Here is a 57197-nt window from a genome sequence, read left to right as displayed (position 1 = left end):
GACGACAGCGATCTCAATCTGCAGCTGAAGAGCGAGTTCGAGACGGAACTGCAGGCCAGCGAGCGGAGCGTGACCGAGGCCAAGACGGGGCTGCTCCTGCTGTTCGAGACCAAGATTATTTCGGCCGAAGAAGCCCCCAGACGGCCGAGCCTGGGCAGCGTCTCCGCCCGTTCAGGGAGGGGGGATGACCCGGCACGGCAGGACAACGGCGACAACGTGCAGGTGGACGTCAACGTGAATGTCTGGTCGAACACGCAAGACAGCGTGCTGGGCGGACGCCAGGAAGCCCAGGATGTCGGCGCCAGCGTCTTCCACATCAACGCCGTGCTGCGCGATCAGGACAACGGTGAGGTTCTCTGGCAGGGCGATGCCTACTACGAGCTGCAATCCCCGGATGCCGAACGCGTTGCACGCTCCATGGTGCCGCCCCTGGTCGACACTCTCGGTAAATCGACAGCCAATGAGCCCTTCGAAGCACGCTAGCCCGCTTCGCGTCCGCTTCCGGGCGCCGCGCATGCTGCGCAGCCTCTGGGCCGTGGCGCTCCTCACGGTCCCGCTGCTCCTGTTCGGCGCCGCGGCGCAGGCTGAGCTGCGCGGCCACGGCGGTTTCGTGAAGGGCGTCGCCGTCGTGCCGGACGGATCGCGCGCCGTCACCGCCAGTTTCGACTACAGCCTCATCGTCTGGGACCTTGAAAGCCAGCGGGCCATCCAGGTTCTCGATGATCACGAAGGTGCGGTGAACGCCGTGGCTCTTACAGACCAGGGGCGGCAGGCTTTGTCGGCCAGCGATGATGGCACGCTGCGTCTGTGGGATCTTCAAAGCGGCACGCTGGAGCATGTCTTCGAAGGCCACCAGGGCAAGGTGGCCGCCGTCGCGGTGGCGCCGGATGGCCGCCTGGCCGCCTCGGCCGGCTGGGACAAGACCGTGCGCCTCTGGGACCTGACCACCCGGCAGGCCACCCACGTGCTCGACGAGCACCGCAGCAACGTCAATTCCGTCGCCTTTTCCCGCGATGGCCGCAATCTGCTGACCGGCAGCTATGACTCCTCGATCCGCCTCTGGGCCTTTTCGCCGGACGATCAGCGCCCGCAGTTGCTGCGGGTGATGGAGGGGCATGACTTCGGGGTCAACGCGCTGTCCTTCCTGCCGGACGGTGAGCACGCCCTGTCTGCATCGGTGGACGAAACGGTGCGCCTTTGGGATCTGAAGACCGGCGACCAGGTTGCTGTTCTGCGCGGCCATGACGGGCCGGTCTTTGCCGTTTCGGTTTCGCCCGACGGGCGTTTCGCCGCCTCCGCCGGTGTCGACGGCACCGTGAACCTCTGGAACATCGAGGGACGCCGCATCGTGACGTCTCTCACGGGGCACCGACAGCCGGTCTGGGCCTTGGCCTTTACGCCGGACGGGCGGCAGCTTCTTTCCGCGGGAGCCGATTCCGTGACCCGTCTTTGGGACCTGGAAGCGCGCAGCGAAGTCGGCGCGGTCCATGCCGCCGAGGGGACGGACGTCGCGGTCGTGTCGGAGATTTCCGACGACGGCGGCCGTGGTGCGAAGTTGTTCCGCACCTGCGTGGCCTGCCACACCACGACGGTCGACGGCGGCAATCGCGCAGGCCCGACACTGCATGGCGTCTTCGGACGGCGTGCGGGTACGGTGGAGGGATACAATTACTCCGACGCGCTGCGCGGCAGCGCGATCATCTGGAGTGCCGAAACCATCGACCGCCTTTTCGACGAGGGGCCCGACCGCTACACGCCGGGCAGCAAGATGCCGCTGCAGCGCATGCCTTCGGCCGAAGACCGTGCGGAGCTGATCGCCTACCTGAAACAAGTGACCGGCGCCGCGCAACCGAATGCCGGAACCGAGCCGTCAAACGAAGGGCTCGGACAATGACTCAACCGACTTTCGCTCCCTGCCTGCGGTGCGCCTACAGGCGTGTCCGCGTTTTCCGGGGCTTCAGCTTGCGAGGATTTTTGGACCCATGAAATCAGTTGTGATCGGAAGCGTCGTCGCCATCCTGATAGCCGTTCTGAGTGCCGTCGTTCTCAGCTTCTATGGCATCAGTTCGGCGGATCTCTTCTCGACTTCCAACGTGCGCCTGTAATACCGGACCTCGCGATGCGAAGCCGGCCCGCCGTTCCCGGAAAGGGGGCGTGCAGGGGGCCTCAGTTGTCCTGGTCGCACAGCGCGGCGGGGAGGCTTCTTTGGCGGCGTCACTCCCGGGCCCCCGCCTCACGCAGCAGGGCGGCGACTTCGTCGTCGCCAATCATCGTCGCGGCCTGGAGAGCGGTCCAGCCGTCCTCGGCTTTCAGGTCGACGTCGGCGCCGGCGCCCAGCAACAGGCGGACTTCTTCCAGGCGCGCCCGGTTGGCGGCCAGCATAAGCGCGGTGTTGCCGGTCTCCGCTTCGCGCGCGTCGGCATCGGCACCGGCGTTCAGCAGCACATAGAGCGCACTTGCCTGACCGTTCATGGCGGCGAGCACCACCGGCGGCCGCCCGCTGCGCCCGGGCTGCTCGATGTCCGCCCCCGCCTCCAGCAGGGCGATGACGCTGTCCACATGGCCGGCCTGGATCGCCTGACCCAAGGCCGTTTCTCCCTCGGCCGCGCGCTGATCAATGGCGGCTCCCGCCGCGATCAGATCATCGAAGACCGGCGTATGCCCACGTGCCGCAGCCAGATGCAACGCGGTCCAGCCGTCGCGCCGCTTTGCAGCGGCCACCGCGCCGGAGGTCAGCAGCATCTGAAGACTGCCTTCCGCCCCCGCCCGGGCCGCGGCCATCAGCGCTGTCATGCCGTCCGATGCCGCAGTATTGGGTTCGGCGCCGGCAGCCAGCAGTTCGGCAACGACTGTCGTCGCCAGGGGATCGAAGGCAGCATTGATCAGCGCGGTGTTGCCGTCGCGCCGGTCGCGCGCCTCATAGTCCGCTCCGGCGGCCAGCAGGACCGACACCACCGCGCGCTTGTTGCGCCGCGCCGCCAGCAGCAGGGGCGTGTTGCCATAGTCGCGCTCGCGGGCTTCCAGGGGGGCGTCGGCCTCGGCCAGCACCTGGGCGACCCGGTCGTGGCCTTCGTAAGCCGCATAGTGGAGCGGGGTCCAGGCGTCGTCGGGGGTCGCAGACGCGGGGTCCGCGCCGCCTTCCAGCAGCACAGCGGCGACTGCGGCACTGCCGTAGATTGCGGCGACCTGCAGGGCCGTATTGCCCAGTTGGTCCCGCACCTCCGGGTCGCCGCCGCGCTCCAAGGCGAAGGCGGCAAGGTCGGCGTCGTCGCTGCGGGCGGCCTGGTGCAGGGCCTGGTCGGGCACCGACTGGGCGGGGGCGGGGGAAGAGACGGGCGCGGCCGCCGCGCCGACCATCAGCGCAAGGCCGAGATTCCGGGCAAAGCGGGACAGCGGACCCCAAATCGCCGCGCCATTAGACACGGTCTTCACCGACAATCTCCAGGTCGACTTCCGTGGCAATGATCAGCAGCTTGCCGGCATTCTCAAAGTTCACCGTGACCCGCTCCGCCACCACGGACTGGATCTGCCCCACACCCCACTCGGGCCGGCCGGGGTGGCGCACGCGCATGCCGGGGCTGAGGTGTAAGGTCATGGTTTGCCTCGCTGTTTTCGCCTGGAGCACATCCCGTTTGGCCGGAACGTCCGGGGAATCTAGTGTATAAGGATGTTGACTTTGGGGCTAGCGAGTGGGACCTGGAAAGCATGCAAACAATGATTGATCTGCGCGTCGCGGAACTCTTGGCGTCGCGCCTCTGCCACGATCTTGTGGGGCCGATCGGAGCCGTCGGCAACGGGCTCGAACTGCTTGCCGATGACGAGTTCGGTATGGCCGATGATGCGATGCAACTGACCAGCAACTCCGCCCGCCAGGCTTCCGCGATTCTGCAGTTTTTCCGCCTGGCCTATGGCATGGCGGGGGCACGTGTGGGCACCGACCTCACGCCGCTGCGCGATCTGGCCGCCGGCCTGCTGCAGGCCTCCAAGTCGGAACTGGACTGGGCGACCATCGCCGCGCCGGAGGGCCTGCCCGATGGCGCCGGCAAGATGGTCATGAACATGGTGGCCCTGGCGCATGAGGCCCTGCCGCGGGGCGGCAAGCTGACCGTCGAGATCGGCGGCGAGGGCGGCGATCAGGCCCTGGTCGTCACCGCCAGCGGTCAGGACGCCCATCTGCGCCCCGAGAGCCTGGCCGGGCTGGACGAATCCATCGATGTCGGTGAATTGAGCCCGCGTGGGGCCCACAGCTATTTCACGCGGGTTCTGGCAAAGCGGCTCGGCAGTGACCTGGAGGTCGATACCCCCGGCGAGGACATGCTGCGCCTGAAGGTGGCGCTGCCCGCCTAGAGCGGGCGCATGCCCGGCGGAACCAAGCGGTGGTTCCGCCAAGACATGTGACGCCGCCCCGGACGCCGCCAGGCGCAGCCCCGCGCGTCAGCTTGCGCGGATGCTGGTGAGGAAACTTTCGACCTGCTTGTGCAGAGTCGACGACTGGCCGGCCAGATCGTTGGCCGCGCTGAGCATTGTCTTTGCGGACTCGCCGGAGGCCTCCGCGGCGTTGGTCACTTCCCCGATGTTGGAAGAGACCTCGTTGGTGCTGGTGGAGGCCAACTGGACGTTGCGGGAGATCTCCTGCGTCGCTGCGGTCTGTTCATCCACGGCGGCGGCGATGCCGGCGGCGATGCCGTTGACCTCCTCGATGGTTGCGGTGATCTGGGCGATCGACTCGACGGCGCCGCCGGTGGCCCCCTGGATGTCGTTGATCTGCTGGCGGATCTCCTCCGTCGCTTTCGCGGTCTGGGTGGCCAGCTGCTTCACTTCCGAGGCGACGACGGCAAATCCCTTACCGGCTTCACCGGCACGCGCAGCCTCGATGGTCGCGTTCAGAGCCAGCAGGTTGGTTTGCTCGGCGATATCCTGGATCATGGTCACCACGTCGCCGATCTTCTGGGCCGCCTGGGCCAGCATCTCCACTTCGCTGTTGGTGTTGCGCGCCTGATCGGCAGCGGCGTTGGAGATCTTCGTCGACTGGGCGACCTGCCGGCTGATCTCCTGAATGGAGGCGCTGAGTTCCTCGGCGGCGCTGGCAACGGTTTGGACATTGTTTGCCGCCTGGTCGGTGGCGGAGGCGACGGCGGCGGTCTGCCGATTGGCGCGCTCCGCGGTTTCCGACATGTATTGGGCCGTGGACTGGACCTGATCGGAGGCTGCGCCGACGCCCTCCACGACCGCCTTGACGCTGGACTCGAAGTCGTCGGCCAGGCGGTGCATGGTCCTGCGCTTCTCTTCCTCGGCCTTGGCCTTCTCGGCTTCGCGCGCCGCTGTCGAGCGATCGAGCTCGATGGCATTGGTCTTGAAGGTCTGTACCATGCGCGCGATGTCGCCGATGTCGTCCCGGCGCTCCATCGCGGGCACCTCGACGCCGGTATCGCCATCGGCAAGCCGGCCCATGGTATCCGTCATCATCTTCAGCGGTTTGCCCACCAGGCGCGACGTCACCACACTCAGCAACGTCACCAGCAGAGCCAGCGCGATCAGCGCGACCGTCGTCTGCTGTAACATGGCAGCGGTGATCTCCGCATTCAGCTGCTCGATCGACCAGGCGATGATGACCGACCCGATAAAGGAGCCGTCCTTGGGCGACAGCGCGGGGCTGGAGACCAGAATGTGGGTGGGGGTCTCCTGCACCAGGCGCTCTTCCGAACCCCTTGCACCTTCTATGAACGCGTCAAGGTCGCCATGCGGCAGGGTTTTGGAGTCGAAGCGAATGAGTTCGGCGCCTTCCTTGTCGAGTGCAACCACGTTGGCGATTGCCGTGTCTTCGGCATTGGCAAAGTCGATGTAGGCGGCTTCGATGGATTCCGCTTTTTTCCAGCGGATGCCGCCGGCCGCATTGTTGGTGATGAGGCGGGTCATGGTGGTGAAGCCGGCTTCGCCGGTCTCCACGAGCACCCGGCTCGTCTGATTGATTCCGATTGCAACGAGAGTAACGAGCACCAGGGAAGCCATCGCCGCAGCGGTCAGAATCACCTTGCGGACGACGGAGAGCCTGGAAAACCCGGCCGGGCGGGAGCGCGGGGCCTTTTTGGCACCGGAGGAGGAGGGGGCTGACGTGTTTGCGTCGGTCATTGGGAGGACTCCTTCGGCCAGCCAACCGCCCGGCCAGGTTACTGCTCAGAACCGTTTCAACTCTTTAGAGCCTAGAGAGCGTCGACGTTGACACCGATGGTGATCGCGCCGACAACTTCGCCGCTCGCCGGATCGACGATGGACATGCTGAGCTGCGACTGGAAGGTCTGAGTCGACTCGTCCATCTCGACTTCATCGATGAAGATGGCGTTCGGTCCGGCACTGTAGGTCTTCTGCCACTTGGCTTCATCGCCCTGCCAGTAGTCGGAGGTGACGTCGCTCTGGCCGACGTTGAGCCCGCGATTGTCCATCACGAAGATCTCGGTCACCAGGCCCTGCATGCTTTCCTTCTGCTTGTTGAGATAGGCAGACAGGGCATTGCTCAGGACGGCGTCGATCATCGGGCGGCTGCTGGCGTCCGTCTGGGCGCGCCAGTCCTTGTCCATCTTGTCGATGTCAGCCTGGCTCAGACCGGCATGGCGCTCGTTCTGGGCCTTGATGGCTTCGATCACCGTGCTGTCGGCAATCCAGGTCTTGACCGTCGCGTTTGCGAATTCGGTCATCGGCGCGACGTGCTCGTCGCTGGCATAAGCGGCAGAGGCGAAGACAGAAACGGCCGCGCCCGCCAGAATCCCCTTCAAGAGGCTGGTCTTAGACATCATTATTGCTCCAATAGTGTTCCCCAAAGCAGCGGCACGCAGTTGTGCGCCGATTTACTTCAGCGCCACATTCATTCGAATCTCTTTAATTTTGCGTTAGCGCCGTTCGCGGTTTTTCTCGCCTATAAATCAGCCCAGTGTTGGGTTTTACTTGATTTTGATTATAGTCTAAGTGACTAGATTTCTTGGCGCGGGCGGATTCCGACGCTCCTTATGCACGCAATCCGCAGTTCTGATGAGAATGATTTTCATTTACTTCGCAATTGCGACTTACTATCATCTCTGCGCAAGCCCGCTCAAGGGCACAGCGAAACACTCGGAGGATTACAATGATCGTTGGCCGCCGGACGGCTCTAGCAGCCGCCGTTTGTGCTGCGGTAGTGGCGCTCGGCACTTCCGCCCAGGCACAGGAGGTGTTGAACCTTTACTCATCGCGTCACTACCAGACCGATGAGGCGCTCTACGAAAACTTCACCAAGCAAACCGGTATCGAGATCAACCGCATCGAGGGCAAGGGCGATGCCTTGATCGAACGCATCAAGAGCGAAGGCGTCAACAGCCCCGCCGATGTGTTTCTCACGGTCGATGCCGGACGGCTCTGGCGGGCCGACCAGGAGGGACTGTTCCAGCCCGTGAAAAGCGATGCGCTGACCAACGCGGTTCCCGAGAACCTGCGTCATCCCGATGGGCATTGGTACGGCTTCTCGACGCGCGCCCGTGTCATCTACTTCGACAAAGCCAAGGTGCAGCCGGACGAGATCAAGAGCTACGAGGACCTGGCCGATCCCAAGTGGAAAGGCCGAATCTGCATTCGCAGCAGCTCCAACATCTATAACCTCTCCCTCATGAGTTCGATCATCGCGGCCCACGGCGAGGACGCCGCCGAGGAATGGGCCAAGGGTATGGTCGCGAACTTCGCGCGCGATCCCGTCGGCGGAGATACCGATCAGATCCGTGCCATCGGTGCCGGCGAGTGCGAAGTGGCCGTCGGCAACACCTATTACTTCGTCCGCCTGATGACCAACCCCAGCGACAAGGACAAGGGGCTGGCCGAAAAGATCGGCTGGGTGTTCCCGAACCAGGGTGACCGTGGAACCCACGTGAACGTCTCCGGTGCCGGCGTACTCAAGAACGCCCCGCACCAGGAAGCGGCCGTGAAGTTCCTGGAGTACCTGGCGAGCGCAGAAGCGCAACGCTACTTCGCCGACGGCAACAATGAGTATCCCGTCGTGCCGGGGATCGAGCCGAACGAGGCCCTGAAGTCTCTCGGCAACTTCGAGACCGATGCCTTGAACGTGGCGGTCTACGGCGAAAACCAGCCGGACGCCCAGAAGATCTTCGACCGGGCCGGCTGGAACTGACCGCATAGTCAACGGTTACGGAAAGCTCCATTGCACGAAGGGGCCCCGCCGGGTGGCGGGGCCCCTTCTCTTTATGCAAGCCGGCTATGCAGGCTGGCAACGACCGTCACCACCGTGTCACCGCTTTGGACTAGACTGGGCGACGAGAACGGAGTCGCGCTGGGGAGTGCAGGGGCATGGCGGAAACGGAAATCATCAAAGGCATCGGCGTCAGCACCATGGGGGGATCGCCCAACATGGAGGCGCTGCCGGCTTTTCTGGACCGGGCGGTCGAACTGGGTGTCGACTATGTCGAGCTGTCGCTCTGCGACGAAGACATCGTCGCCGGCGGGCGCATCCTGCCGGACAAACTGGCGCGCCTGAAGTCGCTCATCGAAACAAGGCCGCTGCGCTACAGCGTGCATGGGCCGATCGCTATCAACTTCATGGACTGGATGCACCTGGATCTGCACAAGCAGGTCTGCCGCGCCTTCCTGCAGCTCTGTGGCGGGATCGGCGCCGAGGTGATGGTGATACACAGCGGCATCGTCAAAGCGACAACCCAGGGCGAGCATGCCCGTCTCTATGACATTCAGCGCGATGCGCTCGCGGAGATGGGTGACGCGGCGGCTGCGGCCGGTGTGCGCCTCTGCGTTGAAAACGTCTTCGTCTACGGTCAGGACGAGCACACCGCGGCGCCTGATCATCTGGCCGCAGAACTAGCTGCCGTCGGCCATGACTGGGTGCGTGGCACCCTCGACTTCGGCCATGCGCGGATTCAGACCCAGCTGCTGGGGCAGGACTATGGCGATGCCTGCCGCGCCTTCGCGCCGCAGGTCGGCCATCTGCACGTGCACGACTGCTTCGGGACGCCGCGCACCATCTGGACCCCGGCGGAGTCCGAGAACCTGGCCTATGGATTGGGCGACCTCCATGCCCCGCTCGGCTGGGGCGATATGCAGTGGGAGGAGGTCTTCCCGACGCTGCCGCTGCAGCCGGGCACGATCCTCATGCTGGAGATCCAGCGCCGCTACTGGGCCGAGCTGGCGGCCTGCGTCGATCGTGCCCGTGTATTGCGGGACATGCTGGAGGCCCGCACCCTGGCTGCCTGAGGCGGATGGGCCTCCCAAGCCTCGGTATCCGGCCTGTCGACGACGTTACGGTGCAGGGTGCGCGTCGCCGGGACGGCCGCGTGCGATGGCGCGGCTGAGCAGAATGACCGGCGGGATGCCGACGGCGACAATGGTGAGGGCCGGCGTCGCTGCCTGGCTCAGCCGTTCGTCGGCGGCGAAATTGTGCGCCTGGACGGCAAGGGTGTCGAAGTTGAAGGGCCGCATCACCAGCGTCGCCGGCAGTTCCTTCATCACATCGACAAAGACCACCAGGCCCGCCGTCAGCATGCTGGGCCACATGATCGGCGCGTGCACCCGCAGCAGTGTCGCCAGTGGGCGCGACCCGAGGCTGCGCGCGGCGTCGTCCATCGACGGGCGGATCTTGCCCAGGCCGCTGTCCACCGTGTTGAGCGAAACCGCAAGGAAGCGCACCAGGTAGGCAAAGACCAACGCGGCGATGCCGCCGGTCAGGAGCAGTCCGCTCGAGATCCCCCAGGTTGCCCGCAGCCAGCCGTCCAGCGCGTTGTCGAAGGCGGCGAAGGGAATAAGGATTCCCACGGCAATAATGGTTCCCGGCAGGGCGTAGCCCATGGAGGCCAGCCGGTGCGAGGTCGTCACGAGCCAGCCGCCCTGGAGCCGACGGCCATAAGCCATCAGGGTGGCCAGGAGGACCGCCAGCACCGCCGTGATCAGAGCCAGGGTGAAGCTGTTACCGACAAGCTCGAAGTAGCGGCGGCCGAACTGCCCGTCGCCTGCCTCGAGGGCCATGAAGAACAGCACCGCAGCCGGCAGCAGAAAGCCGAGCAGCAGCGGCAGGAGACAGGCGCTGAAGGCTCCGAGCGCGGCCCAGCCGCCCAGGCGATAGCCGGGAAGCTGCTGGTACTTGTTGGTGGCTTGGTGAAACCGCGCCTTGCCGCGGCTTTGGGCTTCGAACAGCAGGACAGCGAAAACGAAGATCAACAGGATCGATGCCAGCTGTGCCGCCGTCGTGCGGTCCCCGAAAGCAATCCAGGCCCGCACGATCCCGGTCGTGAAGTTCGGAATGCCAAAGAAAGAGACCGTGCCGTAGTCCGCCAGCGTTTCCATCAGCGCGAGGGCCGTTCCTGCCACGATCGCCGGACGCGCCAGGGGCAGGGCCACCCGCCAGAAGCTGCGCCAGGGACCGCAGCCCAGGGTGCGGCTGACATCCAGGGCACAGACCGACTGATCGAGAAAGGCCGCGCGCGACAGCAGGTAGGCATAGGGATAAAGCACCAGCACGAGCATCGCGACGGCGCCGCCCAGAGAGCGGATCTCCGGGAACCAGTACTCGCGGAAGCTGAGGTCGGTGAGATCACGCAGCAGCGTTTGGACCGGCCCTGCCGGCTGCAGGAAGTCCGTATAGGCGTAGGCCATGACATAAGCCGGCATGGCCAGAGGCAGGATCAGCGCCCATTCGAAGACCCGCCGGCCGGGGAAGCGGCACATGGTCACCAGCCACGCTGTGCCGCTGCCGATGATGGGAACGCCCAGGCCGACCCCGATCACCAGCACAGCCGTATTAAAGATGTAGCGCGGCAAGACCGTCTCCGCCAAGTGGGACCAGGTCGCGCTGCTGGGTTGTGTGAGGCTGAGCAGTACACCCAGGATCGGAATCAGGAAGAGGGCGGCGACCGCGACGGAAGTCCAGGTCAAAGGCCCGCCGCGCAGCGGTCGGCGCCAGGCTCTCGCTGCTGCGAAGACGGCCGAACGGGCTCCGCCAAGCTCGGGGGATTTGGCGGCTGGTAGAGGTGAGGGCGAGAGGTTTGCCAAGAGTTCCGCCGTTTTGATCCGTATCCCCCTGGTCCTGAGGGGGCGGCTGGGTTGATAGGGGCGGGGCCGCAGAGGCGGCGCCAGACGGTCACGCACCAGTCATGCACCGGGCGTCCACCGGTTTCCGGTCCTGTGTTCTCGCCGGTGAGGCCTGACCGACCCCGCAGAGGCCCGTTGCGGAGCGCGCAGGAGAGTAACCGAGATTTCTGACAATGAGAAGCAGTCTCATGCTTCGAACCGCATAATCATTATGTCCGGTTGAATAGCATCAAAAGCGGCGATCTCAAGGGCCGAGGGGCAACCGGCAAATTGGCGCAAAAGCGCGCTAGCGTTAGAAAGCCAAGCCGTTTCCGGTGCTTAGGGATTCGCTTAGGTAAGGGGATCTTAATTTCTCTTTGCCACTGTCACGCAACAGTCTGGGGGCAAAGGTTAACAGGCCTGACCGCCCCTGTTGGTGGCCCGAATTCGGGCGAGCGTGGGACAGTGGCGATGGATGATCTTCTCAGTGAGTTTCTGACAGAAACCAACGAAAGCCTTGCGGAGTTGGACGTCGAGCTGGTGCAGCTCGAGCAGAACCCCAATGATCAGGAACTGCTGGGAAACATCTTCCGGCTGATGCACACGATCAAGGGTACCTGCGGGTTTCTCGGTCTGCCGCGCCTGGAAAGCGTTGCGCATGCCGGGGAGAACGTCCTGGGCAAGGTCCGCGACGGTGAAATCGAGGTTTCGCCCGAAGCCGTCACCCTGATCCTCGAATCCATAGATCAGATCCGCATCCTTCTCGAGCAGCTCGAAGCCACCGAAGCCGAGCCGGAAGGGGATGACTCCGATCTGATTGCGCGCCTGAACGCCTTTGCCGAAGGTGGTGGCGCCGCCGCACCGGCTGCTGCCGCGCCGGCCGAAGAAGAGCCGGCCCCTGAAGCGAGCGCCGAAACACCGGCTGAGGCGCCCGAGGCCGCAGCGGAGTCCGGCAGTGGCGAGGTTTCCCTGGACGAACTGGAAGCCGCCTTCAATGCGGCCAAGGGGCCGGAGGAACTGGCTGCCGAGGCCGCCGCCAAGGCCGCCGAAGAGGCCGGTGCGGAGCAGGCCGCTGAAGCGCCTGCCGAGGCCGCGGCTCCTGCGGAGGAACCAAAGGCTGCTGCCGAGGCGCCGAAGCCTGCGCCGGCCGCAGCCGACAAGGCCAAGCCGGCGGCGAAGAAGCCTGCCGAGGCCAAGGCTGCCGACGCCAAGAAAGAAGGCTCGGTCGCCAACCAGTCGCTGCGCGTGAATGTCGATGTGCTCGAGAACCTCATGACCATGGTTTCCGAGCTTGTCCTGACACGCAATCAGCTGCTTCAGATCCTGCGCAGCCAGAGCGAGAGCGAATTTGCCGCACCGCTTCAGCGCCTGAACCATGTCGTCTCCGAGCTGCAGGAAGGCGTGATGGCGACGCGTATGCAGCCGATCGGCAATGCCTGGGCCAAGCTGCCGCGTATCGTCCGCGATCTGGCGCACGAACTCGGCAAGAAGATCGACCTTGTCATGAAGGGCGCTGAGACCGAGTTGGACCGCCAGGTTCTGGAACTCATCAAGGACCCGCTGACGCATATGGTGCGGAACTCGGCCGACCACGGTCTTGAGATGCCGGCCGACCGCGTTGCCGCCGGCAAGCCGGAAACCGGCAGCGTCATCCTCAACGCCTTCCACGAGGGCGGCCACATCATCATCGAGATCTCCGACGACGGTAAAGGCCTGTCGAGCGAGAAGATCAAGGAGAAGTGCATCGACAACGGCCTGGCGAACGAAGCCGAGCTGGAGACGATGACCGAGCAGCAGATCCAGCAGTTCATCTTCAAGGCCGGTTTCTCGACGGCTGCGGCGGTCACCTCGGTGTCCGGACGCGGCGTCGGCATGGACGTGGTCCGCACCAATATCGAAAAGATCGGCGGTACGATCGAACTGACGTCGGTCGAGGGCCGCGGGACCAAGTTCGTGATCAAGATCCCGCTCACCCTGGCCATCGTTTCCGCCTTGATTGTCGAATGCGCGGGCGAGCGCTTTGCCATCCCGCAGCTGTCCGTGGTTGAACTGGTCCGCGCCTCCGCCCATACCGAGCACACGATCGAGCGGATCAACGACACTCCGGTCCTGCGCCTGCGCAACCGTCTGCTGCCGCTTGTCAACCTGCGCGACCTCCTGAAGCTCGAGGACCCGGCGGCGCCGGCCGAGCCTGAGGAAGCGCTGGAGGCCGACGACGAGGCCGTGGCGGTTGCCGCGCCGGAGACGGCCGACGACAAGCCGGCCGCGGAGACCAAGGACCCGGCCGTGGCCGGCGAAGACGGTGGCGAGGTGGAGGCCGGCGATGAGGAGGTCTTCATCGTGGTGGCGCAGATCGGCACCTATTCCATGGGCATCATCGTCGACCGTGTCTTCGATACGGAAGAAATCGTTGTCAAGCCGGTGGCGCCGATCCTGCGGGATATCCAGCTGTTCTCCGGCAACACGATCCTGGGCGACGGCAGCGTCGTCATGATCCTGGATCCAAACGGCATCGCGGCAACGACGGGCGAGATCTCCGTGGCCGAGGGGGCCGACGACGGTGTCAAGGACCGCCAGAGCGTCAGCAGCGAAGACAGCGTTGCGATGCTGGTGTTCCGCGCCGTCGACGACACGCCGAAGTCGGTTCCGCTGGCCCTGGTGGCCCGGCTCGAAGAGATCGATCTGGCCCAGGTGGAGTTCTCCAACGGCCAGTACGTGGTTCAGTACCGCGGTCAGCTGATGCCGTTGGTCCTGATGCAGTCCGGGCAGGAGCTCGGCAAGGAAGGCCGCCAGCCGGTGCTGGTCTTCGCCGACCGCAACCGGACCATGGGCCTGGTGGTTCAGGAAATCGTCGACATCGTCGAAGACCGGATGAACATCGAGTTGTCTTCCGACCGGCCGGGCTATATCGGCACCGCCGTCATCGACAACAAGGCAACCGATGTGGTTGATGCCGGCTACTACCTGACCCAGGCCTTCCACGATTGGTTTGCCGCCGAGCGGTCTTCCACCGGCGATGAGACCTCCGGCCGCCGGCTGCTGCTGGTCGACGACAGTCCCTTCTTCCGGAACATGCTGCAGCCGTTGCTTTCGGTTTCCGGCTACGACGTCATCTGCGTCGAGTCCGCCGATGCCGCCCTGGAGCTCTGCGAGGCTGGCGAGAACTTCGACGTCATCATCTCGGACATCGAGATGCCGGGCATGAACGGCTTCGATTTCGCCAAGAAGGTGACCACGGACTCACGCTGGTCGGACACGCCGATTGTCGCGCTGTCCAGCTTCTCGAACCCCGCAGACCTGGCGCGGGGGCGGGACGCCGGCTTCCGCGACTATGTCGCCAAGACCGATCGCGAAGCTCTTTTGAACACTTTGCACGACACGCTTGCTGATCTGAGAGGTGCGGCATGAGCAGCGAAAGCCAGACCCCGAACACAGAGGAGCACGGCGCCCTGGCCACGGCGTTCAGCGACACCGAGGACTTCGTCACCTTCGTGATTGCCGATCAGCTTTTCGGCATTCCGGTCCTCAAGGTTCAGGACGTGCTCTCCGCGCACAACATCACCCGCATTCCGCTGGCGCCGCCGGAGATTGCCGGCTCCCTGAACCTGCGCGGGCGTATCGTGACGGCCATGGATGTCAGGCTCCGTCTGGGCCTGCCGCCCAAGGAAAAAGCCGGCTCGATGAGTATTGTCGCCGAGCATGAAGGCGAGCTGTACAGCCTGATGGTCGACTCCGTGGGCGAGGTCCTCGCACTCAACGCCAGCGACTACGAGCGTAATCCCCCGACCCTGGATCCGAAGTTCCGGGACTACTCCGCGGGGATCTACCGTCTGGACGAGAAGCTGCTTGTCGTCCTGGACGTCAACCGCCTCTTGGATTACGAGCGGGTCCAGGCGGCCTAGCTCAGTCAACAGAAAAGTGGGGAACCCGGTAAGGCCAAAACGCGCTAGTCCGTCAAGGCCTACAACCGGAGAGGAAGTTGGAGCCGAGAAATGAAGTCTTGCTTGATCGTAGATGACTCCAAGGTCGTGCGTATGGTGGCGCGCAAGATCCTGGAAGGCCTGAGCTTCAGCACCGAAGAGGCGGAAGACGGTCAGAAGGCCCTCGAAGCCTGTCAGCGCAAGATGCCGGATGCGGTGTTGCTGGACTGGAACATGCCGGTGAAGAACGGCCTGGAGTTCCTGCAGGAACTTCGGGCGCTTGGCGGCAACGAACAGCCGGTTGTCGTCTTCTGCACAACGGAAAACGACATGAGCCACATTCGCCAGGCCCTGGAGGCAGGGGCGAATGAGTACATCATGAAGCCCTTTGACAGCGACATCATCGAGTCGAAGTTTACCCAGGTAGGCCTTATCTGATGCCAGATGCTAAAGCCGCGACGGGCGGCGGGGACCAGACGGGCGACGACCGCTTTCGGGTCATGGTCGTGGATGACTCCGCGGTCATCCGCGGTCTGTTGACACGGTCCCTGGAAGCCGACAACAGCATCAAGGTGGTGGCCTCCGTCGGCAACGGCGAGGCGGCCTTGAAGGCGCTGGAGCGGCAAACGGTCGACGTCATCATTCTCGACATCGAGATGCCGGTGATGGACGGCCTGACCGCGCTGCCCAAGCTGCTCGCTGCCCAGCGCGGTGTCCAGGTCGTCATGGCCTCGGCCTTGACGCGCAAGAATGCGGAGGTCAGCCTTCGCGCGCTTCAGGCCGGCGCGGCCGACTATGTGACGAAGCCGAGTTCGAGAAGCGAGCTGACCTCGGCCGATACCTTTCAGCGCGAGTTGACCGCGAAGGTCAAGGCCCTGGCCGGAGCCAACCGCAAGGCGCCGGCACCGCGCAGTTCTACGGCGCCTGCGGCGGCCGAGGCGCCTGCCGCAGCCAGTGGCAACCTCTACGGCGGCCGCCAGGTCGTTCTCCGCAAGGGGCCGATGGTCTGTCCGCGCATCATTGCGATCGGGAGCTCAACCGGAGGGCCCCAGGCGCTGCTGGAACTTCTCGGCGATATCGCGGCCAGCGTGAAGGTGCCCATTCTCATCACGCAACACATGCCGGCCACCTTCACCACCCTGCTGGCCGAGCACATCGCCAGGGCGACCGGCGTTCCCACCAATGAGGGCGTGGACGGCGAGATCATTCAGCCGGGCCGGATCTACCTGGCGCCCGGGGATTATCACATGGTCGTCGAGCGCGAGGGCACCGTCGACCGTATCAAGCTGAACCAGAACCCGCCCGAGAACTTCTGCCGGCCTGCGGTCGATCCCATGCTGCGTTCGATGGCGCCGCTTTACGGCTCCGGCCTGCTGACCATCATCCTGACGGGGATGGGCAGCGACGGTCAGAAGGGCTCGGCAGATGTTGTCGGGGCAGGCGGTTCTGTTATTGCCCAGGATGAGGCGACGAGCGTTGTTTGGGGTATGCCGGGGGCCGTGGCGACAAGCGGTCTCTGTTCGGAAGTCCTTCCGCTCAAGGAAATCGGACCCCAGGTCCGAAAGTTGATCATGAGGTCGGCGGCATGAACGTAGATGATTTTGAATATATCGCGCAGTTGCTTTACCAGCGCTCTGGTTTGGTTATTACGCAGGAAAAGGCCTATCTTCTGGAGAGCCGCCTGAACCCGGTTGCACGCAAGTGGGATCTGGACGGATTTGAAGCGCTGATCGCCAAGATGCGCAAGGAGAAGGACGAGCAAGTCATCGTGGATGTGACCGAGGCGATGACGACCAACGAGTCCTTCTTTTTCCGTGACAACCGGCCCTTCGAGCAGTTCAAGGACGTGGTCTTGCCGCACCTGCTGGAGACGCGCGGGGGTCAGAAGAAGATTCGCATCTGGAGCGCGGCCTGCTCCAGCGGACAGGAACCCTATACCCTGGCGATGATCCTGAAGGAGGAAGCGGCAAAACTGGCGGGTTGGACCGTCGACATCGTCGCCACCGACCTCTCGACGGAGATCCTCGGCAAGGCCAAGGAAGGGCTCTACTCCCAGTTCGAGGTTCAGCGCGGCCTGCCCATTACCCTGCTGATGAAGTACTTCACGCAGGAGGGCGACAAGTGGCGGATCAGCGACGAGATCCGGCATATGGTGAAGTTTCAGCCGTTCAACCTGCTGGACAGTCCTTCCGCCCTGGGCCGTTTCGATGTGATCTTCTGCCGCAACGTTCTGATCTACTTCGATCAGGAAACCAAAGGCCAGGTGCTCGGGCGCCTGGCGCAGATTATGCCCAATGACGGCTTCCTCTATCTTGGGGGGGCCGAAACCGTGCTCGGCATCTCCGATGCTTTCGAGGTGATTCCGGGACAGCGGGGCATCTATCGTCTGTCGGACACTCCGGCAGAGCTTGACCGCAAGGCCGGCTGACGCATCAGCGAACATCGATACAGCAGATACAGAAAGGGCCGGCTCCCGAAGGAAGCCGGCCCTCTGTTTTGTGGCGCCTCGCCTAGCCGGCGCTCAAATCGTGCCTCACGCGTTGGCCGCCTGCTTCGTGGGCTCGCTGCCTTCGGCGTTGACCGGATCGCGCAGCACATAGCCGCGGCCCCAGACGGTTTCGATGTAGTTCTCGCCGCCGGTCGCGTTCGCCAGCTTCTTGCGCAGCTTGCAGACGAAGACATCGATGATCTTCAGTTCAGGCTCGTCCATGCCGCCGTAGAGATGATTGAGGAACATCTCCTTGGTCAGGGTCGTGCCCTTGCGCAGGGAAAGGAGCTCGAGAATGCCATACTCCTTACCGGTCAGGTGAAGGGGCTGGCTGTCCACCTCGACGGTGCGGGTGTCCAGGTTCACCGTCAGCTTTCCGGTGGAGATCACCGAGTCCGAATGGCCCTTGGAGCGGCGCACGATGGCCTGAATGCGCGCAACCAGCTCTCGCTTGTCGAACGGCTTGGTCAGGTAGTCGTCGGCACCGACGCCCAGACCCTTGATCTTGTCGTCCAGGCCCGAGAGGCCGGAGAGGATCAGGATCGGCGTCTTCACCCGTGCCGCCCTCAGGCGGCGCAGGACCTCATAGCCGTCCATATCCGGCAGCATGAGATCCAGGATGATGATGTCGTAGTCGTAAAGTTTGCCGATTTCCAGGCCGTCTTCGCCCATATCGGTGGTGTCACAAACATAACCTTCCGACCGCAGCATCATTTCAATGCCCTGTGCGGTCGCGGTATCGTCTTCGACAAGCAGAACTCGCATGATGTTTGACCTAAAGCCCGTATAGTTCGCCTGAGACTTGATTATTAACCATTTTGCCGAACCTTTGTTAATAAATTCTTACCGGCGCTGCTTGGGGGCAACTGTTTGGCTGCTTTCGGGCATTTTTGTGCGATCCGGCCCCCGTTCCCCGGATTTTACCCAACCTTAAGTCCGATCGCCGACACTTGCCCGAGAGGTGAGTTTCATCGGGTCTTGCACCCCTCCAAGGTCGATCGACAGATGGTTGTTTCCGCATTTGTTAAGGAAATCGGTCAAGTGGCGGACTACCGTCTTTATGGTCGCGTCGCCGGAATTCTTGGCCTTCTGGTCGAGGTGGCCGGCCTCGACCAGGCCCTTTCCATTGGATCGCGCTGTGCCGTTACCGCTAGGGGCGGGCGCAGGGTCGTCTGCGAGGTGATCGGATTTCGCAACAAACGCGCCCTGCTGATGCCCTTCGGGTCGCTGGAGGGTGTCGGTCTGGGCTGCAAGGCCGAGGTTCTGGAAAGCGAGCCTGCGGTCCGGCCGACCGCGGCCTGGCTCGGGCGCGTCGTCAACGCCATGGGCGAGCCGATTGACGGCAAGGGGCCACTGCCCAGCGGGCCCCTCGCTTATGCCTTGCGCAGCGCGCCCCCGCCGGCACACAGCCGGATGAGGCTCGGCGGCAAGATCGATCTCGGCGTGCGCGCCATCAACACATTTCTGTCCTGCTGCAAGGGCCAGCGCATGGGCATCTTTGCCGGATCGGGTGTCGGCAAGTCGGTGCTGCTGTCGATGCTGGCCCGCTACGCCAAGGACGACGTCAACGTGATCGGCCTGATTGGAGAGCGGGGCCGCGAGGTCCAGGAATGGCTCGAGGACGACCTGGGTCCGGAGGGCCTTGCCCGCTCGGTCGTGGTGGTGGCGACCTCCGACGAGCCGCCGCTGATGCGCCGCCAGGCGGCCCACCTGACGGTAACCCTCGGGGAGTACTTTCGCGATCAGGGCCAGGACGTTCTCTGCCTGATGGACTCGGTGACCCGCTTTGCCATGGCTCTGCGCGAGATCGGCCTCTCCGCCGGAGAACCGCCGGCCAGCAAAGGCTACACGCCCTCGGTCTTTGCCGAGTTGCCGCGGTTGCTCGAGCGGGCCGGGCCCGGCATCGACCGCGGCTCCATCACCGGCCTCTTCACGGTTCTGGTGGAAGGCGACGACCACAACGAACCGATCGCCGATGCGGTGCGTGGTATTCTGGACGGACACATCATCCTGGAGCGCGCGGTTGCGGAGCGGAACCGCTTTCCCGCAATCAACCTGCTGCGCAGTGTGTCGCGCACGATGCCGGGCTGCAACAGCGATGGCGAGAACAGCCTCGTCGACCGTGCGCGCGGGCTGCTCTCCACTTACGAAAACATGGCCGAGTTGATCCGCATCGGCGCCTACAAGCAGGGCAGCGATCCGGCGATCGACGAGGCGATCCAATACTATCAGGCCATCGAAGACTTTCTCGGGCAGAGAAAGGAAGACTGCAGCACGCTGGCCGAGGGCTATGCACAGCTTGCTGCGCTGCTTGGACTGCCCGATCCCGCGACAGAGACGGCAGCCCCGGGGGAGGGGCAAGACAGCCTGCCGGAGGACGGCGGCGCGGCGCCTGAGGCGGCGCAGGGCCCATCCAGCGGCGAGACTGCCGAGGCGGCCGCGGCAGCCCTGCGTGTCCGCAACCGGGCCGAAGACCTTGAGAAGCGACGCCAGCGCATGACCGAAGCGTTGAACCTGCGGCGCAGCAAGAAAACCTCCGCGGCAGCGGGGGCGGCCCCGGATGTCGAGGCAACGAGATAAGACGTACCTTCAGGAGATAGAAGATCGTGGCGGCTCTAAATCAATTGATGCGTCTGCATCGTTGGAACCTGGATGAAAAGCGGCAGAAGCTGGCCGAGCTTGAGCGCCTGCGCGAGCGCCTGCAAGGGAACGTCGAGGCTCTGGAAGACGAACTGAGGCGCGAAAAGGAGGCGGCGGCCCGCGCAGATGTGACCAGCATCTCGCTGCCGGCCTTCATCCGCGCGACCCTGGAGCGTCGCCAGAAGATCGAGGAGTCGGTTGCCGAAGTCGACCGTTCGATCAGCGCCGCGCGCGAAGAGATCGCTGACGCTTTTCAGGAACTGAAGAAGTACGAGACGGCTCACAACAACCAGCGCCGGCGCGAGGCCGAGAAGCAATCCAAGCGTGAGCAGGTCCTGGCCGATGAGACCGGGCTGGAGATACACCGTCGCCGCGCCGCCGGGGCGGACTGACGCCCACACGCCCGCTGCCGGGCAGTCGATAACCGCTGGGCAGTCGATAACCGCCGCGCGTTAGCCCCCGGCCGGCCCGCGATCGACACGGCGATCGATACCGGCGGACAGCCGGTGTTCCACCTTAGACTTCGAGCACCGGCTCCAGGCCGCCGGGCTTGGTGGCCGGATGAATGTGCTCCCAGTCCTGGGAGGTCTGGAACAGCAGCTGCCCGCGATAGCCGGCGATTGCATTCGTTTCTTCAAAGAGCGCCAGGAGATCCGCGCGCAGCGGAGGCGAGAGGCGCTGGCGACTGCGCAGGATGAGGTCGAATTGCTGGCCGCGGATCAGACCGTCGAGTTGCAGTTCGCCGTGACGCCTGAGTTCCAGTTCCAGCACAAAGCGCGTGGCAGTCTCCTCGCCCGCGGCGCCGGCCTGGCCGCCACCGTCATGCTGGCGGAAGAACAGCCGCAGCTCGCGCAGGCCCTGATCGCTCCAGACCGGGATCTGAAACATCCGCCAATCGCCGCTTGCCGCTTCGACGCTGCGGCTGAGCCCTGTCAGTTCCCGGCCGAGACGGTCCAGGAACTCGCTGCGCTCGCCCCGCTCCAGCGCAGCGGCCGGTCCGGCCAGCCACGCCAGCGGGTTGCCCTGATTGATGGCGGTCAGAAAGAACAGCAGCCCGGAGCTCAGCCGGGGGCTGACCTGGGGGAGCGCGCGCAACAGTGCCTCGGCCTGGGCCGGCGGCAGATTGGCAAGCAGGGTGTCCTCCAGACCCTCCGGCGTGGGCCAGGCGACGGAGAGCCCGGGCGGCAGAGCGGGTGGGCGGCCGCCCTCCGGCAGCAGGATTTCCAGCGACACGCTGCTCCCGGGGGGCAGATCGATGGGCGCCTTCAGGGTAATGCTGCCCAGCGGCGTGTGGAGGATCGTTGGGGCGCCGGCTGCCTTGGTGGTCACCAGCCCGGTCAGGCGCAGCGTCCTGCCGTCTGCCGCCTGGGTCGCCGGGGCGTCCGGGGCGGGCGCGGGCGCGCCAGGCGCTGCGGCATTGATACCCGCCGGCGTCGCACCTGCGGCCTGGGCGGCGCCCGCTGCGGTCATGCCCTGAAGGGCGGCTGTCACGTTGCGCCCTGCGCCGATGGCCGAGGTCTGCGGCGCCAGGCGGAGTCCCGGCTCGCCCCCGGCGCTGTTGGTACCTTGCGCGGCGGGCTGCTGCCGGGGGACGCCGGCGACCGCGCCGGCTGTTCCACCGCCCTGTCCGCCCGCAGACGTCAGCGGTTGGCCCGGAGGCGCCGGCTGCGGGCTGTTGCCGCCCGGGTTGACGGTGGGCGCCGGGGGGGCGGGCTGGCCCGCCGGCCCCGGGGTGCTGCCCGGGCTGGGAGATCCGCCCGGGCCGGCGGCAGCCGGTGCGGTGCCGCGTTGTGGCGTTGCGATGGCGAGGATGCGCAAGAGCAGCTCGCTGCCGGGTTCGGCGCTGGGCAGCCCGGCGAGTAGGGGCAGCGGCGGAGCCGTCTGCAAGACCGCGCGAAGCAGGGAGGCGCTGGAAACAAAGTCGGCGATGAGTTGGGGCACCGCCGCCGGCCGGACGCCTGGGCCGGCCGGGCCGCTGACCAAAGCAGGCCGTGCCGTGTCGTCTCCGCCGACGGGCGCCTGGGCCGCGCCTTCCACGGGGATGACGCTGAGGCCAGCCTGGGTGCCGCCTGCGCGCACCTGGAGGATCACTTCGCTGCCGACCGCCAGGCTGCGGGCGACTGCGAGTTTCACGACGGCGAGCTTGGTCTGGATGAGCAACTGCCCGGCTTCGTCCTGGCCGATCACCTGCCCGCGCAGCAACTGGCCCGCGCTCAGCCGGGCGACCTCGGGGGCGGGGTCGACGAGGCGGGCGGCGATCTCGGGGATGGCGGTCGGCAGCGCGCGCGCCGCGCCTGGACTTACTCCGGAGGTGAAGCTGCGCATCGCTCCGCTCCGCCTGGCCTATCCCCGCTGCCGCAGATGCTGAGCCAGCTTCTCGACGTCGCGGGCTGCATCGCTCACGGGGTGGCGGGTGAGGGTGGGGATCTGATGGCGGATCGCGTCCTTGACCCGTGGGTCGCGGCGCACGACGCCGGCGAGCGGCGGCGAAATCTTCAGGAAGGACTCGCAGGCCTTCAGCAGGGTCGCGTAGGTCCGCTCTCCTTCGGCGGGCGAGCCGGCCATGTTGATGACGATGCGGATATCGGCCTTGGGGTCCTGGCGATGGGCAAGCTTGATGAAGGCATAGGCATCGGTCAGGGAGGTCGGTTCGTCGGTTGCCACGATCAGACTGGTCGCAGCCAGGGCTGCAAGCTGGCGCACGCTGCGCTCCAGCCCGGCGCCGAGGTCCAGGACCACGCGGTCGTAGCCGGGTGCAAGCGCGGCGAGGTCGCGCAGCAGGGTCGAGAAGCGGGGTGCGGCAAGGCCGGCGAGACCGCCGCTGCCGGAGCGTCCGGCAATTACGTCGAAGCCGCCTTCGGGATGTGCGGTCGCGGCCTCCGCCAGGCTGTACTGACCGGAAAGGGCGCCGCTGAGGTCCCGCCCGGGCTGCAGCCCCAGTTGAATGTCGACATTGGCGAGACCGAGGTCGCCGTCGAAAAGAAGGACCCGGCGGCCGTCCTTCGCAAGGGCCTGTGACAGCGTGACGGAGAGCCAGGTTTTGCCGACACCCCCCTTGCCCGAGGCGATGGCGATCATGTTGGCGCAACGCTGGAGCTTTTTCGCAGTCTCGATCACGGGTGCTTCAATCATCGTCTCATTCCGCCGCCATGAGGGTGGTGGGCTCGAAAGGTTCGCAGGTGCTGAGGAGCCGTGCGAGGGATACGGGATTGGCCGGCACCAGCCCGGCACCGATATGCCGGGAAACGCCGGCGGCCAGGAACGACAGGCCCCCGGCATGGGCGGCGGCCATCACGCCGCCGAAGCGGCGTGCGGCGTCCAGGCGCGTGGGGATCAGGGCGGTTGCGCCCAGTTCGCCGTAGGCAAGGCCCGCGTCTGCGGCCTCCGCCGGATCGCCGCCGGCGGAGAGCACGACCGCCAGCCGTGCCCCGGCGGCTTCCGCGGTGTCGCCGAGTTCGCGCAGTTCGACCTCATCGAAGGGGTTGCTGCCGATCGTGTCGATAACCGCCATCTCGTCCGGTTTGCGCTCGCGGACCGCCTCGGCCACCGCCTCGGGCCCGGCGGCGCAGATCAGTCGGGCGCCCAGAGCCTCGGCGAAGGCCTCCGCCTGCGCCCGCCCGCCCGCCTTGTCGGCATCCATGGTGACCAGGAGGCTGCTTGCACCGGCCAGACGGGCGCAGGCGCAGAGCTTGGCCGCCGTAACCGACTTGCCGGCACCGGAGGGGCCGACCAGCATGAGAGGCCGGTCGGAGCCAACCTCGGCCAAGGGCTGGAAGCCCAATTCGTGATCCAGGGCCGCGGCCAGGGCCATGACCCAGTCGTCGATCAGCAGGCTGCTTGCCGTGTTCAGCAGGCGGTCGGCCAGTCCGCGCGGTACACGGTGGTGGTCCAGAACGGCTGCAATCCGGTCTGCCTGCTGCAGTTCCCCGTAGAGGGCCTCCGGCGCGGCCCCGTCATCGGCCGCACTCTCGATCGCTGCCGTGACCTTGACGCCTTCGCCGTCGTCGTCCTGGGTCGAGAGGATGATCGCCTCTTCCCCCAGCGCGGCGCGCACTTTGTCCATGGCCTCAGGCAGGGTACGGCCGGTGAAGCTGCGGAGCAGCATCAGATCTGCCCCAGCGTCTTGATCTTCGCCTTGGCATGCACCTCATTCTGAGACAGCACGACAGTCGACGGACGGAAGCGCTCGACGATGGAACGGACAAAGGGACGGACCGGGGGGCTGGTCAGCAGCACCGGGCTCTCGCCCAGCATGGCATGGCGCTCGAAGGTCTGGCGCACGGCGGTAATGAACTCCTGCAGGCGCGTGGGCGCCATGGAGAGCTGGCGGTCCTCGCCTTCGCCGATGATCGCCTCGGCAAAGGACTGCTCCCACTCCGGCGACAGCGTCACCATGGGAATGAAGCCCTCGGCGTTCGCCTGTTCGTTGGAGATCTGCCGGGCGAGCCGGGCGCGGACGTGTTCGGTGATCAGCGTCACGTTGCGGGTGTAGCCGCAGGCCTCGGAGACGCCTTCCAGGATGGTCGGCAGATCGCGGACCGACACCCGCTCGGCCAGCAGGTTCTGCAGAACGCGCTGCAGTCCCCCGACGGTGATCTGGTTCGGAATCAGGTCGGCGATCAGTTTCTGCTGTTCGCTTTCCTGTTCGTCCAGCAGCTTCTGCGTTTCCGCATAGGACAGAAGCTCGGACATGTTTTCCTTGATCGTTTCGGTCAGGTGGGTGGTCACAACCGTCGGGGGGTCGACCACCGTGTAACCGCGGAAGAGCGCTTCCTCGCGGCTCGACTCGTCGCACCAGAGCGCCGGCAGTCCGAAGGTCGGCTCGACCGTGTCTTCGCCTGGCAGCGGGATCTTCTCGCCGCGGGGGTCCATGACCAGCAGCATGTTGGGGCGCAGCTCGCCGCGGCCTGCCTCGATCTCCTTCACGCGGATGACGTAGGTGTTCGCGGGAAGCTGGAGGTTGTCCTGTATGCGCACGGAAGGCATGACAAAGCCGATCTCCTGCGCCAGCTGGCGGCGCAGGGATTTGATCTGGTCTGTTAGTCGCTGGCCGCCCTGCCCGTTGATCATCGGCAGCAGGCCATAGCCGAGCTCGAGGCGGACGTGGTCGATCTGCAGGGCCTGGGCGATCGGTTCCTCGGCCACCGGGGCCGTCGCCTCTGCTGCCGCGACCTGGGCCTGCTCGGCAGCGGCGTTGGCATTGCGCCGGCTGGCGAGCCAGGCGAAGCCGCCGGCGATGCCCGCCAGCGTCAGAAAGGGGAGGGCGGGGATGCCCGGCAGCAATGCCAGGGCCAGCATGAGAAAGGATGAGAGGCCGAGGGCCAGGGGATAGCCGCTGAGCTGACCGACCACGGCTTTGTCCATCGATCCCGTCTGGGCGGACTTGGTGATCAGGAGGCCCGCCGCGGTGGAGACGATGAGCGCCGGGATCTGGCTGACCAGCCCGTCGCCGACGGTCAGCAGCGTGTAGGTCTCCGCCGCTTCGCCGAAGCTCAGGTCTTGCTGGGCGACGCCGATGATCATGCCGCCGATCACATTGATGAAGGTGATCATGAGACCGGCAATGGCGTCCCCGCGGACGAACTTGGCCGCGCCGTCCATGGAACCGAAGAAGGTGCTCTCGTCTTCCAGCTCCTTGCGCCGGGCCCGCGCAGAGGCTTCGTCGATCAGGCCTGCGGACAGGTCGGCGTCGATGGCCATCTGCTTGCCCGGCATGGCATCCAGGCTGAAGCGCGCGGAGACCTCCGCGATGCGCCCGGAACCCTTTGTAATTACTATGAAATTCACGATCACCAGGATGCCGAAGATGATGATCCCGATGATGAAGCTGCCGCTCATGACGAAGTTGCCGAAGGCTTCGATCACCTTGCCGGCGGCATCGGTACCGCTGTGGCCCTCGGACAGGATGAGGCGCGTCGAGGCCAGGTTCAGGGCGAGACGCATCATCGTCGCGATGAGCAGGACCGTCGGAAACGAACTGAATTCGAGCGGTTTTCCGATGAACAGGACAGTCATCAGGATCAACACGGAGAAGGCCATGGAGACGGCCAGCGAGATGTCCAGCATCCAGCTCGGCATCGGCAGGATGAGGACCACGAGAATCGTCGTCACGCCAAGCGCCAGGGCGACATCGCCGCGCTTGAGCATGTTGAAGGCGCCGGCTAGCTGATTGCCGCCCGACGAAGTTCCTTCTGCGTTGGACTCGGCCATCTTGGCTCTCGTGCCGCTTTATCCGCTTTCGTTCAAGCCGGTGTCGTCCGTTCGTTGTCGCCGGGCATCGGCACCGCAATGCCGTCCTGGCTGTAGAGCTTCAGCTTGTTGCGCAGCGTGCGGATCGAAATTCCCAGGATGTTGGCCGCATGGGTGCGGTTGCCCAGGCAGTGCTGCAGGGTATCCAGGATCAGGTCCTTTTCCACATCCGCCACAGTGCGCCCGACCAGGGCCTTCACGTCGCCCGCGGCCTGACCGTCGGCTCCCGTCTCCGCTTCTGCGCCCTCAGGTTCCTTTCCTGCGGAGGGGCGGAGGCTCTGGCCGGTCAGGATGATGGCGCTGGCATCGATTACGCCGTCACGCGACAGCAGGACGGCGCGATGCATGGTGTTCTCGAGCTCGCGGACATTGCCGCGCCAATGGTGTCCGGCGAGAACGGCCTGGGCCTCCGCTGTCAGCTCGAGCGAGGGCATGCCGTTGGCCTCCGCATACTTTGCGGTGAAGTGCTGGGCCAGAATGGGGATGTCCTGGGGACGCTCCCGCAACGACGGCAGCGGAATGTTGACGACGTTCAGCCGGTAGTAGAGATCCTCGCGGAAGTTGCCTTTGGCGACCTCTTCTTCCAGGTTGCGGTTGGACGTTGCGAGCAGGCGGATATCGACCTTGATGGGCTGTCCGCCGCCGACGCGATCGATTTCCCGCTCCTGGATCGCGCGCAGCAGCTTGGCCTGAAGGCGCGGATGCATTTCCGAGATCTCGTCCAGCAGCAGGGTGCCGCCGCTGGCCTCCTCGAACTTGCCGACCCGGCGCGTGACCGCGCCGGTGAAGGCGCCCTTCTCGTGGCCGAAAAGCTCGGATTCCAGCAGGTTCTCGGGAATCGCCGCGCAGTTCACGGAGATGAAGTGCTGGGCAGCGCGCTTTGACTTGCTGTGGAGGAAGCGGGCCATGACCTCTTTACCGGTGCCGGATTCACCGGTGATGAGGACGCTGGCATCCGACGGCGCCACCTGCTCTGCCAGACGCAGCACATCGCTCATCGCAGGATCGCGGAAGACGACCGTGCTGGTCTCCTCGGCCACGGCGGAGAGGACTGCGGCGATCAGCTCCGCATCGGGGGGCAGGGGGATGTACTCCTGCGCGCCCGCGCGGATGGCATCGGCGGCGGCCGAAGGCTCCGGGCCGATGCCGCAGGCGACCACCGGGACGGCGATGCGCTCGGACTCCAGGCTGGCACAGAGGCTGCCGATGTCGAGGCTGACCTCGACCATCACCAGGTCGGCGCCCTGGCCCGACCGGAGGGCATTCATGGCCCCCGAGACGTCGTCGACATGAGCGACCTTGGCGCCGCTTTGCAGGGCGAGTTTCCCCGCCGTAGCAATATGTCCGTCCAGTGTTCCTACAATGAGAAGCCGCATGCCTTCTCTCCACGTCCTAACTGTTGAATCCGGTAATCACTGTTAACTGAAATAATCAACTCTCTCACGGGGCGCCAAAACGGTGTTCAGCAGCAGTTCAAGCCGCCGCGGGTTTTCCTGTCGGCTGATCGAGGCTGCGCCGATGGTGTAGATCTGTCGCACGGCCAGTTCGATCCGGGCGTTGCGCTCGAGCTTGGTTGCCAGCGGCGTGAACACCATGTTTGCCAGCACGGCGCCATAAAAAGTCGTCAGCAGCGCCACGGCCATCGCCGGGCCGATGGCCGAAGGGTCATCGAGATTGCCCAGCATCTGCACCAGGCCGATCAGCGTGCCGATCAATCCCATGGCCGGCGCGACTTCACCCGCGCGGCGCAGCACGCCAGCCGAGCGCAGATGACGGTCGTAGGTTGCTTGGCTTTCCTGAGACAGAATGCGCTCCACCTCCTCGGCGGGCAGGCCGTCGACCACAAGCGTGATGGCGCGGTGCAGGAAGGGGACGCCTATCAGGTCGTCGGTGACGTTCTGCAGCGCCAGACGCCCGCGTTTGCGTGCGAGATCCGCCAGATAGAGCGCCTGCAGCACGGCGTTGTCGGGCGACTCCGAGTTGTAGACCGCGGCGCGCAGCATCAGGCCCTGCGACTGCCCGATCTCGGTCAGGCTGAAGGAGACGGTGGTGACCAGGAAGGTGCCGCCGATCACGATCAGCACCGCGGGAATATCCAGAAAGGCGGAGGGCTGGCCGCCGAGCACCATGGCGCCGGCGATCATTGCAAAGGCGCCGCTGACACCCAGCAAGGTGGCGAAGTCAACGGTCGGGCCGATCCGCGGCGCCTGGGGCGCTGCGGCGGGCTGCCGACTGCTGCTCGTGGTGTCCACGTTCGCCATGGTTTCGAGGATCTCCGCCCGATGCCGCCTAGCTGCGGTCGACCTTGATGATCTCGGTCATGGTGACGCCGAGGTGTTCCTCGACCACGACGACCTCGCCGCGCGCCACCAGCCGATTGTTGACATAGATGTCAATCGCCTCGCCGACCTTGCGGTCGAGCTCGACAACCGCGCCGCGGCCCAGTTTCAGAAGCTGGCTGACCTGCATGTTCGCCTTGCCGAGGACGGCGGAAACCTGGACGGGGATGTCATAGACCGCCTCCAGTTCCTTGGCGTTGGTCGGCGGCCGGCCACCGTCGGGCAGCTGGCCGGTGTCTTCCTCCTCGGGAGCCGGCTCCGGGTTGCCGACGTCGAGGTCGGCCAGGTCCAGGCTGTCTTCTTCGGTCATTTAAGACCTCCTCTCAACATGACGCCGCTAGGCGGTTTTCGCCCGCCGCAGCGGCTCGACGGCGGCCGGCGGGGGCGTCTGCGGTTCTTCTGCGGCCTGCGGTTCGGCGGCCTTCGAGGCCTTGCCCTGCGCTTCCGTCTCGTGGCCGAGGGTTCTCTCGATGATGGCGTCGATCTCACGCCACAACGCGGCCAGATCGCGTTCCGCGCCGCCATCGGCCCATTCAACCCGGATGTCGCCCGGGCTGAGACGGTCGTCCGCGAGGAACACCAGGGCGCCGTTGAAGCCGCTGCGCTTGACGCAGCCGTCCAGGTGCAGCTTGAGGGCATCGAGGTCCTGGTCGGCCGCACGCACCACGAGGCGCGGCTCGTCGCGCAGGCGTTCCAGGCAGTCCTCGACAACGGCTTGGATTTCCGTCTGCGCCTGACTTTCGCTGAGGCGCGGGAACAGCTTTCGCACCACCGCCATCGCGGCGGTCAGGGTTTCCCGGTGGGTGGTGTCCACCTTTTCGTTCATTTCGGTGGAAAGTGCCTCGAACTTCGCGGAAAGCTGGGCCAGCTGCTCGGCGGTGCGCTGCGCGATGCCGCGTTCGGCCTCTGCTTCGCCGATGGCCTTGCCTTCCGCGAAGGAGGCCTGTTTGGCGGCGGCGAGTTCTTCTTCGCTGAAGGTCGGGGCAGGGGGCTCTTCCGGTTCCGCTTCCTCGGCAGCCCGTGCCTGCGCCGCGCCTGACAGCACATTCGGCTCGAAGGAGGTTTCGAACAGGAACTTGTCGTGAGTGTCCATGGCTGATTGCCGAACCGCCTAGTAGACGAGTTCGTCCTCTCCCTTGCTTTCGCTGATCACGATGTCCCCCCTTTCGGCGAGATCCTTGGCCGTGGTGACCATGTACATCTGCGCCTCGTCGACGTCCTTGAGGCGTACCGGCCCCATGGACTGCATGTCCTCCTTCATGATCTTTGCCGCGCGCTCCGACATGTTCGAGAAGAAGAAGTCGCGCAGCGATTCCGAGCAGCCCTTCAGGGCGATGGCCAGCTTGTCCTTGTCGGCGGCGCCGAGCAGGGTCTGGATACCGCCAGGGTCCAGGTTTCCGAGATCCTCGAAGGTGAACATCAGAGCCTTGATGCGCTCGGCGGAATCCCGGTTGCGTTCCTCCAATGCCGTGAGAAAGCGCGACTCCAGCGTGCGGTCCAGGTAGTTGAAGATGTCCGCCATCAGCTCGTGGGAATCCCGGCGGTTGGTCTTCGCCAGGTTCGACATGAACTCGTTACGCAGCGTGCGCTCGACGTCGTCCAGCACCTCTTTCTGGACGGCTTCCATGCGCAGCATGCGCATCACCACTTCCATGGCGAAGGGTTCGGGCAGAACGCCGAGCACCTTGGCGGCATGCTCCGGCTTGATCTTGGAGAGCACGACGGCGACGGTCTGCGGATACTCGTTCTTCAAGTAATTGGCCAGCACCATCTCGTTGACGTTGGCCAGCTTGTCCCACATGGTGCGCCCGGCAGGACCGCGGATTTCCTCCATGATGCCCTCGACCTTTTCCTTGTCGAGGACCTTGCTCAGCAGGCGTTCTGTGCTGTCGTAGTTGCCGATCACAGAGCCGGTGGTGGAGATGCGGTCGGCAAACTCCACAAGCATCTGCTCGATTAGTTCGGACGTGACGGTCCCGAGATTCGCCATGGCCTGCGACAGCTCGCGAATCTCGTCGTCTTCCATCATGCTGAAGAGGCGCGCCGCATTATCCTCGCCAACCGCAAGCATCAGCAGCGCGGCCTTGTCCGGTCCGCTCATACTCTGGATGTCTTCGCGCGCCATCGCAGCTCCTCCAGGCTAGGCGTCGGCGTAGAGCCAGCCGCGGATGATCCCGACCGCCTCTTCCGGATGTTTCTCGATGATCTCGCCGATCTTCCGGATAGAAGATGCCCGGACCCGGCCCGAGACCTGGTTCAGGTCGATCATCTGATCGATTTCACTGGCTACGTTGCTGTCGGCAAGCTCGCCGCCACCGCCGTCGACCATCGTTGCCACGGTGGTTGTGGGATCGCCGGGCAGGCGCGGTACCGGCTGCCCGTCCGGCCCGGTAAGGACAGGCTGAGGGCTGCCGTCGGGCAGCAGCCCGGGCGCCCCTTCGCCGCCTTCGGCTTCGTCGACTTCGAGCAGGCGGCCGAGCAGAGGCCGGACCACCAGAAGCAGAACCAGGACGGCGACCACACCCAGAACCAGCAGCTCGGCAGCGCGCATCAGGTCGGCCTTCGCGAGACCGAGGAAACTCGTCTCGACGATCCCCTCGGAGCCTTCGAGCTCGATAAAGGGCATCTCCACGACTTCGATGGTATCGCCGCGGGTCTCATCGTAGCCGACAGCCGAGCGCACGAGCGAGGCAATCTTCTCCATCTCCTCCTGCGTGCGGGCTTCGTAGGCCGATTGGCCTTCTTCGTTGGTCACCGATCTGCCGTTCACCATCACCGCAACGGAAATGCGCCGGACCAGGCCGGCCTCGCGGATGTGGGTCTTGACGGTCTTGGTGATCTCGTAGTTGACGGTTTCTTCCGTGCGCGAAGTCTGGCTCTGGCTGCCGCCGCCCTCGTCGAGGTCGGGCAGGGCGTCAGGCAGATTGTTGCCGACGGTGACGCCGGCGGGCGCTCCGTCCTGGCTGTTTGCCTGCTCTTCCACCACCTGCGTGGAGCGGACAACCTGGCCGTCCGGATCGAAGATCTCCGCGTTCTCGGTGATGCGGTCGAAGTCCATCTCGGCGGAAACCTGTGCGCGGACGTTGCCGGCACCCAGGGAGCGCGACAGCAGTTCTTCGATCGTGCGGACCATGCGGGCCTCAAAGCCCACCCGCATCTCTTCGGCCCGGGAAGCCGACTGCTCCAGGTCGCCTTCGGCCGCACCCCGCGCCAGCAGCGTTCCGCTGTCGTCGACGATTGACACCATGTTCGGTTTCAGCCCCGGCACTGCCGCAGCCACCAGGTGCTGGATCGCCGAGACCTGCTGACGGTCGATGCCGCGGGCGCCGCCGAGCATCAGCACGATCGAGGCGCTGGGATTCTGCCGTTCGCGACTGAACAGCTCCCGGCGCGGCAGAACCAGATGCACCCGGGCCTGCTTCACGTTTGAAACCGACCTGATGGTGCGTGCCAACTCGCCTTCAAGGGCGCGGACATGATTGATGTTCTGGACAAAGTTGGTCGTGCCCAGCCCTTCCGAACGGTCGAAGATCTCATAGCCGATCGAGCCACCGCTCGGCAGACCTTCTTCAGCGATCACCAGACGCGTGCGGCCGACCTGGTCATGTGGCACCAGGATCTGTCCGCCGTCTTCGGAGATGCGGTAGGGCACGTTCATCTGTTCCAGACGCGCAGTGATCTGTCCGCTGTCCTGCGCATCGAGATCGGCGTAAAGCAGTGCCATCTCGGGCGATGCCAGGCGGCTTGTCAGATAAATGAAGAAGGCAATGATGCCCGCGGCAACCGCAGCCATTGTCCCCAGGCGCGCGGGGCCCAGGTTTCTTAGCGTCTCAAATAGAGAGTTCAAAGTTTACCGTCCTGAAACTCTAACGACCGCAATCAGAGCCTTCGACCAGAGGCTCCATCGAACCAGCGTTTATCAGTTCATCGCTTTGGCTGGCTTACGTTTTTTAGGCTAGGGGCTTCCGGTAAAGGCGCCGTTAACAGCGGGCAATATTTGCCTACTCGATGGGAAGTTTTTTCCCGCCCGGCGCGGGCGCGGGAACGGCGTGGGGCCGAGAAAGGAGCGGGGCCGCGAAGGGGGCGGGGACCAGACAGCGGAAACCCCGCCGGAGGCCTGCGGCGGGGCTGTCAGATTGGCTGGGAGGGGCTGGCTGGCCCCCGATCGGTCCGGTGCGGGTCTGAGGGGGCGGGTTTGAGGGTGCGGGTCTGAAGGGAGCGGCGTGGACCGCCCTAGGCTTGCTGAGGCAGCTTCAGGAACCCGAACGGTTGTCGTCGGATTTCTCGGGCGGGCTGCTGCGGCCGGCAACGCGGCGGTACTGCTGCAGGCGGGTGGTGCGAAGGCCGCGCATACCATGCTTGTCGATGAGGCTCTGCCAGGACAGGAACTCCTCGACCGAAAGGTTGTAGCGCTCGCAGGCCTCTTCCAGGGTCAGGAGCCCGGCGCGCACGGCGGTCACGACCTCGGCCTTGCGGCGGATCACCCAGCGCCGCGTTGACGGCGGGGGCAGGTCGTCAAGGGTCAGCGGCTTGCCTGCCGGACCGATGATGTTGCTCGGCCTACCTGAGCTGTCGGAATACATCAACAAGTTCCCGTGGTTCATCACACTCTCTCTGTGCCGGTCAGGATAGGCGTGCCCTGTTTAAAATTCGCTAAATCAGGTAGTTAAGGGTTGCTTTAGAGATCTTGAAGGCTTCCTTAAGGACCCGAACCACCGCAGGCCTCAGGGCTTGCGGTCGCTCGGGTCCGGTGGCGTTAACCTATCGCTTCACGCGGATCAGCTCTTCAAGCATGTCATCTGCCGTTGTGATCACCTTGGTGTTTGCGGAGTAGGCCCGCTGGGTGATGATCATCTTTGTGAACTCCTCGGCCAGGTCCACGGTGGAGGATTCCAGCGCCGCCGGGGCGATATCGCCGGCCCCGCCGTTGCCCGCCAGGTTCAGCTGGAAGTTACCGGAGCGGTTGGTTTCCAGGTAGACGTTGCCGGTGCGGGCCTCCAGGCCATTGGGGTTTCGGAACATACCGAGAGGCAACTGGTAGATATCCAGTCTCTGCCCGTTGTCGAAGAGCGCTGTCACAATCCCCTGTTCACTGATTGTTATGCCGGTGTAGTTGCCGAAGCGCACACCGTCCTGATCGATGTTGGAGATGGTGAAATCGCCCGCGAACTGGGTCAGGCCGTCGGTCGCGCCCACCGTACCCAGGTCCAGGGTGATCGTGGCGTTGCCGGCGCCGGTGGTGAAGCCGGTCAGCGTGATGCTGGGGGCTGCCGGCGTGAAGGCCGAAGGCGTACCGTCAGTGGCGAAGGTGATGGTGCCGGTACCGGCTGCCGTACCGGAAGCCGTTGCCCCGCCATCCAGCGTCGGGTTGCCGGCAGTCCAGGTCCAGGTGTTGGCTGCGGTCTTGGTGAAGGTGATGTCCATGTCGTGGGCATTACCCAGGGAATCGAAGACCTGCGCTGTGACCGAGAAGGAGTTGCCCGGCGCGGTCGTCGGTGCGGTGGAGGGCAGGTTGACGCCCAGGGCGATGTTGGTCGTGGCCGCCGCGCTGCCCGAGAGGTTGGAGATGTTCACCGTCTGCAGACCGGTGAAGGTGCTGGCGCTGGGCGGGGCGGCGGTGTTGCGGATGTCATAGCCCTGCAGGAAGTAGCCGGCGGCGTTCACCAGGTTGCCGTTCTGGTCAGGATTGAACGATCCGGCACGGGTGAAGTAGTAATCGTCGCCGAAGCCGGGGTTTGCCGACTCGTTGACCACGAAGAAGCCCTGGCCCGCCACCGCCAGATCGGTGCCGGAAGCCGAGCCCTGCAGAAGGCCCTGGCGGTCGATGAAGGAGTAGGGCGAGGAGCTCACGCCGCCCGGCGTGTGAGTCGTATCGGTCGCCGCCTGGGTAACCAGGGTCGAGAAGCGCGCGCTCACGCCCTTGTACCCGATGGTGTTCACGTTTGCGATGTTGTCGGAGATCATGCCCAGAGCATTGCTCTGAGCGGCTAGACCCGACACACCGGCAAACATTGCGCCGTAAATACTCATGACATCGTCTCCTTGGTTACAACCGGTGTGGCGCCGTTTTCCTCTGCGCCCCGGATCCGATTTCCGTTCTTGAAGTCTCGTTGCATCTTGTCTCGTTCCGGCGTCAGCTCATGGTCCGTTAGCTGTCAGCCGGCGGATCGCTGTTCTCGTCTGCAGGTGGATCAGTGTCTCCATCCGGTGGAGTATCGCTGTCTCCATCCGGCGGCGCGTCGCTACCACCATCGGGCGGTGTGTCGCCGCCTCCGCTGTCGGCGGTCTGCTTGATGGTCAGGACTTTCCTGAGTTCGATCTCCAGTTCTCCGATCTCCAGGACGACCTCGCCGTTGACCACCTTGACGCCGGTCACTTCGCCGGCTGTGCCCTGAACAAGAGGCACAGGGTTCTCGTCACCGTCGATTGCCGTGACCAGGAAGCCGTAGAGCCCGTCGTCCAGCGGGTCGCCGTCGTCATCCAAACCGTCCCAGACGATCTCGTGCTCGCCGACCGCGGTCTTGCCTTCCAGAGTGCGCACGGTCTCGCCCTGTTCGTCGATGATCAGGATGTTGACTTCGGAGGCGTTGCCGCCGAGCGCGTAGTTGACTGTTGCGTTGCCGTCTTGAAGCATGAGGACGATACCGTCCGCCGACACGGTTTTTCCGATATAGGAGACTGCGTCGTTGAGCTGGCTTGTGTTCTGCAGATTGATCAGCGCGTCCAGCTTGTCGTTGGTGGCGATCGCCTGTTCGACGCCGGTGAACTCGACAAGCTGGGAGGTGAACTCGTTGGTGTCCATCGGGTCCAGCGGGTCCTGATACTGCAACTGGGTGGTCAGCAGCGTCAGGAAGGTATCGAAGGTCTCGGCCAGGGATGTGCCGTTTGTCAGACCCCCGTTGCTGCTGGAGTCAACAAAGGGGACACCGTTGACCGGACTGCGTGTTTGGGTGATGTCCATATCGCGGTCCCTTCCGTTTTAGACCCGGATGTCCAGGGCGCCGTCATGACTGCCCAGAGCCGGCGGCGGTGGTGTCGCCGGTGAGTCTTCCGGTTCGGCGTCGGCGGTCGGCTGTCCGCCGCCGGTGTTGTCGTTCGAGGCCTCACGGTCGGCGTGCTGCTGGCCCTTCAGGTTGAAGCTCAGGCTGCCGGAGTCGGTCTTCACGCCGGCATCCTGGAGAGCCCGCTCCAAGCCGCGGGCATCGCGCTGCAGCAGGTCCAGGGTCTCCGACCGCTCGGCGGAGATAACGGCGCGCAGAACGCCGTCGTCACCACGCTCGAGCTTGACGTCGATGCGGCCCAGTTCGGCGGGGTTGAGTTTGATGTTGACCTGGTCCTTGCCGGCAAGATGGGCTTTCTGAACCTGCACGGCGACCTGCTCGGCCGTCGTTGACGGCAGGTTGCTCCGCGTCGAGGCAAGGGTCTCGGCAAAGCTGGTGTTCTGGCTCGAGGCCGCGGTCATGGTCCCGGGCGCCGTGCCGCCCGGTGACGGATTGCTGCCGCTGGCATTGCCGCCGGCATCCGCAGCGGGCAGCGGGCCCGGCTTGGCGTTGTTGGCCGCGCCGGTCGCTTGCTGCGCGCTCTGGGCGGCGGCATTGGCGGCTGCGGTGTTGCCCGCGCCCTGCTTCGCCGCGGACTGGGCGGCCCCGTCATTTCCCGTCAGACCGGCTGGAGTGGCCGATCCTTTCTTACGGGTGTTGCGCTCGGCGCCCCCCGCGGTCTCGTCTCTGGGTCTCGCCTGCTCGGCCATGGCGGCTGTCGCGGCTGCTCCGCCAAGCGCAGCGGAGGGACGGGATGTCACGCCGGCACGTTCGGTGGTCACCATCGCTTCATCGGTCGGTGGTGCGGTGTCCCCGGTTCCGGCCGCCTCGCCGCGTGGGGCAGTGGCCGCTGCGTTGGACCCGGGACCCGCCGCTTGCCTCGCCGCTTCGCCGCGGGCAGCACTGTCGGCGGGCTTCGTCTTGGCCGCCTCCGTGCCAGCGGTCTGCTGGCCCTCCGCTGAGGTCGCGGGCGGCGGAGCGGCGGCGCCGGTCGTCTGGCCGGTTGTGGCGGCGCTGCCGCTGGCCGCCGCTGCGGCCTGACCGGTATCGGTGCGGTTGGCGGAACCGGGCTGCGCCGACGTCGTCTGTGCTGCTGCTGCGGCCCCGCCGGAGACTGCGGCTGCGGCAGTGCCGTTACCATTACTCTGCGCGGCAGCCGGCGTGCCGGCCCCGTCCGCCCCGGCCGTTTGCGTCTGGCCCTGAGTGCTGCTGTCGGATCCGGCGCTCTGAGCGGCTGAGGTGGTGGTGTCGGACGAACCGGCGTCCAAGGGCTCATCGGGGTCGCCGCTCGGGCTTTCCGATGGTTTCTCAGCCGTTTCCAAAGGTTCACGCGCGTCGCCGCTCAGATCCTCATCGGGCTCTTCGGTTGCCTGATCGAAGAACTCGCTGTCGCGGTCGTCATCATCGTCACGATCCCGCGCGGATGCTGGTTCCCGCTGATCGTCGTCACGATAGTCCTCCGCGCGCTCGCTGCCGGCATCGTCATGACGCTGGCGGTCCGAAAGCCAGGAGTCCGTTTCTTCGTAGCGTGCTTCTTCCTGCCGCAGGAGCTCGTCGAACGCGCCGTCGCCCGGCCGCTGCTCGGTGTTGTTCTGCGGACCGCCTACGATGGCGGGAAATTCGCTGTTGGTTACTTGCATCGCCGGTTCTACGCGTCTTCTCTAAAGGTGCCGATGGTGAAGGGAGCCGACGCAGCGCCTAGGCTGCGTGGATGGCCAGGCGGTTGCCGGCGGCCTCGACCCGCTGCAGCATGGCGGTTTCCATCGCCGAGAGGTCTTCGCCTGCGGCAATCCGCCGGTCGACCTCTTCCCAGGCGTCCCGCAGCGGCTTCAGCACATCGATGATCTGCGCCGCCATTTCCGCGTCGCTGTGAATGTTGATCCGGATCAGCTGCGCGAGGATGAAGCGGTAAAGGCCGCCCAGCTGCTCGGCGACGTCGCCGCCCTTTTCCATATCCAGGCTCATGTGCAGGGTGGCCACGATCTCGGTCACCACGTTGATGCGGTTGCAGCGTTCCTCGATCTCGTTGTCGCCGATCGCCTTGATCGCGGCAGCCAGGCCGTTGATCGCTTCGTTGTAGAGCATCACCAGAACCCGCGTGGGGCGGGCGCGTGCGACCTCGCTGCGGAATGCTTCGGTTGCGGTAAGCGGCATTGTTCTTCTCCGTGTCGCGTTCCGGGGTGTTGGAGCAGGGGCCGGTCTGCGGCCACTGCGTCCACCGAACCGGTCGGCGGCATCTGTCTGGTCAATCCATGTCACGCAAGAAGTAAGCAAGCGCCGGGCCAACTGGCTGCAGAGGATTAAGTATTTGATTTTCATAATGAAAAAATGAAGGCAAAAACCCTGGCCCAGCCCGCGGTCGATTCTTGCCCTGCAGTTCTTGCTGCCCGCAGGAACAGCTTTGCCGGGTTGCAGGGGCACAGAGCGGCGGTCTTCTGGGGGAGCGCAGCGGCCCTCTCCGGCTACGCTTTGCCGGGCAGGGGACTGTAGGAGGAGCGGGGTTGCAGCGGGCCTGCTCCCGGACGGCACGCTGCCAACGCCATGTAGATTCATAAGGTGACCTGCCGCGTGGGGCGGTGGCCTCGGCTCCCGCCGTGACTCGCTCGAGAGGGGAAATCTTTACCCGGATCGCGCTGCAGGATTTTCCACAATCCGGCCGCTGCAGGCCCCTCTGCGGTCGAGAGGCAGTCGCGTAAGCTGCTGGGATTCAACTGTTATTGACGAGTTGGTCGGGTTGGCACGTTCTGTGCTGAGAAGGGATTGTCCGGTTGTCGTCTGCCCTTGCCGGTCTTGCCGATCGAGGGCGCAACGCCGCCGGGTCTCTGCCCTAGCAGGTATTTGGAGTGGACCTATGCCTACAGTAACAACGAACACCGCCGCAAACTCGGCACTCAGGTTCCTGAATTACAACTCGATGCAGTCGGGGTCGTCGGTCTCGAAACTGGCGTCCGGCTCGCGCATCGTGAAGGCCTCCGACGACGCCGCCGGCCTGGCCGTCGGCACACGGCTTCTGGCCGATGTGACGGTGCTGCGCCAGTCGGCAGTCAATGCCTCCCAGGGCGCCTCGGTGCTGCAGGTGGCCGATGGCGGCCTCGCGCGCATCGCAGACGTGCTGCAGCGTATGAAAGCGCTCGCGGCCCAGTCGCTCTCGGGCGTGCCCTCGAACACGGAACGCGGCTTCATCGACGCCGAGTTCCAGGAACTGCGGTCGGAAATCACCGCGATCGCCCAGACCACGCGCTTCAACGGTGCGTCGCTTCTCGACGGCACGGGCGCGACCACGCAGAGCTTCTTCGTCGGCAGCGAGGCCGGAGACAATATCACCGTGATCTACTCCGCCCTGGCCGGCAGCGCCGATGCTTACTCGGCAGCGGCGATCGGCATCACGGCGACGACGAACGTGGCGAGCGCCGGCGCCGCCTCGGCGGCCATGTCGGTCGTCGACCGGGCCATCGATCTGATCTCCGAATCCCGGGCGACGGCGGGTGCGCTGATCTCCCGTTTCGAGTTCCGCGGCCAGCAGATCGCCACCTCGCTGGAGAACATCGAGGCGGCCAAGTCATCGATCATGGATGTCGACCTGGCGGCGGAGCAAAGCAGATTGGTCTCCTCCCAGGTCCTTGTGCAGGCCTCGGTCTCGGCACTTTCGCAGGCCAACGAATTGCCGCAGGCCTTGCTGAGACTGCTTCAGTAGTTACCTCGTTGGGCAGAGGTGAGCGGGGCGGGGGGCCACCATTGGCTTCTCGCCCCGTTCTTTTTCCACCCCTCACAGGTTTTCCTTTCGCGCCCTCCTCTGCAGTCCTTTTTTTCGTCCTCTACGCCCCGCCGCCAACTGCCGGGCGGCAAAGCTTTCCCGGCGGCACAGAAAATTCTTCCGCAAGTTGCCGCGGGACTGCATGACTTCTGCCAACCGATTATCTTCAACCTATTGTTTTAGTTGATAAAAATGGAGAAGCGGAAACTGGCACGGTCTGTGCAAATCATCCCGTGTCCCTTGCGCGCCAAGCACTTACGGCGCAGCGCCCCGGCAGGAAGGCGGGGGGCGGACGAGCACTCAAGCAGGTCTTTGGAGCAATATCATGCCTACGGTTACGACGAACACGGCCGCCAACTCAGCACTCAGGTTCCTGAACTTCAATTCAATGCAGTCGGGCTCCTCGGTCTCCAAGCTGGCTTCAGGTTCCCGCATCGTGAAGGCCTCCGACGATGCCGCCGGCCTGGCCGTCGGCACGCGCCTGCTGGCCGACGTCACGGTGTTACGCCAGTCGGCAGTCAATGCCTCCCAGGGCGCCTCGGTGCTGCAGGTGGCCGACGGTGGCCTCGGCCGTATCGCCGACGTGCTGCAGCGTATGAAGGCCCTGGCGGCCCAGTCGCTGTCCGGCGTGCCTTCCGACACTGAGCGTGGATTCATCGACGCCGAGTTCCAGGAACTGCGGGCGGAGATCACGGCCATTGCCGCGACAACGCGGTTCAACGGTGCCTCGCTTCTGGATGGTTCCGGCGCGTCGCCGCAGAGCTTTTTTGTCGGCAGTGAAGCCGGCGACAACATCATTGTCTCTTATTCTTCCATGGCAGCGGCCGCTTCGGCTTTCCATGCCACGGCGATGGGATTTGGTGCTGCGTCGGTCGCTGCCGCAGCAGTTTCGAGTATAACCGCCGCGGTGTCGGCGATGACCATTGTCGATTCGGCCATCGACATCATTTCGGAAGCGCGGGCGACGGCCGGTGCTTTGATCTCCCGTTTCGAGTTCCGCGGTCAGCAGATCGCCACCTCGCTTGAGAATATAGAGGCGGCGAAATCATCGATCATGGATGTCGATCTGGCGGCGGAGCAAAGCAGATTGGTCTCCTCCCAGGTCCTTGTGCAGGCCTCTGTCTCGGCGCTGTCCCAGGCCAACGAGCTACCGCAGGCCTTGCTGAGACTGCTGCAGTAAGGCCCGCAACGCAGAGTGAATGAGAAAGGGCGCCGTTTCGCCGGCGCCCCTTTTCCCGGCCGGCTGGCCTGCTTGACCGAACTCTATAGCCTTCGTTCTGCTGCATTTTGATTAGGACGACTGGACTATCGTCATAAGTGATTTGCATCGGCAAATTGCACCGGCGTTTCGCAAAAAACGGCAAGATTTGCCGGGTTCGCTCGGCAAATCTTGCCGTTTTCCCACTTCTTACCTTCGTATTGTTTCTGAACAAGGCTGGCTAGGGATCTGATTCTGAATAAGAACAACCCTTGGATGATGAGTCTGGCATCCGACTTGCTGCAAAGGTGACCGCTGCCCCGTGCCGGTAAGGCGCGGCGCTGGGCATATCCGTCCACGTAGGACGGGTTCAATCCCCACGGCAAGGAGCGGTGGGGGCACTTCATGTAGAAGGAGTAGAACCATGCCTGTTGTTGCTACGAATACGGCGGCCAACTCGGCCCTCCGTTTTCTCAACTACAACTCGTCCCAGGCGACGAGCTCGGTCAGCAAGCTGGCCTCCGGCTCTCGCATCGTGAAGGCGTCGGACGATGCCGCCGGTCTTGCCATCGGCACGCGTCTGAACGCCGACGTCACCTCTCTGACCCAGGCGGGGATCAACGCCTCCCAGGGTGCTTCCGTGGTGCAGGTCGCCGACGGCGGTCTCGGCCGCATCGCCGACGTTCTGCAGCGGATGAAGGCCCTGGCGGCCCAGTCGCTGTCGGGCGTGCCGACCAATACGGAACGCGGCTTCATCGACGCCGAGTATCAGCAGCTGGTCGGCGAGATCACCGATATCGCCCTGACCACCCGGTTCAACGGCCAGTCTCTGCTGGTCGGCACCGCCGGGCCTTCCGACTACTTTGTCGGCACCGACGTCAGCGACACCATCACCGTCGACTTTGGCACTCTGGCGGCGGCGACGGCCGATTTCCGGGCTGCGGCCCTGGGTGTTGATGTCTCCGTCTCCACGGCCGCTTCAGCGGATGGTGCCATGGCGCTGATCGACACCGCGATCAACACGGTGTCGGAGGCACGGGCGACGGCCGGTGCGTTGATTTCTCGCTTCGAGTTCCGCGGTCAGCAGATCGCGACCTCGCTGGAGAACATCGACGCGGCCAAGTCTGCGATCATGGACGTCGATCTGGCGGCTGAACAGAGCAAGCTGGTCTCGAACCAGGTGCTGGTTCAGGCGGCGGTCTCGGCCGTATCGCAGGCCAACCAGATCCCGCAGTCCCTGCTGCGGGTGCTGCAGTAAGCGTCGCTGGCCAAGTAGGCCGGCTCATCCCGTCCGCTCCCGCTGGGGGTGGCTGGAACGACTTCAAGTAGAAGGAATTGAACCATGCCTGTTGTTGCTACGAACACGGCGGCCAACTCCGCCCTTCGTTTTCTCAACTACAACTCGTCCCAGGCGACGAGCTCGGTCAGCAAGCTGGCCTCCGGCTCGCGCATCGTGAAGGCGTCAGACGACGCCGCCGGTCTTGCCATCGGCACGCGTCTGAACGCCGACGTCACCTCTCTGACCCAGGCTGGCATCAACGCCTCCCAGGGTGCCTCCGTGGTGCAGGTCGCCGACGGCGGTCTCGGCCGTATCTCCGACGTTCTGCAGCGTATGAAGGCCCTGGCGGCCCAGTCGCTGTCGGGCGTGCCGACCGATACGGAGCGCGGCTTCATCGATGCCGAGTATCAGCAGCTGAAGTCCGAGATTACCGATATCGCCCTGACGACCCGCTTCAACGGCCAGTCGTTGCTGGATGGTAACGCTGCCACGGCCGACTACTTCGTCGGTACCGATGTCAACGACACCATCACGGTGGATTTCCAGGATCTGGCTGGCGGTGCTGCCGCGTTCACCTCTGTGGGTCTTGGCGTGATCGGCAACGTCGCTTCGGCGACGGGCGCTTCGGCGTCCATGTCGGCGATCGACACGGCGATCAACCTGGTTTCCGAGGCGCGTGCCACGGCCGGTGCCTTGATCTCCCGTTTCGAGTTCCGCGGTCAGCAGATCGCCACCTCGCTGGAGAATATCGACGCGGCCAAGTCTGCGATCATGGACGTCGATCTGGCGGCTGAACAGAGCAAGCTGGTCTCAAACCAGGTGCTGGTTCAGGCGGCGGTCTCGGCTGTATCGCAGGCCAATCAGATCCCGCAGTCCCTCCTGCGGGTCCTGCAGTAAGCGTCAGTTGAAATGCCGGCCAGGTAGGTCGGCTGGGAGCGTCTTGCCGAGAGGCTTGGCAGGGCGAAGACTTCAAGTAGAAGGAACTGTACTATGCCTGTTGTTGCTACGAATACGGCGGCCAACTCGGCTCTCCGTTTTCTCAACTACAACTCGTCTCAGGCGACGAGCTCGGTCAGCAAGCTGGCCTCCGGCTCGCGCATCGTGAAGGCCTCGGACGACGCCGCCGGTCTTGCCATCGGCACGCGTCTGAACGCCGACGTCACCGCCTTGACCCAGGCGGGGATCAACGCCTCCCAGGGTGCGTCCGTGGTGCAGGTCGCCGACGGCGGTCTCGGCCGCATCGCCGACGTTCTGCAGCGGATGAAGGCCCTGGCGGCCCAGTCGCTGTCGGGCGTGCCGACCAATACGGAACGCGGCTTCATCGATGCCGAGTATCAGCAGCTGCGGCAGGAAATCACCGATATCGCGGGTACAACGCGCTTTAACGGTGCTTCCCTGTTGGATGGTGCGACGGCTGCCGCCGATGCCGCCGACTACTTCGTCGGTACCGACGTCACCGACACCATCACGGTGGCCTTCACCGCCCTCTCCGGCGTTGAAGGTTATACCTCGACTGCTCTGGGCATTGCCGCGACGGCGAACACCAACGTGGCCAGCGCCGGCGCCGCCTCCGTCGCCATGGCGGTGATCGACGCGGCGATCAATACAGTGTCCGAGGCGCGTGCGACGGCCGGTGCGTTGATCTCCCGTTTCGAGTTCCGCGGTCAGCAGATCGCCACCTCGCTGGAGAACATCGACGCGGCCAAGTCTGCGATCATGGATGTCGATCTGGCGGCTGAGCAAAGCAAGCTGGTGTCAAACCAGGTGCTGGTTCAGGCGGCGGTCTCGGCCGTGTCGCAGGCCAACCAGATCCCGCAGTCCTTGCTGCGGGTGCTGCAGTAAGCGTCGCTGGCCAAGTAGGCTGGCTTATCCCGGCCATCCTGTTGTGGGGTGGCTGGAACGACTTCAAGTAGAAGGAACTGTACTATGCCTGTTGTTGCTACGAATACGGCGGCCAACTCGGCCCTCCGTTTTCTCAACTACAACTCGTCCGAGGCGTCGAGCTCGGTCAGCAAGCTGGCTTCCGGCTCGCGCATCGTGAAGGCCTCTGACGACGCCGCCGGTCTTGCCATCGGCACGCGTCTGAACGCCGACGTCACCTCTCTGACCCAGGCTGGCATCAACGCCTCCCAGGGTGCCTCGGTCGTGCAGGTCGCCGACGGCGGTCTTAGCCGTATTGCCGATGTTCTGCAGCGTATGAAGGCCCTGGCGGCCCAGTCGCTGTCGGGCGTGCCGACCAATACGGAACGCGGCTTCATCGATGCCGAGTTCCAGGAGTTGGTGCTCGAGATCACCGACGTCGCAGATACGACCCGCTTCAACGGCCAGTCGTTGCTGGATGGTGCCGCTGCGGCAGCTGACTATTTCGTCGGCACCGACGTCAGCGACACCATCACGGTGGACTTCCAGAATCTGGCGGCCGCGACGGCCAGCTTCCAGGCTCTGGCGCTGTTCTCCGGTGCGGCTCAAGCTGTTGATACCGCAGTCAACGCGGAGTCGGCCATGGCGGCAATTGACAACGCCATCAACACGGTGTCGGAAGCGCGTGCGACGGCCGGTGCTTTGATCTCCCGTTTCGAGTTCCGCGGTCAGCAGATCGCCACCTCGCTGGAGAACATCGACGCGGCCAAGTCTGCGATCATGGATGTCGATCTGGCGGCTGAACAAAGCAAGCTGGTGTCAAACCAGGTGCTGGTTCAGGCGGCGGTCTCGGCGGTGTCGCAGGCCAACCAGATCCCGCAGTCCCTGCTGCGGGTGCTGCAGTAAGCGTCGCTGGCCAAGTAGGCCGGTTCAATCCGCTCGCTCCCATGGGGAGCGGGCGGGGGCTCTTCAAGTAGAAGGAACTGTACTATGCCTGTTGTTGCTACGAATACGGCGGCCAACTCGGCCCTCCGTTTTCTCAACTACAATTCATCCCAGGCGTCGGGTTCGGTCAGCAAGCTGGCCTCCGGCTCGCGCATCGTGAAGGCGTCGGACGATGCCGCCGGTCTTGCCATCGGCACCCGTCTGAACGCCGACGTCACGGCCCTGACCCAGGCTGGGATCAACGCCTCCCAGGGTGCGTCCGTTGTGCAGGTCGCCGACGGCGGTCTCAGCCGTATTGCCGATGTTCTGCAGCGGATGAAAGCTCTTGCGGCCCAGTCGCTGTCGGGTGTGCCGACCAATACGGAACGCGGCTTCATCGATGCCGAGTTCCAGCAGTTGGTCGGTGAAATCACCGATATTGCGACGACGACCCGGTTCAACGGAGCGACCCTGCTGGGCGTTTCTGCGGCCGGCGCGCCCGCCGCGGCCACGGCTGACTATTTCGTCGGCACCGACGTCACGGATACCATCACGGTCGACTTCAACGATCTTGTTGCCGCTCCTGGCGCCGTTACCAACTTTGCGGCGCCGGCTTTGTTCGCCGGTGTTGCTCAGAGCGTTGGCACTGGCACAGCCGCAGGGGTTGCCATGGCGGCTATCGATGTTGCGATCAACACAGTATCCGAGGCACGGGCGACGGCGGGTGCGCTGATCTCCCGTTTCGAGTTCCGCGGTCAGCAGATCTCGACCTCACTGGAGAACATCGACGCGGCCAAGTCTGCGATCATGGACGTCGATCTGGCGGCTGAACAGAGCAAGCTGGTCTCGAACCAGGTGCTGGTTCAGGCGGCCGTTTCGGCCGTGTCGCAGGCCAACCAGATCCCGCAGTCACTCCTGCGGGTCCTGCAGTAGGCGCAGGAGAGAACGCCTTCTCTTAGGAGTAGGGCTTTCGAGAGAGGGGTGCCGGTTCGCCGGCACCCCTTTTTTTTGCGCGAACGGGACAGCAGGGGGCGCTGTCCGTCAAAAAAGAACGCCGCGATCACGGCATCGCGGCACCCGTCTTTCCGAAAGCTTCCCGTCGTCAGCCGATTCCAGCCTGACGTCCACAGCGAGATGCACGGGCGGCAAAATCTGCCGCGTTACTGCCTGTACTGGGCAATTCTTGCCGCGTACAGCGGCAGAACTTGCCGTTTTGTCCGGTAGAGCATCTATCATCATAATCAACTTCATTATCTAAGTGTTCATAGAGCATCGCTCTTTCGGACTCATCCTGATGTTGGTATTCGATTTGCTTAGGAGGCTTCGGACCACTGCGCCCGGATTCCGTCCGGCGTCGGGGTTCCGGGTGTCCAAGTAGGGCACTCAATGCACCCCGCCGCAGGAGGTGGTGGGGGCACTTCACGTAGAAGGAATTGAACCATGCCCGTTGTTGCTACGAATACGGCGGCCAACTCGGCCCTCCGTTTTCTGAACTACAACTCGTCCATGGCGTCAGGTTCGGTGGGCAAGCTGGCTTCCGGCTCGCGCATCGTGAAGGCGTCGGACGATGCCGCCGGTCTTGCCATCGGCACGCGTCTGAACGCCGACGTCACCGCCTTGACCCAGGCGGGGATCAACGCATCCCAGGGTGCCTCCGTGGTGCAGGTTGCCGACGGTGGTCTCGGTCGTATTGCCGACGTTCTGCAGCGGATGAAGGCCCTGGCGGCCCAGTCGCTGTCAGGCGTGCCGACCGATACGGAACGCGGCTTCATCGACGCCGAGTATCAGGAACTGGTCAGCGAGATTACCGATATCGCCCTGACCACCCGGTTCAACGGCGAGTCGCTGCTGGTCGGTACCGCCGGCGCTTCGGATTACTTCGTCGGGACTGACGTCAGCGACACCATCACCGTCAATTTCGGTACCCTGGCGGCGGCGACAGCCGACTTCCGGGCCGCTGCGCTGGGCGTCGACGTTGCCGTTGACACCGCGGCCAGTGCGACCGGCGCCATGGCGCTGATCGATACGGCCATCGATACGGTCTCCGAGGCGCGGGCGACGGCCGGTGCGTTGATTTCTCGCTTCGAGTTCCGCGGTCAGCAGATCGCGACCTCGCTGGAGAACATCGACGCGGCCAAGTCTGCGATCATGGACGTCGATCTGGCGGCTGAACAGAGCAAGCTGGTCTCAAACCAGGTGCTGGTTCAGGCGGCGGTCTCGGCGGTGTCGCAGGCCAACCAGATCCCGCAGTCCCTGTTGCGGGTCCTCCAGTAAGCGTCGCTGGCCAAGTAGGCCGGCTCATCCCGTCCGCTCCCGCAGGGGGTGGCTGGAACGACTTCAAGTAGAAGGAATTGAACCATGCCTGTTGTTGCTACGAATACGGCGGCCAACTCGGCTCTCCGTTTTCTCAACTACAACTCGTCCCAGGCTTCGGCCTCGGTGGGCAAGCTGGCCTCCGGCTCGCGCATCGTGAAGGCCTCGGACGATGCCGCCGGTCTTGCCATCGGCACGCGTCTGAAGGCCGATGTCACCTCTCTGACCCAGGCGGGGATCAACGCCTCCCAGGGTGCTTCCGTTGTGCAGGTCGCCGACGGCGGCCTCGGCCGAATCGGCGATGTTCTACAGCGGATGAAGGCTCTGGCGGCCCAGTCGCTGTCGGGCGTGCCGACCGATACGGAGCGCGGCTTCATCGATGCCGAGTATCAGGAGCTGAAATCCGAGGTCACGGACATCGCCAACACGACCCGCTTCAACGGCCAGTCGTTGCTGGGTGGTGCCGCTGCGACAGCCGACTATTTCGTCGGTACCGATGTCAGCGACACCATCACGGTGGACTTCCAGGACCTGGCGGCCAGTGCGACCACCTTCACCTCCACGGGGCTCGGTGTGGTCGGTAACGTCGCTTCGGCGACGGGCGCTTCGGCGTCCATGTCGGCGATCGACCGGGCCATCGACCTGGTGTCGGAAGCGCGGGCCACGGCTGGTGCGTTGATCTCCCGTTTCGAGTTCCGCGGTCAGCAGATCGCGACCTCGCTGGAGAATATCGACGCGGCCAAGTCTGCGATCATGGATGTCGATCTGGCGGCTGAACAGAGCAAGCTGGTGTCCAACCAGGTGCTGGTTCAGGCGGCGGTTTCGGCGGTGTCGCAGGCCAACCAGATCCCGCAGTCCCTGTTGCGGGTCCTGCAGTAAGCGTCGCTGGCCAAGTAGGCCGGCTTATCCCGGCTGCCCCGCCAAGGGGTGGACGGGGGCTCTTCAAGTAGAAGGAATTGAACCATGCCTGTTGTTGCTACGAATACGGCGGCCAACTCGGCTCTCCGTTTTCTCAACTACAACTCGTCCCAGGCCTCGGCCTCGGTGGGCAAGCTGGCCTCCGGCTCGCGCATCGTGAAGGCTTCCGACGACGCCGCTGGTCTTGCCATCGGCACGCGTCTGAAGGCCGACGTCACCGCGCTCACCCAGGCGGGGATCAACGCCTCCCAGGGTGCCTCGGTGGTGCAGGTTGCCGACGGCGGTCTCGGCCGTATCGCCGACGTTCTGCAGCGGATGAAGGCCCTGGCGGCCCAGTCGCTGTCAGGCGTGCCGACCAACACGGAACGCGGCTTCATCGACGCCGAGTTCCAGGAGCTGCGCTCGGAAATCACCGATATTGCGATCACGACGCGCTTTAACGGTGCTTCTCTGTTGGATGGTGGTGCTGCCGCTGCCCAGGCTGCCGACTACTTCGTCGGTACCGACGTCAGCGACACCATCACGGTGGCCTTCACCGCTCTCTCCGGCGTTGACGGCTATACCTCGACGGCGCTCAGCATGACCGCTGCGATCAATGTGGCCTCGGCCGTAGCAGCGACCGCTGCCATGGCGCTGATCGATACGGCCATCGACACGGTCTCCGAGGCGCGGGCGACGTCTGGTGCTTTGATCTCCCGTTTTGAGTTCCGCGGTCAGCAGATCGCCACCTCGCTGGAGAACATCGACGCGGCCAAGTCTGCGATCATGGATGTCGATCTGGCGGCTGAACAAAGCAAGCTGGTGTCAAACCAGGTGCTGGTTCAGGCGGCGGTCTCGGCGGTGTCGCAGGCCAACCAGATCCCGCAGTCCCTGCTGCGGGTGCTGCAGTAAGCGTCGCTGGCCAAGTAGGCCGGTTCATTCCGCTCGTCCTGCCAAGGGGCGGGCGGGGGCTCTTCAAGTAGAAGGAACTGTACTATGCCTGTTGTTGCTACGAATACGGCGGCCAACTCCGCCCTTCGTTTCCTCAATAGTAACTCGTCCCAGGCGACGAGCTCGGTCAGTAAGCTGGCCTCCGGCTCGCGCATTGTGAAGGCCTCTGACGACGCCGCCGGTCTTGCCATCGGCACGCGTCTGAAGGCCGACGTCACCGCGCTCACCCAGGCGGGCATCAACGCCTCCCAGGGTGCCTCGGTCGTGCAGGTCGCCGACGGTGGTCTCGGCCGTATTGCCGATGTTCTGCAGCGGATGAAGGCCCTGGCGGCCCAGTCGCTGTCGGGCGTGCCGACCAATACGGAGCGTGGCTTCATCGACGCCGAGTACCAGGAGCTGCGGCAGGAAATCACCGATATTGCGGGTACAACGCGCTTTAACGGTGCTTCCCTGTTGGATGGTGCGACGGCTGCCGCTGCGGCTGCCGATTACTTCGTCGGTACCGACGTCAGCGACACCATCACGGTGGCCTTCACCGCCCTTTCCGGCGTTGACGGCTATACCTCGACCGCGCTGGGCATTGCCGCGACTGCCAACACCAACGTGGCTACCGCCACCGCGGCAGCCGGTGCCATGTCGGTGATCGATGCGGCCATCGATACGGTCTCCGAGGCGCGGGCGACGGCCGGTGCGTTGATCTCCCGTTTCGAGTTCCGCGGTCAGCAGATCGCCACCTCGCTGGAGAACATCGACGCGGCCAAGTCCGCGATCATGGACGTCGATCTGGCGGCTGAACAAAGCAAACTGGTGTCCAGCCAGGTGCTGGTTCAGGCGGCGGTCTCGGCCGTGTCGCAGGCCAACCAGATCCCGCAGTCACTCCTGCGGGTCCTGCAGTAAGCGTCGCTGGCCAAGTAGGCCGGTTCATTCCGCTCGTCCTGCCAAGGGGCGGGCGGGGGCTCTTCAAGTAGAAGGAATTGAATTATGCCTGTTGTTGCTACGAATACGGCGGCCAACTCCGCCCTTCGTTATCTCAACAAAAACTCGTCCCAGGCTTCGGCCTCGGTGGGCAAGCTGGCCTCCGGCTCGCGCATCGTGAAGGCCTCGGACGATGCCGCCGGTCTTGCCATCGGCACCCGTCTGAAGGCCGATGTCACGGCGCTCACCCAGGCGGGGATCAACGCCTCCCAGGGTGCTTCCGTTGTGCAGGTTGCCGATGGCGGCCTCGGCCGTATCGCCGACGTTCTGCAGCGGATGAAGGCCTTGGCGGCCCAGTCGCTGTCGGGCGTGCCGACCGATACGGAACGCGGCTTCATCGATGCCGAATACCAGGAACTGGTCAGCGAGATTACCGATATTGCCGATACCACGCGCTTTAACGGTCAATCTTTGCTGGATGGCGGTCCTGCCACGGCCGACTACTTCGTCGGTACCGATGTCTCCGACACCATCACGGTGGACTTCCAGGGGCTGGCCACGGGCTTTTCCGCCTTTGGCGCGGCAACCCTGGGCGTCAACCTTTCGGTCGGCGCCGCCCCCGCTGCTTCGGCCGCGATGGACGCGATCGACACGGCCATCGACGCGGTTTCGGAGGCACGGGCGACGGCTGGTGCGTTGATCTCCCGTTTCGAGTTCCGCGGTCAGCAGATCGCCACCTCGCTGGAGAACATCGACGCGGCCAAGTCTGCGATCATGGACGTCGATCTGGCGGCTGAGCAAAGCAAGCTGGTGTCAAACCAGGTGCTGGTTCAGGCGGCGGTCTCGGCCGTATCGCAGGCCAACCAGATCCCGCAGTCACTCCTGCGGGTCCTGCAGTAGGTCTCGACCCAGGTCCGGACCAGCAAGGCCGGGGTGGCGCTTCAGGGCATCATCCCGGCCGTTCCGGACCGGTAGACGAGCCCGCGTAAGGAGGGCTTAGGACAATGGACACGACACTCTTGAGTTCCACGGCGCTGGTCGCACCGCAACGCAGCGCTTCGGCACCCGCCGGCGGCAAAGGTTCGAACGCCGCAGCGGTCGCCAAAAGCGACCGGCCCGCGGCATTGTCAGGCCCGGGGACGGGACCTCGCAGCGATGCGGTGGAGCCGGCTGCGGGGCGGGCCGCCAGCCAGCCGGTGTTGCGCCAAAGCGCCCCGAATTCGGCCCTGACGACCTACCGCGATCAGGACAGCGGCCGACTGATTGTGCGGGTGTACGATCGCGAAAGTGGAGATGTTCTGGTGGAATTTCCACCGGAAAAGGCATTTCGTCCTATCGAAAAGGCGTCGCCGAGCGCCGTATCCCGGCCCAAATCGAGCGTGATTGCGTGAGTTTAACACATTGATAACCAACAATTCTTAACGAATTTTGAGCGATTGGGGCGCTAGCATTGGGCGGTTAGGAGGAGTCTGATGGTTGCAGGTACCCAAGGCACCGTTTCCTTTATCGGGAACTCACCGCTCCTGACCGGGTCATTCTCCGGTCTGGACACGGCGGCCATTATTGAGGCTTCGCTGGCGGTCAAGCGTATCCCCATCGACCGGCTCAACAACCGGATCTCCGACAACGATACGCGGGTCGCCGCCTTCAACGAATTCACGGCGCTGCTGGAAACGCTGCAGTCGAGCGTCAACGCCCTGCGCAATCCGCCCGGTTCCACCGGCATTCTGAGCAACGTCTTCGAGCAGAAGTCCGCCTTCATCACATCGGACACAGCCACGCCCGCAACGGAAATCCTGGGCGCGACAGCGACGAACAATGCCGCGCCGGGGGTCTACGAGATCATCGTCGATCAGATCGCGGAGGCGCATAAGATCTCCGGCGGCACCCTGACCGACGTCAGTACCGGCTTGGGCATCACGGAAACGCTGACGATCAACCTGGCGGGCGCTGCGGCCGAAGAGACGGCGACCATCGACATCACGGCGGATATGACGGCCACCGACGTTGTCTTTGCCATCAACGCCGTGACCGGGACGACCGGCGTGCGGGCCTCGGCGCTGAAGATCGCCGACAACGATTTCCGGATCGTCTTCACCGCGGAAGAGACCAACAAAGACATCGAGCTCAGCGGTACGACCGGCCAGATCCTGGGAGCCACCGGTCTGGATGTCTCTGCTGACAACGGCGCGACCTATACGACTGTTCTGCAGCCCTCGCAGCCGGCTCAGCTCCGCCTCGATGGCATTCCCACGGTGATCGAGCGGGACTCGAACGAGATTGACGATCTGATCGACAACGTGACTCTTGATCTGTTCAAGGAAAGCGATTCGACCGGCACGACGATTACCCTGGAGATCGAGCCCGATCTCTCCGGCGTGAAGGCGCAGATCGAAGGCTTCGTGGCGGCCTACAACGACGTCAAGACCTTCCTGAACTCCCAACAGGTCGTTTCCGAAGACGGGGAGGTGGATGCCTCGGCGATCCTCTTCGGTGACAACCTGCTGCGCTCTCTGGGCCGGGATCTCGGGACCGATCTCGCCGATCTGGTGGACGGGCTTGATTCCACGGCGCTCGCGACCCTGCGGGGCGTCGGCATCGAGCTTTCCGAAGACGGGACCCTGACCGTCGACAATGGTGCGCTCGACGCCAATCTGGTCGACAAGTTGGACGAGGTGCGCGGTGTTTTCGAGTTCGGATTTCAGTCCAGCTCGCCCGACATCCGCATGATCGCCCGCAACGAGCTTCTGAACGTCGGTGACTTCACCATCGACGTTCCGGCGGGTGCCATCGACGGCACCAACCTGCAGGTTGACGGTGTCGACGCCTTCGAGGTCGACGGCGGCCTGCTGCGCGGGCTGGACGGGACGGTCTACGAGGGCATGACGCTGGCCTACAACCGCAATCCCGCCGAGCCGGCGGAAAGCATCAGCATTTCCACCTCGACCGGTATCGCCGAGCGGCTCTATCAGCGCCTTGACAACTATATCAACCAGGGCGACGGGCTGATCACCGAAGAGGTGAACCGCCTGCAGGCCCAGAACGAGGATTTCGTCGATCAGATCGAATCCCTGGAGGCGCGGCTGGTGATTTTTCAGAACAAGCTGATTGAGAAATACGCTGCCATGGAGCGTGCCGTCGCCGCCGCCGAGGCCGCTTCGAGCCAGCTCGAGGCTTTTCTCAAGGGCGGCGACGACTAGGCCGGCTTCGCAGAGGCCTTCCCATCCGTGATCATGCTTGAGGTTTGGTGACTTGACGCAGTCTTTCAATGCTCTTTCCGCATATCAGACCGCTTCCAAGATGGTTTCCTCCCTTGGCGCCGTGGTGCTGCTCTATGACGCGATGATCAAGGAGGTGGCCAACGCCAAGACGGCCATCGAGGAGGGGCGCATCGAGGACCGCTTCAATGCCACCCAGAAGGCCTGCAAGATCCTGGTCGGCCTGCAGTCGCACCTGGATTTCGAGAAGGGCGGGAACATCTCGCTGATGCTCGACCAGTTCTACCACACGATTTTCCGCGACCTACAGCAGGTCAACATGAAGAACTCGGCGCAGATCTGCGACGGTATCATCACCGCGCTCAGCGAGGTGCGGGCGAGCTGGTCCGAACTGGCTCAGAACGAGCAGCGTACCGGGTCGCCGGACGGCAAGGCCCAGGAGGCCAAGCCGGCCAAGCCCGCGCAGGAACCCGAGCGTCCGCCTGAGGCCTCCTCCCTCACGATTTCAATCTGAGGCCCTTTGCGCCTGAAGCTCGGCCTTCGGCTGCCGGCATGGCCGCCGACGCCGGCGGAACAGCCCGATCCAGCGCCTGGCCCGTCCTGCAAGGGCCCATCACGACAGAAATGTTAACGGCCGGAAAGGTTCTCTTAGTGAATCGCGGCTTAACCTGCCTGTTCGCCAGGCAGCCGGCATGTCGCCGGTCCGACCGGCAGTCGCAACTCTAGGCATCCGAAGAGCAAGATATCATGAGCTACGAGCAGGCAGCCCCAGACGCCGACGTCGGGGCCGGCGAGGAACGAAAGGCCAAAGGCTCCTCAAAGAAGCGCCGGCACCGCGAGGGCAAGGGCGCCCGACCGCTGCGCAACACGGGAAAAATGATCGATACGGCCCGCGAGAAGATCGCGGCCAAACGCTGGAAGGATGCCGTAAACCTTCTGAAGCGTGCTCTGAATTCGGATCGCGGCAACGGCGTTGCCATGGCCTTGCTGTCTCATGTGTACATGAACCAGCGCAAGCTTCTTGACGTTCGCAAGCTGATGAAGCGTGCGCTGGAGGCCGCGCCGATGGAGCCTGAGGTGCATAGGTTGCACGGCAAGATGCTGCATACCTTCAACGAGATGGATGCGGCTGCCAACGCTTACACCACGGCCCTCAATCTGAACCCGGAATACGCCGACGCCTATCGCGATCTGGCAATTCTGCTGATCGATGCCGGTGTTCTCGATCAGGCGACCGAGGCACTTGTCGTGGCGATCAAGCTGAATCCGCGGGACGCCATTGCCTTTTACCACCTGGGCCTGATCAAGAAGATGCAAGGCGCGGAGTCGGAGGCCATCGACGCCTACAGCATGGCGGCCGCGATCAAGCCCGACTACGCCGAGGCCCACGTGAACCTCGGCAAGATTGCCATTGACCATGGCAAGCACGAGCTTGGCGAGAAAGCGTGCCGCAGAGCCATCGAAGCGGACCCGACCATTGCGCAAGCCTACGTGAATCTAGGCATGGTGCTGCGCGAACTGAAGAAGCCCGAAGAGGCGTTGGAGTACTCAAAGAAGGGCGTCGATCTTGATCCGAGCAGCGGCGCCTCTCAATCCAACCTGGGCAACGTCTACATGGATCTTCATCGCTATAGGGAAGCCCTGGCCTGCTTCCGCAAGGCGATGGAATTCCAGCCAAGTTTTGCGACCAGCTACTTCAACTTCGGCAACGCTCTGCGCCTGCTGCACGATCTCGACAAGGCTCATGCGTCCTACGACCAGGCCCTGGCCTTGGAGGACGAGCGCGGCGAATTCCATCACAACAAGGGTCTGGTCTATCAGGAGCAGGGGCTGCACAAGCAGGCGCTGGAGAAGTTCCGCCTTGCCCACAAGTTGAAGCCCGAGCATCACGGCCTGGAGTTTTCTCTCGCGCGGTCTCTCTGGACCAACGGCTTTTTCGAGGAGTCCTGGGAGCACTTCGATGCCGGCCTGACCGGCGGGCTGCGTCTGCCAAACCGCAGGTTCCAGGTGCCCCGCTGGCAGGGCGAGGATATCCACGACAAACGGATTCTGGTGTGGCGCGAGCAGGGCGTCGGCGACGAGATCGACTTCGCCCGGCGGTTCCAGCACATTGTGGACAAGGCGAAAGAGGTCGTTATCGAGTCCGACAAGCGCCTGGTCGACATCTTCCAGCGCAGCTTTCCCGAGGCCAGGTTTCTGCCCGAGCGTCTGAACGGCAAGAACGATTGGGAGCGCGAAGACTGCGATCTTCATCTGCCCGCCGGCAATCTGATGCAGTATTTTCCCTTCGGTCAGGAAGACCTGGCCATCGCCAAGACCTATCCTGAAGACGACATCGAAGCGGCCTTCGCCTGCTGGGAACGAGGCAAGGACAGCAAGGGCTATCTGATTCCGAATCCGGAAAGGTTCGATGAAATGGCCGAACGTCTGGCCGATGTTCCGGAAGGCCCCAAGATCGGCATCTGCTGGCGCAGTAAGTTCTCCCACCGCGACCGCGACATCCACTACACCGATCTGGAGATGTGGGAACCCATACTGAAGATCCCGGGGGCGCAGTTCGTGAATGTGCAGTATGACCCCGACGAACAAGAGATGAGCAAAGCCGAGGAGATGTTCGGAATCAAGATCCATCGCTGGGACGACCTCGATCTGAGGATGGATCTTGACGGTGCCTTCGCCCTGACCGCGCAGCTCGATCTGGTGGTTTCCACATCGTCATCGCCGAACCGCATCGCCGACGCGATGGGTACGGAGGTCTGGCTGATGATGGCCGGGGCGAGTCGCCCCGACCAGCCGGTGACGGGCGACTACGGATTGCCGAACCGCATGATCTGGCAGCGAAACTGGACCGAAGAATGGCCGGTTCTGATTGAACGTATCGCCCGGGCGCTCAAGGCCCGCGTCGAGGCGGCAGCCTTTTAGCGCAGCTGGCCCAGCCCAGCTGGCCCAGCCCAGCTGGCCCAGCGCATCCTGCCCAGCGCATCTGGCCGAGTATGCCCGGAAGATAAAAAAGGGCCCGCTGCGAGCGGGCCCTTTTTTGTCGCTTCTTCGACGGAAGCTTTGCAGCGAAGCAGCCTAGAGGGTGTGGCGCACGTCGTAGCGGTCGTTCGGCAGGATATGCTGCCAGGCGAGGCGGTTTGCGGTATCGATGAAGATCGGCGCACGCATGTTCACCGAGGTCTCGAAGCTGTCGCCGATCCTGCGAAAGGTTGCGATCAGCATGATTGCGCAGTCGCCGGCGCCGATGCCGAGATGCTGCTGGGCCGTCTCGATGTCCTTCGGTTCAATCAGCGCCGCGCCCGGGTCGTAGGGCAGCACGATGAAGGAGAGGTCGGTGGGCTCCAGCGCCTGCAGCAGCATGAAGCTGGACTGGGTCTCGCTGGGCACCATGGCCAGGCCGAAGGTGTGGTAGCCGGTGAAGCCGGGGATCGCCTTCGGGAAGTTCAGGGCCTGATCCAGATCAAACTCAATGGTCCCGAAGCGCGTATCGATCGTCTTCTTGTCATTCCCCTCGGACAGCGGTGCCGAGGCCATCGCTCCAGGGGCTTCTGGTGCTGCCTTCTTGGCTGCCATGTGTTCGCGGGGCATGGTTAACTCCTTACTGGTGACGGAGATATTATCGCCGTCCTGTGGTTACGAAATCGCTATCTAAGGTAGTTTAAAAGGCTTAACTCGCTGATCCTCGAGAGCGCCAGATAGGAGCCCTGGAGCTGGACCTCGTCTTGCGCCAGGCGGGTCGTCGCCTCGGCGACATCCACATCCTCCAGGGTCGAGACAAGGTTGGTGGCATAGGTCAGGTAGTCGTCATGGCCGCTGCTGGCGGCCTCCAGGACCTTGCTGCTGGCGCCGATCCTTCCGCGAATGTCGCTGAGCCCGTCGACGGCAGATTTCATCATCGTATAGGCCTGTTCCAGAACCGCGCCGTCCAGGTTGGCGCCTGCGTAGTCCATGTAGGAAAGCGCGCGGAGCATCTCCTCGAAGGCCGGCTCATCGGCCGTGATGCCGTAGGTGGTCTCGAAGGTCTCGTCGGTCCGCACGGTCAGGCCCAGAGTGTCGCCCTGGTAATAGTCGAAGTCCGCGGTGAAGACGCCGGGCAGGCCGGCCTGCGGGGTGTAGGCCACGTCCGCCAGGTCGACAGCCGGAGCGTCGGTCTGGGAGCCGGC

At 64.3% G+C, this 57197-nt stretch carries 51 protein-coding genes and 1 pseudogene (2 of these 52 only partly in view); 29 read left to right on the top strand and 23 right to left on the bottom strand.

The features are described from left to right. The 3 genes from ACO06P_RS04840 to ACO06P_RS04830 form a co-directional block, all read left to right on the top strand. On the top strand, positions 1-483 hold the 3' portion of the coding sequence (locus ACO06P_RS04840; RefSeq protein ID WP_420348875.1) for a hypothetical protein. Its footprint begins 201 nt before the window's first position; the window shows 483 of its 684 coding nt (coding positions 202-684); the start codon falls outside the window, past its left edge; the stop codon is at positions 481-483. Between the two features lie 31 nt (positions 484-514). Further along, positions 515-1894 (top strand): c-type cytochrome, encoded by a 1380-nt coding sequence (locus ACO06P_RS04835; protein WP_420348874.1) that lies wholly within the window; start codon positions 515-517, stop codon positions 1892-1894. An 88-nt stretch (positions 1895-1982) separates the two neighbouring features. Further along, positions 1983-2105 carry a hypothetical protein gene (locus ACO06P_RS04830; RefSeq protein WP_420348873.1) on the top strand — a complete coding sequence of 41 codons (123 nt, stop codon included), beginning with the start codon at positions 1983-1985 and terminating at the stop codon, positions 2103-2105. Positions 2106-2214: 109 nt separating this feature from the next. Here the strand turns inward: ACO06P_RS04830 and ACO06P_RS04825 are convergent, their stop codons facing one another. After that, complete coding sequence (locus tag ACO06P_RS04825; protein WP_420348872.1) at positions 2215-3432, bottom strand: ankyrin repeat domain-containing protein; 1218 nt, start codon at positions 3430-3432, stop codon at positions 2215-2217. Next, the gene (locus ACO06P_RS04820; protein WP_420348871.1) at positions 3416-3595 is read right to left on the bottom strand and encodes a DUF3553 domain-containing protein; all 180 of its coding nucleotides are present in this window, start codon (positions 3593-3595) and stop codon (positions 3416-3418) included. Before ACO06P_RS04820 ends, ACO06P_RS04825 begins: the two co-directional genes overlap by 17 nt. A gap of 110 nt (positions 3596-3705) precedes the next feature. On the opposite strand from ACO06P_RS04820, the gene ACO06P_RS04815 reads away from it, so the two are divergent. Next, the gene (locus tag ACO06P_RS04815) at positions 3706-4347 is read left to right on the top strand and encodes a histidine phosphotransferase family protein (RefSeq protein ID WP_420348870.1); all 642 of its coding nucleotides are present in this window, start codon (positions 3706-3708) and stop codon (positions 4345-4347) included. An 87-nt stretch (positions 4348-4434) separates the two neighbouring features. Here the strand turns inward: ACO06P_RS04815 and ACO06P_RS04810 are convergent, their stop codons facing one another. Beyond that, on the bottom strand, positions 4435-6129 hold the full coding sequence (locus ACO06P_RS04810) for a methyl-accepting chemotaxis protein (RefSeq protein WP_420348869.1): 1695 nt from the start codon (positions 6127-6129) through the stop codon (positions 4435-4437). A gap of 71 nt (positions 6130-6200) precedes the next feature. Further along, positions 6201-6788, bottom strand: a complete 588-nt coding sequence (locus ACO06P_RS04805; RefSeq protein ID WP_420348868.1) for a hypothetical protein — start codon at positions 6786-6788, stop codon at positions 6201-6203. Between the two features lie 329 nt (positions 6789-7117). Between ACO06P_RS04805 and ACO06P_RS04800 the strand changes: the two genes are divergently transcribed. Then, positions 7118-8149 (top strand): Fe(3+) ABC transporter substrate-binding protein, encoded by a 1032-nt coding sequence (locus tag ACO06P_RS04800; protein ID WP_421935154.1) that lies wholly within the window; start codon positions 7118-7120, stop codon positions 8147-8149. 176 nt (positions 8150-8325) lie between these two features. After that, entirely contained in the window at positions 8326-9240 is a 915-nt protein-coding gene (locus tag ACO06P_RS04795) for a sugar phosphate isomerase/epimerase family protein (protein WP_420348867.1), read from the top strand. Positions 9241-9285: 45 nt separating this feature from the next. Here ACO06P_RS04795 and ACO06P_RS04790 read toward each other — a convergent pair whose 3' ends face one another. Continuing rightward, entirely contained in the window at positions 9286-10914 is a 1629-nt protein-coding gene (locus tag ACO06P_RS04790) for an ABC transporter permease (RefSeq protein ID WP_420348866.1), read from the bottom strand. A gap of 606 nt (positions 10915-11520) precedes the next feature. On the opposite strand from ACO06P_RS04790, the gene ACO06P_RS04785 reads away from it, so the two are divergent. From ACO06P_RS04785 to ACO06P_RS04765, 5 genes are all read left to right on the top strand, one after another. Next, positions 11521-14457, top strand: a complete 2937-nt coding sequence (locus tag ACO06P_RS04785) for a chemotaxis protein CheW (protein ID WP_420348865.1) — start codon at positions 11521-11523, stop codon at positions 14455-14457. Continuing rightward, positions 14454-14951: a chemotaxis protein CheW gene (locus tag ACO06P_RS04780; RefSeq protein ID WP_420348864.1), complete on the top strand. Its 498-nt coding sequence runs from the start codon at positions 14454-14456 to the stop codon at positions 14949-14951. The genes ACO06P_RS04785 and ACO06P_RS04780 overlap by 4 nt, the downstream gene beginning before the upstream one ends. A gap of 90 nt (positions 14952-15041) precedes the next feature. Beyond that, positions 15042-15407, top strand: coding sequence for a response regulator (locus ACO06P_RS04775; RefSeq protein WP_420348863.1), 366 nt, complete (start codon positions 15042-15044; stop codon positions 15405-15407). Further along, positions 15407-16558, top strand: a complete 1152-nt coding sequence (locus ACO06P_RS04770; RefSeq protein WP_420348862.1) for a protein-glutamate methylesterase/protein-glutamine glutaminase — start codon at positions 15407-15409, stop codon at positions 16556-16558. The genes ACO06P_RS04775 and ACO06P_RS04770 overlap by 1 nt, the downstream gene beginning before the upstream one ends. Further along, positions 16555-17397, top strand: coding sequence for a CheR family methyltransferase (locus ACO06P_RS04765; protein WP_420348861.1), 843 nt, complete (start codon positions 16555-16557; stop codon positions 17395-17397). Before ACO06P_RS04770 ends, ACO06P_RS04765 begins: the two co-directional genes overlap by 4 nt. A 105-nt stretch (positions 17398-17502) precedes the next feature. Here the strand turns inward: ACO06P_RS04765 and ctrA are convergent, their stop codons facing one another. Then, the gene (gene ctrA / locus ACO06P_RS04760; RefSeq protein WP_420348860.1) at positions 17503-18222 is read right to left on the bottom strand and encodes a response regulator transcription factor CtrA; all 720 of its coding nucleotides are present in this window, start codon (positions 18220-18222) and stop codon (positions 17503-17505) included. A 240-nt stretch (positions 18223-18462) separates the two neighbouring features. Between ctrA and fliI the strand changes: the two are divergent. Together fliI and ACO06P_RS04750 are read left to right on the top strand one after the other, a co-directional pair. After that, positions 18463-19779, top strand: a pseudogene (gene fliI, locus ACO06P_RS04755) (flagellar protein export ATPase FliI); the annotation flags it as partial. A gap of 284 nt (positions 19780-20063) precedes the next feature. Continuing rightward, positions 20064-20489, top strand: coding sequence for a flagellar FliJ family protein (locus ACO06P_RS04750; RefSeq protein WP_420348859.1), 426 nt, complete (start codon positions 20064-20066; stop codon positions 20487-20489). A 124-nt stretch (positions 20490-20613) separates the two neighbouring features. Here ACO06P_RS04750 and ACO06P_RS04745 read toward each other — a convergent pair whose 3' ends face one another. The 15 genes from ACO06P_RS04745 to fliS (ACO06P_RS04675) form a co-directional block, all read right to left on the bottom strand. Continuing rightward, complete coding sequence (locus ACO06P_RS04745) at positions 20614-22422, bottom strand: hypothetical protein (RefSeq protein WP_420348858.1); 1809 nt, start codon at positions 22420-22422, stop codon at positions 20614-20616. An 18-nt stretch (positions 22423-22440) separates the two neighbouring features. Beyond that, positions 22441-23229, bottom strand: a complete 789-nt coding sequence (locus ACO06P_RS04740; protein WP_420348857.1) for a MinD/ParA family protein — start codon at positions 23227-23229, stop codon at positions 22441-22443. A gap of 4 nt (positions 23230-23233) precedes the next feature. After that, entirely contained in the window at positions 23234-24202 is a 969-nt protein-coding gene (locus tag ACO06P_RS04735) for a GTPase (protein WP_420348856.1), read from the bottom strand. Further along, entirely contained in the window at positions 24202-26307 is a 2106-nt protein-coding gene (flhA, locus tag ACO06P_RS04730; RefSeq protein WP_420348855.1) for a flagellar biosynthesis protein FlhA, read from the bottom strand. The genes ACO06P_RS04735 and flhA overlap by 1 nt, the downstream gene beginning before the upstream one ends. Positions 26308-26339: 32 nt before the next feature. After that, the gene (locus tag ACO06P_RS04725) at positions 26340-27722 is read right to left on the bottom strand and encodes a sigma-54 interaction domain-containing protein (RefSeq protein ID WP_420348854.1); all 1383 of its coding nucleotides are present in this window, start codon (positions 27720-27722) and stop codon (positions 26340-26342) included. A gap of 42 nt (positions 27723-27764) precedes the next feature. Next, complete coding sequence (locus tag ACO06P_RS04720) at positions 27765-28607, bottom strand: motility protein A (RefSeq protein ID WP_420348853.1); 843 nt, start codon at positions 28605-28607, stop codon at positions 27765-27767. A gap of 28 nt (positions 28608-28635) precedes the next feature. Continuing rightward, positions 28636-28995, bottom strand: a complete 360-nt coding sequence (gene fliN, locus ACO06P_RS04715; protein WP_420348852.1) for a flagellar motor switch protein FliN — start codon at positions 28993-28995, stop codon at positions 28636-28638. A 27-nt stretch (positions 28996-29022) separates the two neighbouring features. Further along, the gene (locus ACO06P_RS04710; protein WP_420348851.1) at positions 29023-29778 is read right to left on the bottom strand and encodes a FliH/SctL family protein; all 756 of its coding nucleotides are present in this window, start codon (positions 29776-29778) and stop codon (positions 29023-29025) included. A gap of 18 nt (positions 29779-29796) precedes the next feature. Beyond that, positions 29797-30810: a flagellar motor switch protein FliG gene (fliG, locus tag ACO06P_RS04705; protein WP_420348850.1), complete on the bottom strand. Its 1014-nt coding sequence runs from the start codon at positions 30808-30810 to the stop codon at positions 29797-29799. A 15-nt stretch (positions 30811-30825) separates the two neighbouring features. Further along, positions 30826-32478 carry a flagellar basal-body MS-ring/collar protein FliF gene (gene fliF, locus ACO06P_RS04700; RefSeq protein WP_420348849.1) on the bottom strand — a complete coding sequence of 551 codons (1653 nt, stop codon included), beginning with the start codon at positions 32476-32478 and terminating at the stop codon, positions 30826-30828. 460 nt (positions 32479-32938) lie between these two features. Continuing rightward, a complete protein-coding gene (locus tag ACO06P_RS04695) occupies positions 32939-33268 on the bottom strand; it encodes a DUF1153 domain-containing protein (protein WP_420349699.1) in 330 nt (109 codons plus the stop codon). A gap of 178 nt (positions 33269-33446) precedes the next feature. Continuing rightward, entirely contained in the window at positions 33447-34715 is a 1269-nt protein-coding gene (flgE, locus tag ACO06P_RS04690) for a flagellar hook protein FlgE (protein WP_420348848.1), read from the bottom strand. A gap of 118 nt (positions 34716-34833) precedes the next feature. Next, positions 34834-35646: a flagellar hook assembly protein FlgD gene (locus ACO06P_RS04685; protein ID WP_420348847.1), complete on the bottom strand. Its 813-nt coding sequence runs from the start codon at positions 35644-35646 to the stop codon at positions 34834-34836. Between the two features lie 18 nt (positions 35647-35664). Then, positions 35665-37365: a flagellar hook-length control protein FliK gene (locus ACO06P_RS04680; RefSeq protein ID WP_420348846.1), complete on the bottom strand. Its 1701-nt coding sequence runs from the start codon at positions 37363-37365 to the stop codon at positions 35665-35667. Positions 37366-37423: 58 nt separating this feature from the next. After that, positions 37424-37879, bottom strand: a complete 456-nt coding sequence (gene fliS, locus ACO06P_RS04675) for a flagellar export chaperone FliS (RefSeq protein ID WP_420348845.1) — start codon at positions 37877-37879, stop codon at positions 37424-37426. 697 nt (positions 37880-38576) lie between these two features. Here fliS (ACO06P_RS04675) and ACO06P_RS04670 point away from each other — a divergent pair. The 16 genes from ACO06P_RS04670 (at position 38577) to ACO06P_RS04595 (ending at position 55956) form a co-directional block, all read left to right on the top strand. Beyond that, on the top strand, positions 38577-39419 hold the full coding sequence (locus ACO06P_RS04670; RefSeq protein ID WP_420348844.1) for a flagellin: 843 nt from the start codon (positions 38577-38579) through the stop codon (positions 39417-39419). A 385-nt stretch (positions 39420-39804) separates the two neighbouring features. Beyond that, complete coding sequence (locus ACO06P_RS04665; RefSeq protein WP_420348843.1) at positions 39805-40659, top strand: flagellin; 855 nt, start codon at positions 39805-39807, stop codon at positions 40657-40659. Between the two features lie 442 nt (positions 40660-41101). Beyond that, positions 41102-41935, top strand: coding sequence for a flagellin (locus ACO06P_RS04660; RefSeq protein ID WP_420348842.1), 834 nt, complete (start codon positions 41102-41104; stop codon positions 41933-41935). Between the two features lie 84 nt (positions 41936-42019). Beyond that, entirely contained in the window at positions 42020-42853 is an 834-nt protein-coding gene (locus ACO06P_RS04655; RefSeq protein WP_420348841.1) for a flagellin, read from the top strand. Between the two features lie 93 nt (positions 42854-42946). Then, positions 42947-43798, top strand: a complete 852-nt coding sequence (locus ACO06P_RS04650) for a flagellin (RefSeq protein WP_420348840.1) — start codon at positions 42947-42949, stop codon at positions 43796-43798. An 84-nt stretch (positions 43799-43882) separates the two neighbouring features. Then, positions 43883-44722, top strand: coding sequence for a flagellin (locus tag ACO06P_RS04645; RefSeq protein WP_420348839.1), 840 nt, complete (start codon positions 43883-43885; stop codon positions 44720-44722). 84 nt (positions 44723-44806) lie between these two features. After that, positions 44807-45673 carry a flagellin gene (locus ACO06P_RS04640; protein WP_420348838.1) on the top strand — a complete coding sequence of 289 codons (867 nt, stop codon included), beginning with the start codon at positions 44807-44809 and terminating at the stop codon, positions 45671-45673. A 507-nt stretch (positions 45674-46180) separates the two neighbouring features. Beyond that, the gene (locus tag ACO06P_RS04635) at positions 46181-47014 is read left to right on the top strand and encodes a flagellin (protein ID WP_420348837.1); all 834 of its coding nucleotides are present in this window, start codon (positions 46181-46183) and stop codon (positions 47012-47014) included. Between the two features lie 84 nt (positions 47015-47098). Continuing rightward, the gene (locus ACO06P_RS04630) at positions 47099-47932 is read left to right on the top strand and encodes a flagellin (protein WP_420348836.1); all 834 of its coding nucleotides are present in this window, start codon (positions 47099-47101) and stop codon (positions 47930-47932) included. Positions 47933-48016: 84 nt separating this feature from the next. After that, positions 48017-48862, top strand: coding sequence for a flagellin (locus tag ACO06P_RS04625; protein ID WP_420348835.1), 846 nt, complete (start codon positions 48017-48019; stop codon positions 48860-48862). A gap of 84 nt (positions 48863-48946) precedes the next feature. Next, positions 48947-49798 carry a flagellin gene (locus ACO06P_RS04620; RefSeq protein ID WP_420348834.1) on the top strand — a complete coding sequence of 284 codons (852 nt, stop codon included), beginning with the start codon at positions 48947-48949 and terminating at the stop codon, positions 49796-49798. An 84-nt stretch (positions 49799-49882) separates the two neighbouring features. After that, complete coding sequence (locus ACO06P_RS04615; protein WP_420348833.1) at positions 49883-50716, top strand: flagellin; 834 nt, start codon at positions 49883-49885, stop codon at positions 50714-50716. A gap of 104 nt (positions 50717-50820) precedes the next feature. Continuing rightward, positions 50821-51207: a flagellar protein FlaG gene (locus ACO06P_RS04610; RefSeq protein WP_420348832.1), complete on the top strand. Its 387-nt coding sequence runs from the start codon at positions 50821-50823 to the stop codon at positions 51205-51207. Positions 51208-51288: 81 nt separating this feature from the next. Continuing rightward, positions 51289-53016 carry a flagellar filament capping protein FliD gene (fliD, locus tag ACO06P_RS04605; RefSeq protein WP_420348831.1) on the top strand — a complete coding sequence of 576 codons (1728 nt, stop codon included), beginning with the start codon at positions 51289-51291 and terminating at the stop codon, positions 53014-53016. Positions 53017-53116: 100 nt separating this feature from the next. After that, entirely contained in the window at positions 53117-53548 is a 432-nt protein-coding gene (fliS, locus tag ACO06P_RS04600) for a flagellar export chaperone FliS (RefSeq protein ID WP_421938176.1), read from the top strand. Between the two features lie 233 nt (positions 53549-53781). Beyond that, complete coding sequence (locus ACO06P_RS04595; RefSeq protein WP_420348829.1) at positions 53782-55956, top strand: tetratricopeptide repeat protein; 2175 nt, start codon at positions 53782-53784, stop codon at positions 55954-55956. A 153-nt stretch (positions 55957-56109) separates the two neighbouring features. Here ACO06P_RS04595 and fliW read toward each other — a convergent pair whose 3' ends face one another. Next, positions 56110-56622: a flagellar assembly protein FliW gene (fliW, locus tag ACO06P_RS04590; protein WP_420348828.1), complete on the bottom strand. Its 513-nt coding sequence runs from the start codon at positions 56620-56622 to the stop codon at positions 56110-56112. A 56-nt stretch (positions 56623-56678) separates the two neighbouring features. Beyond that, positions 56679-57197, bottom strand: the 3' portion of a protein-coding gene (locus ACO06P_RS04585) for a flagellin (protein ID WP_420348827.1). The gene runs 402 nt beyond the window's last position; the window shows 519 of its 921 coding nt (coding positions 403-921); its start codon lies beyond the right edge, outside the window; it ends in the stop codon at positions 56679-56681.

This window comes from Pelagibius sp., from assembly GCF_965227505.1.
GTDB lineage: Bacteria > Pseudomonadota > Alphaproteobacteria > Kiloniellales > Kiloniellaceae > Pelagibius.
Note: the sequence above shows the minus strand (reverse complement) of the source record. Positions and strands in the feature narration are given on the sequence as shown.

Excerpts from the sequence above, each read along its gene's own strand:
- ACO06P_RS04620 (WP_420348834.1), top strand. The coding sequence starts at position 48,947 with ATGCCTGTTGTTGCTACGAATACGGCGGCCAACTCCGCCCTTCGTTTC.
- ACO06P_RS04785 (WP_420348865.1), top strand. The coding sequence starts at position 11,521 with ATGGATGATCTTCTCAGTGAGTTTCTGACAGAAACCAACGAAAGCCTT.
- ACO06P_RS04625 (WP_420348835.1), top strand. The coding sequence starts at position 48,017 with ATGCCTGTTGTTGCTACGAATACGGCGGCCAACTCGGCTCTCCGTTTT.
- fliS (WP_420348845.1), bottom strand. The coding sequence starts at position 37,879 with ATGCCGCTTACCGCAACCGAAGCATTCCGCAGCGAGGTCGCACGCGCC.
- ACO06P_RS04670 (WP_420348844.1), top strand. The coding sequence starts at position 38,577 with ATGCCTACAGTAACAACGAACACCGCCGCAAACTCGGCACTCAGGTTC.
- fliF (WP_420348849.1), bottom strand. The coding sequence starts at position 32,478 with ATGGCTGCGGTTGCCGCGGGCATCATTGCCTTCTTCATTTATCTGACA.
- flgE (WP_420348848.1), bottom strand. The coding sequence starts at position 34,715 with ATGAGTATTTACGGCGCAATGTTTGCCGGTGTGTCGGGTCTAGCCGCT.
- ACO06P_RS04695 (WP_420349699.1), bottom strand. The coding sequence starts at position 33,268 with ATGTATTCCGACAGCTCAGGTAGGCCGAGCAACATCATCGGTCCGGCA.
- ACO06P_RS04720 (WP_420348853.1), bottom strand. The coding sequence starts at position 28,607 with ATGGCGAACGTGGACACCACGAGCAGCAGTCGGCAGCCCGCCGCAGCG.
- ACO06P_RS04805 (WP_420348868.1), bottom strand. The coding sequence starts at position 6,788 with ATGTCTAAGACCAGCCTCTTGAAGGGGATTCTGGCGGGCGCGGCCGTT.
- ACO06P_RS04745 (WP_420348858.1), bottom strand. The coding sequence starts at position 22,422 with ATGCGCAGCTTCACCTCCGGAGTAAGTCCAGGCGCGGCGCGCGCGCTG.
- ACO06P_RS04595 (WP_420348829.1), top strand. The coding sequence starts at position 53,782 with ATGAGCTACGAGCAGGCAGCCCCAGACGCCGACGTCGGGGCCGGCGAG.
- ACO06P_RS04765 (WP_420348861.1), top strand. The coding sequence starts at position 16,555 with ATGAACGTAGATGATTTTGAATATATCGCGCAGTTGCTTTACCAGCGC.
- ACO06P_RS04610 (WP_420348832.1), top strand. The coding sequence starts at position 50,821 with ATGGACACGACACTCTTGAGTTCCACGGCGCTGGTCGCACCGCAACGC.
- ACO06P_RS04660 (WP_420348842.1), top strand. The coding sequence starts at position 41,102 with ATGCCTGTTGTTGCTACGAATACGGCGGCCAACTCGGCCCTCCGTTTT.
- ACO06P_RS04740 (WP_420348857.1), bottom strand. The coding sequence starts at position 23,229 with ATGATTGAAGCACCCGTGATCGAGACTGCGAAAAAGCTCCAGCGTTGC.
- ACO06P_RS04735 (WP_420348856.1), bottom strand. The coding sequence starts at position 24,202 with ATGCTGCTCCGCAGCTTCACCGGCCGTACCCTGCCTGAGGCCATGGAC.
- ACO06P_RS04830 (WP_420348873.1), top strand. The coding sequence starts at position 1,983 with ATGAAATCAGTTGTGATCGGAAGCGTCGTCGCCATCCTGATAGCCGTT.
- ACO06P_RS04815 (WP_420348870.1), top strand. The coding sequence starts at position 3,706 with ATGCAAACAATGATTGATCTGCGCGTCGCGGAACTCTTGGCGTCGCGC.
- fliD (WP_420348831.1), top strand. The coding sequence starts at position 51,289 with ATGGTTGCAGGTACCCAAGGCACCGTTTCCTTTATCGGGAACTCACCG.
- ACO06P_RS04645 (WP_420348839.1), top strand. The coding sequence starts at position 43,883 with ATGCCTGTTGTTGCTACGAATACGGCGGCCAACTCGGCCCTCCGTTTT.
- ACO06P_RS04630 (WP_420348836.1), top strand. The coding sequence starts at position 47,099 with ATGCCTGTTGTTGCTACGAATACGGCGGCCAACTCGGCTCTCCGTTTT.
- ACO06P_RS04650 (WP_420348840.1), top strand. The coding sequence starts at position 42,947 with ATGCCTGTTGTTGCTACGAATACGGCGGCCAACTCGGCTCTCCGTTTT.
- ACO06P_RS04820 (WP_420348871.1), bottom strand. The coding sequence starts at position 3,595 with ATGACCTTACACCTCAGCCCCGGCATGCGCGTGCGCCACCCCGGCCGG.
- ACO06P_RS04810 (WP_420348869.1), bottom strand. The coding sequence starts at position 6,129 with ATGACCGACGCAAACACGTCAGCCCCCTCCTCCTCCGGTGCCAAAAAG.
- ACO06P_RS04835 (WP_420348874.1), top strand. The coding sequence starts at position 515 with ATGCTGCGCAGCCTCTGGGCCGTGGCGCTCCTCACGGTCCCGCTGCTC.
- ctrA (WP_420348860.1), bottom strand. The coding sequence starts at position 18,222 with ATGCGAGTTCTGCTTGTCGAAGACGATACCGCGACCGCACAGGGCATT.
- ACO06P_RS04655 (WP_420348841.1), top strand. The coding sequence starts at position 42,020 with ATGCCTGTTGTTGCTACGAACACGGCGGCCAACTCCGCCCTTCGTTTT.
- ACO06P_RS04685 (WP_420348847.1), bottom strand. The coding sequence starts at position 35,646 with ATGGACATCACCCAAACACGCAGTCCGGTCAACGGTGTCCCCTTTGTT.
- ACO06P_RS04665 (WP_420348843.1), top strand. The coding sequence starts at position 39,805 with ATGCCTACGGTTACGACGAACACGGCCGCCAACTCAGCACTCAGGTTC.
- ACO06P_RS04795 (WP_420348867.1), top strand. The coding sequence starts at position 8,326 with ATGGCGGAAACGGAAATCATCAAAGGCATCGGCGTCAGCACCATGGGG.
- ACO06P_RS04725 (WP_420348854.1), bottom strand. The coding sequence starts at position 27,722 with ATGCGGCTTCTCATTGTAGGAACACTGGACGGACATATTGCTACGGCG.
- ACO06P_RS04780 (WP_420348864.1), top strand. The coding sequence starts at position 14,454 with ATGAGCAGCGAAAGCCAGACCCCGAACACAGAGGAGCACGGCGCCCTG.
- fliN (WP_420348852.1), bottom strand. The coding sequence starts at position 28,995 with ATGACCGAAGAAGACAGCCTGGACCTGGCCGACCTCGACGTCGGCAAC.
- ACO06P_RS04635 (WP_420348837.1), top strand. The coding sequence starts at position 46,181 with ATGCCCGTTGTTGCTACGAATACGGCGGCCAACTCGGCCCTCCGTTTT.
- ACO06P_RS04775 (WP_420348863.1), top strand. The coding sequence starts at position 15,042 with ATGAAGTCTTGCTTGATCGTAGATGACTCCAAGGTCGTGCGTATGGTG.
- ACO06P_RS04770 (WP_420348862.1), top strand. The coding sequence starts at position 15,407 with ATGCCAGATGCTAAAGCCGCGACGGGCGGCGGGGACCAGACGGGCGAC.
- fliS (WP_421938176.1), top strand. The coding sequence starts at position 53,117 with ATGGTTTCCTCCCTTGGCGCCGTGGTGCTGCTCTATGACGCGATGATC.
- ACO06P_RS04615 (WP_420348833.1), top strand. The coding sequence starts at position 49,883 with ATGCCTGTTGTTGCTACGAATACGGCGGCCAACTCCGCCCTTCGTTAT.
- fliG (WP_420348850.1), bottom strand. The coding sequence starts at position 30,810 with ATGGCGCGCGAAGACATCCAGAGTATGAGCGGACCGGACAAGGCCGCG.
- flhA (WP_420348855.1), bottom strand. The coding sequence starts at position 26,307 with ATGGCCGAGTCCAACGCAGAAGGAACTTCGTCGGGCGGCAATCAGCTA.
- ACO06P_RS04640 (WP_420348838.1), top strand. The coding sequence starts at position 44,807 with ATGCCTGTTGTTGCTACGAATACGGCGGCCAACTCGGCCCTCCGTTTT.
- ACO06P_RS04680 (WP_420348846.1), bottom strand. The coding sequence starts at position 37,365 with ATGCAAGTAACCAACAGCGAATTTCCCGCCATCGTAGGCGGTCCGCAG.
- fliW (WP_420348828.1), bottom strand. The coding sequence starts at position 56,622 with ATGCCCCGCGAACACATGGCAGCCAAGAAGGCAGCACCAGAAGCCCCT.
- ACO06P_RS04800 (WP_421935154.1), top strand. The coding sequence starts at position 7,118 with ATGATCGTTGGCCGCCGGACGGCTCTAGCAGCCGCCGTTTGTGCTGCG.
- ACO06P_RS04710 (WP_420348851.1), bottom strand. The coding sequence starts at position 29,778 with ATGGACACTCACGACAAGTTCCTGTTCGAAACCTCCTTCGAGCCGAAT.